The sequence below is a fragment of the Acidaminobacter sp. JC074 genome, assembly GCF_022496765.1.
Classification (GTDB): domain Bacteria; phylum Bacillota; class Clostridia; order Peptostreptococcales; family Acidaminobacteraceae; genus JABXKX01.
The window spans coordinates 1-57,671 of sequence record NZ_VANV01000027.1; the positions used below are offsets into that span (position 1 = coordinate 1).

Genomic DNA, 57,671 nt, shown 5'->3' on the forward strand with positions numbered 1-57,671 from the left:
AAGAAGTAAAACTCATATAAGAGACTGCTTTAGCAGTTGCATGTGAGCGTAAGCGGTTGGCGGACTTTTCAGAGAGCCTTAAGGCTCAAGCGTGTCCCATGCCCTTATAGGGCTGAGCAAACTACCCGCTGAGCGGGTAGTTTTGATTTTTTGCTTCTTATAAAATCCAAATAGGACATGACTTGTGACTTTTCTTCTTTAGATAAGTCAGAAATGTCTATGGTGTCTTGTTTTGAGAATTTCTTTCTAGCCCTTGTTGTAAAAAAGGATGCGATAGAACCTGTTAAGACGCCTAGAAATCCAATACCAATAATCATCATAAATATGGCGATGATCCTACCTTGCATAGTAGAAGGTGTATAATCACCATAACCGACAGTGGTCATGGTTACAAATGAAAACCATATGCCATCTTGTAGAGTGGTGATATCATTTTCTAGTCTAAATAAGAAACCGCCGCCTATAATAGAAAGAAGCAAGACAACGAGGATGACGTAGTAGAGTGAGTTGTGTCTCAGCATTTGATGAACGGTCTGAAAGAAATCTCTGACTCTAGACTTTCTTATGATTCTAAAGACTCTAAAAATCCTAAATGCCTTAATGAATGGAATAAAGGCTAATATTTCTAACCAGTTTTCTTTTAAGAAGGTTCTTTTATTATCAGCTTCTTTGTATCTTAATAGAAAATCGATGGCTAAGACTAAGATAAATACCAAATCCACAGTGGATGATGTATCTGGATCAAATCTTGAAAGTCCAACAAAAAATAGAAAATATTCAATAACAATTAAAATTGCAAATACATCTATAACAGTCTCTAGTTTTTTTCTAGCAGTTTTCATAATTAACCTTTCTAATAAAATATGATTGATACTCATTATACCATGAACCATGAGGCTTGGCATACCAACCAGGCATTCTAATTCTGTTAAATATGTTTAATTCATAGCGTAAAACTTCGTTAGTGTTAAATATATTTAATTCTATGACAGAAAATCTTGTTAGTGTTATATATATTTAATTCTATAACAGAAGACCTTACTACTGTTATTTAATTACTCTGAGAAAATGATTTTGTGATAAGCTAATAATGTGATGTTTTTCTATGATTTATCAAAACATTAAGTTATGTAGGAATATGAGTAATCGGAAAGGTGATTGTATGGTGAAAAAAATTCGAGTCGTAGAATTTTCAAAGAAGAAAATACAGTTTATAATCGGATATAGTATCTTGCTCTTATACAGTCTGGCTATGTCCACAAATATCGTCCGTTATGCCTTTGAAATGTCTTCAAAGATGAAGGTAGATGAATTAACGGTAGATGGTACTGACATGAGCTTCATTGCAGATGTTTTCACGAGCATTGCCTCTTCGGTGATTAGTGTATTAAATGTGATCTTGTTTCTTGTTATTATGATGGCCTTATACTTTGTGTTTAGGTGGCTCTTCTTCAGATCTGTTACAGAAGAGAAAAAAGAGTTAGTTAGTGTTGTTCGAAAGACGGTTATATTAGGATTGGTTCTTGTCTTTTTAGGTGGATTGTTCTGGTTTGACCTCATAAAGGGACTCATGTTCATTGGATTGAATATACCCATACTTTTATCAGGCTATATGATCATTGATAAAATTAAGAGAATTGAAATAGATTAGAGACGAAAACGACAAACTTAGATTTGTCGTTTTTATTATACAATAATAAATTATGATATTTATGAAATGACATTAAAAGGATCGTTAGGGTATTAAATTATGGATGAACACTTTTAAGCTAGAGGATATTATGGTCATCGTTTTGACTGGTCAAAGTTCTAAATATAATCATTTAAACTAACATTTTGCTTTCTTATAGTTCAAAATGTAATTTTGTTGAATAATTTATCAAGATTAAGTACTTTTTTCGACCTTTTGGCTAAATAGACTTAATATGTGCTAAATAGGCAGAAAGTATAAGAAAGTTTAAAAGTTTCATGTAAAATGTAATAGCAAGTTGACATGGGAAAAGTAGGGAATAGCATATTAGTAAACTATTTGTTGTATGTGTTCAATATTGGTTGAGAATAGGGAGGCTTAATGTTAATTACAGTATTAGATGATCATCCCCTAATCAGAGTAGGTATTAAAGGGGCAATTAAAAATTCAATGGGTGATGTAACTGTTGAAGGTTTTGAATCGGTAGATGAGATGGTCGAGTTTTCAGAGAACAATCCAGTGGATATCGCCATTACTGATCTATCCTTAAGAGATCAGAGTGGATTTGAATATATTCGTTATGTAAATGAACAGCATAACTCTATTAGGTGTATTGTCTATACGTCATCCAATGAGTACAGAGATTATAAGAATGCCATAGATCTTGGTGTAAAGGGCTATGTAAGAAAAGATTCATTACCTGAAGATTTGATGTATGCTATTAAATCTGTTCAAAGAGGGAGATCTTATGTGGATTCCTATTTTATGGATCATAAGTTTTACTACGATGATTTTAGTCGTATCTTAACCAATAGAGAGTTTGAAGTTTTTAGATGCATTGGGAAAGGTTTTAACAATACAAAAATCTCTGACAAGCTTTTTATATCGATTAATACGGTTAAGAAGCATGTTAGTCAGATATTTAGTAAGCTTCAAGTAACTGACAGAACAGAGTTGGTTTTAATGGCTAATGATTATTTTGGAGGTCAATATGACAATTGATCAGTTTGAAAAAATGCTGATAGATATTGCAAAGAAGGGTGTTAAAGAATATCATTTAACACCTGGTGCAAAACCTTTTATTAGAGAGCATGGGTTAATTTCAGAAGTGAGTGAGGCTGAAGTCGTTTCCTTAGAATATATGAATCGACTGGTAGCCTCGATTTTGTCTAAAGAAGACCAAGTACAGCTTTATGCAGACGGTGCTTTTGAAACTGCTTATTCTATAGAGAATATTGGTCGCTTTAGGATCCGTTTTGGTAGACAAAGATCCAGTTTAACCTTAGTGATCTTTATTAAGTCGACTTCTATTCCTAGTGTAAAGGATCTAAAAATACCTGAATCTGTCATCGGAAAAATGAATGGATCTTCAGGTCTTCTTATTGTCACAGGTGAAACCAAGTCCAATAAAACGACAACCATAGCTTCTCTATTAAGTGAGGGTTCTAAAATAAGACCTAGGATTGTTACCACTGTTGAAAATCCAATAGACTACCTTTTATCACATGGAAAAGGCATCGTCAACCAAATGGAAGTTGGTGTGGATATTAAGTCTACAGCCAAAGGTATTAAAGAAGCCATCAACAATCACTCTGACATCATCTATATCAGTGATGTTCAAACGAAAGAGGAATGGCAGCTTGTTTTTGATGCTCTAGAAAAGGGCTTCTTTGTAATAGTGTCAATGAACTCAAGAGGCATTGAAGCAGCTATAGACCATATGTTATTTCTATTTAATAAAGATGAGCAGCCTTTTGTTAAAAGACTCCTTGCCCATCATTTAAATGCATTTTTATATGAAGTTAACGTAGAGATGCTAGATGGTAAAACAGCCGCTGTCTATGAAGTGCTTCTTAACAATAAGGCCGTTAGAAACATGTTTTTAGAAAATAAGTTAAAGCAGTTACCAGAGATCTTTAAATCATTTCCTAAGACAGAGATGAGAAGTATGGATATGGCTTTAGCCGACTATGTTAAGTCAGGTTTAATAGACAGAGATCTAGCAATCAGTAGATCTCATGATAAGTCAGATTTTATGAAACTTTTAAATGGGGTTAAGTAATGGTAGGAAATAAGAAAAGTCTTTTTTATGTGAGTTTACTATACAGACTATCAACGATTATGTTGATGTTTTCAATGATTCTTGCTGAGGACTTGTATAAGTCTTATTCATTAAATGATCCTTTTCTGATAATACTTTCTGTAAGTTCGATTATCATCTTATTCATATACAATCAAGTTCATACCCATAGAGATGTTGTAAGGTATGCAGTATTTATCGAAACTGCTTCCTTATTGGCCATATATTTCTTTACTGGTGGTTTGTATTCGCCGATTATTTGGTTAATCGTCAATCCAGCAGTATTCTATATGTTCTATTATAGAGAGTCCTACTTTCTACCTGCTCTAATTTTATTGTTTTCTATAGCAACATCCTTAGGACCTTATATCATAGGCAGCAGTTTTAGTATAGAAGCCATCATGTATCTTCCAGGCCTATTCTTATCCATTATGATGTTTGTTATCTTGTCTGTACTGTCTAGACAGTACAGTCAAAACTTAAATAGAAAGGATACACTCCTTGCTGTTAGAAAAACACTGAGTGAAGAAAGAAAGACCAATCATATTTTAAGAGAATCACTTTTTAATGCCTACTCTTTAGTAGACAGACTTTTATTAATAGAGGATGAAGAAGAGGGTGTGGATGAGATTTTTTCTTACATTACAAGCGATTTGATGATTGATGGCTTTTTTATAGTCAAGGATGTGCCTGATCAAGTCAGCTATTATTCTAGTGATGAAATCAAATCTCTTGTGGAAAATAAAACGTCTGATTATCACATTGAAACGTATGAACTTGAGGGTGATTCTTACTATGGTTATTTAGGTATAGTCTATCTAAATGAGAACAAGGCGAAAGCCTTAACCTCTTCTATACAGATAGAGCTCTTGGTTAAGCTGAGCACACTCTTTATGGATAGAAACCAGTTTAGAAATGCCTATAAAAAACTACTTATTAATGAAGAACAAAGACGTATAGCAGCTGAAATGCACGATGGCGTTAAACAAGATATACATGGTATTACTTACTTTATCTATAACATCTTAAATACCAGTGATAGCTTAGAGAAAGAGGAGATTATAGATAAGCTGAAGTTCATTTATGAAGCCATCAGCGAAACAACGACAGAACTAAGAAAGACCATTTACAAGCTTAATGATACAAGTGGCCAAGTCAAATGGACCAATCAAATTCAAACGGTCTGTAATAGACTGAAAAGCCAATACAATATTGATATGACCATTGATTATAAGAATGATGTTGATGATTTAGATATGTCAGTGGCAATCATTGAAGCCATGAAGCGTTGTTTAAAAGAAGCAACAGCCAATGCTGTAGAACATGGTAAGGCCTCTAGAGTGGATGTTGACTTTTCAAAAGTAGATAGTCATTTAAGACTTGTTCTCATCAACGATGGTCTACCAGTTGAAAGAGATAAAGAACCAGGACTTGGCATAAGAAACATGAAAAAATTAGCCATGGTGCATAAGGGTGATTTTTCACTAGATAACCTAGATGACCATGGTGTAAAGATGGAATTGAGTTTAGCCTATGAAGGATAAGAATAAAATAAAATTATACATAATAATCATAACAATTGGCTTAATTCAGTTTTTCAGTATTGAAAGTCTATTAGGTATTTCGAAGTATGCCAAGTATTATAAGTCAATTATATTTATCTCACTATTGATATGGATATATCGATTACCTAGAAAAAGAGCTAAGGTTAAGCTTTATTTTCAATCTGATTTCTTTGTATGGGCAATTGTACTAGGTGTGCTCTACTTAATATCTGTATTTTTAGGTGGTGTTTTAAATGATTTCGGAAAGAATCCTTATGATCATGACTTTAAAGGTATAGTTATTAACTTTATGATGTTTATCTTACCAAGGATAATTTCATTATTTGCAAGGCAATACATCATTAGTAGTTCAAGGCCAAATAAAAAGATGATGACTGCCATTATATTAACAATATTTATAGCATTAACTCAGTTTTCATTAACTCAGTATGTATCTAATGGTTTTGAAAAAGAGACCCTTATGTTTTTGGCAGGACAAGTGTTGCCAGTTATTGCAGCAGAAGCGCTTCTGACGTATTTAGTTTATATGTCTGGCCCTATACCTGCGGTTGTATATCTTTTAATAACGACATTGCCGTTCTATGTACTCGAAGTAGTACCTGATTTAGAATGGATTATTTCAGCTTTTATTAAGACGATACTTCCTCTTTTTGGTATGATGGTGCTTCACGAAACTTATGCCAGTAAAGCGAAGTTAGAAAAATTGAGAAACAAAGAAAAAGAATCTGCTCTAGGTATGGTTATAACAAGTGTTGTTTCAGTTATGGTGATATGGTTTGCGGTGGGCGTATTCCCAGTTTATCCAAAAGTGATTCTAACGGGTAGTATGAAACCAGAAATTATGCCTGGAGATATGGTTTTAGTAGAGTTCATAGATTATGAAGAAGTTAAAATTGGCGATCCGATTTTATATTCTTATGGTGAGATTGATATTTTACATCGTGTAATTGCAATTAGTGAAGACGGTAATCTATTTCAAACACAGGGTGATAACAATGCATCACCTGATCCGGATTGGGTGACACCAGAACAAATTAAGGCGATTCAAGTTGGTAAAGTACCTTTTGTAGGAAAGCCCCTCGTATGGCTTAGGAGTCAATGATGAAAAAAATATACTTAGATAGAAAAATAAAGATTTCTATAATTGTAGTAATACTATTAATATTAGCTTTTTTAGTCTTTAAAGTTTATTCAATAAACAGTAAAGAGACCTTTACTGAGGAAATTAAGACCATTTATTCTTATGAATGGGAAGAAAACATTGAATGGACCTCTCATCTTATAGATAACCCTATCATTAAGGAGAAGAAGCTAGATAAAACAAGGTTCATTTTTAAGGACTTAACTGATGAGATTACTCTTAATTTTAATGTGCCTATTACAACATCAGATCAAACATCTTTTGAAGGTGATGCCATGTTAGTTGGTACCCTTAAATCAATTTATGGTAACGAAAAGGAACTTGTTTGGCAGGAGACTTTATCTCTTGAAGAAGTAGATATCACCAACAAGGAGAATACCATCGTATTTGATGTAAGTGTTGTAGAAGACATTAAATCAATTAAGGATGAATTAGATTTATTAGATGAAGAATTTTCTTTACCAGGAGATTATATATTAGTTTATGAATTAGCTGTTGATGGTGAACTTGTCTCTAATGAAGAAAGATATGATTTTAAAATAAATCCACAAGTTGAGTTTTCAATCATGAGTAGCCTAACCAAGGGCTTAGAAACATTGTCTGAAACGATGACATTTAGTAAAGAAGAAACGGTTCAAATACCGCTTGATACCAATAGAGATAATCTAAGTAGTTATTATATTGCAATTGTGGTATTGATATTAATCCTTATCATTGTTACGGTATTTACAAAATCTAAATCTTCAAAAGATGCTTTTGATAAACTCGTTGATAGCCTCTTAAAAGAGTATGGTGATAGAATGGTTAGATTACCAAAGTCTTTATCATTGCAGTATGGTAATGTCATGAACATAGAAAATGAAAAAGACATGATCAAAACTGCAGATGAAATCAATCAACCAGTCTTCTATTACTATAACAATGAAGCTGAAGAAAGAAAGCTTGAAATGTTTATCTTTGATGATACTAGAGTTTATTATTACAACAAGTTTGGTGTTTTAGAATAGCATATACTACCCAGGTACCATAAAAGTATACCCTCCAGTGTGTTTTGATTTATCAGGTTAAATTGTATCATTACATTAGGTTGATAAACAAAGAAATATTGGAGGAAAGAAATGAAAAAATCAAGATTAATAGCGTTAACATTAGTCGTAGCATTAATGTTAATGGGTACAGCTTATGCTGCATGGACACAATCAATTAATGTAACTACAACTGCTACAACTGGTACACTAGAAGTTGACGTAACAGCTCGCGCAACAAGCACTATATTTGAATCAGAATATACAAAAAAAGTTTTTGTATATGACGAAATTGATGAATCAGCATTAGCGCAAACCAAGACTGAAATTACTGAAAGTGTATTAAATGAGAAGGGTGAAATTGAAGAATCTAAAGCTGCATCAATAGAGAATGGATCAATTGTCTTTACAGGCACAGAGTTTTTCCCAAATACACGTATGGCTGTTCATACAACGTTTAAAGGTGTTGGTAATGTGCCTGCAAGAGTCAAATTAGCGTTTGATGATAAGTACGATGATTATTCAATGCCTACTCTAAAAAGAGTAGCTGGCAAAGATATTGGTATGTATGATATTGATATTTTAAAGGTAACTTATGAAAATGATAAAGCAAAATATGAAAATGTAGTAAGATCAACGGGTGAAACTGTTAAAGAGGCTGTAGATGGACTTCCTGCATTTGTTGTAGAAGAAAATGATGAGTATATCGTAAGAATTTTTATGTATTTTGGTAAAGATTTAAAAGAGGGTCAATTAGCGGAAAACTCAAAATATGGAATGAAAATTGATTTAGAGTTTACTCAATACAATGATTAATTATTTTGTGGATGCACCTTTGGTGTATCCACAAAATTATATGATAAATGCTATACATGTTATGTATAGCTTTAGCAGATTAGGAGATATTGATGAAATTTAAGAAGTTTAAATGGATTCTTCTTTTTATAGTTGCTTTTAGTTTGATGGGGTTTGCCTATGGTGCATGGGAGCAACGCATCAATATGGAAGTTAAAATAAGCACAGCGTCTTTTGATGGAGAGTTATATTATGAGTCGAAAGAGGATCGAACTGTAACCAAAGAAAATAATTTTAAGAATCGCTATAAAGTTACAGTAGAAAGAGAAGAAGTATATAAAGAAAATGAAAGTGTTGAGATTGATGATACTATTGTTTTAGACAACCAAAGTGACATTCCTGCTAAGTACTATTTTTCTATAAAAGAGCCTGTTGAAACTGTTGTAACCATCAACTACTATACTATGGTAGAAGAAACTCAAGAAGTACTCGTGAAAAAGCAAGAGAGTGTGACTGAAGAGTTATCAAATGAAGAGAATGATAATTTGCCTGATGATGTTGATAATGAAAACGCTGCTCAAGAAACGGTTGCAGATGATTTTGTGGTCGAGACAAGGCAAGTGCTTGTAGAAAAGCTAATATCTAAATCTATAGAAATTCCCAAAGAAGAGTGGGCGTTTTCCTATAAGTTTAATGGGCATACATATCGTAATTTAGATTATGATGAGTTTATTAAAGCACTAGATAAAGAATTTAATGAAGGCATTGCTGCTGAATCAAAAAAGAAGATTAAAATCACTGAAAAAATGAACCCGGATTTGAAGAAGTATCTTGAGGACAATGGTGAAGAGGTTGTTAAAATTGACTCTTTTAAGGTCGAGTGGGTATATTCTTATGAGGTTAAACAAGTGCCGATTAATCAATAAATCATGATGGTTTTATGTAAAATAGTTAATATTTAAACAATGTCTCAAAATGTTAATAATTGTAAAAATGCGTGACAAATGCATAATCAGAAAGGTGATTATGCATTTTTTCATGCAAGCAAGTATACAATTACTGGAATTGCTAGCGTGATAATGGTTTTTAACATTTGATATGCAATTAGTTGAATATTCTGAACTTTAGACGATTACCCAAATATTAACAAGATATTAAACGTGATTATTTCTTTTAAAATTGGGCAAGTAAAATGGTAGATTTAGGGTGGTTGTATATATATTAAGGAGGTCTAGGATGAAATTTTTTACTAATTTAAAAATATCAACAAAGATACTATCAGGTTTTATAATTGTTACAATCTTTACTATTATATTAGGTTCTTTAGGTGTCATGATTACCAATGATATGAGTAGAAACATTGATACCTTATACGATGACAGAATGATACCTAATGAGATGTTAAATGAATTGCAACTGAATATCTCAGAAATCAAGTTTGTTATGGTAAGTCGCTATTATCAGATGGCTCTTGGACAAGTGAGTGATCTGGGTGATTTAAGTCAGGTTTTGTCTGATTTTCAAACAAAAGATGACGAACTCATGAAGGCTTATAAGGAAACTGAAATGATCAGTGAGGAAAAAGCATTGTTTGATCAAATGGAGAAGTCCTATGACAAGTTTGTAGGTGTTCAAAGTGCTTTGATTGGTGCGATTAACAATGGCCAATCAGTAGATCAAATTTTTGCTCAGGGTACTCAAGTTATTGAAGAACTAGAAAGTGACCTTGATGCACTCAAATCGCTTAACTTAGATATCGCAAGATCACTTAAGGAAAAAAGTGATGAGGAGAGTGCAGCTAGTAGAAGTCTATCTACAATAATCAGTGTCATTGTTTCAGTTTTATCTTTACTAATCGGTATTGTTATTACTAGGTCGATTGTTAAGGGTATCAAAGCTGCAGTAAGCCATTCTGAATTATTGGCTCAAGGTGATTTTACAGTTGAGGTACCAAAGTCATACATGGAGCAGAAAGATGAAATTGGCCAACTGTCAGGTGCCTTTGGTAAAATGACATCTAACTTAAGAGACTTAATTATACATAATAAGAAAAGCAGCAATGAAGTAAACTCTGCTTCTCAAGAACTTTCTGCCACTGTGGAAGAAATTGATGCACAAGTACAGCAAGTGGATGTTGCTACACAAGAAATTGCTGCAGGTATGCAAGAAACCTCTGCTGCCATTGAAGAAATTGTTTCTGCAGGTGTTCAAATTAAATCCTTCTCTGAGTACTTGATGCAAGAAGCAAATGTTGGCTTTGATAATGCTGGAGATATTGCGACTAGAGCTTATGACATGCAAGTAAACTCTAATAAATCAAAAGAAGAAGCACTGTCTATGTATGAAGAAAAACAAAGACTCATAGCTTCTTCTCTAAGAAAAGCAGAAGTAGTAAAGGAAATTGGCTTGATGTCTGATGCCATCAAACAGATTTCAGAACAAACCAACTTACTTGCCTTAAATGCGGCCATAGAAGCCGCTAGAGCAGGTGAACATGGCAAAGGCTTTGCAGTAGTTTCTGAAGAGGTAAGAAAGCTTGCAGAGGAATCTTCGCAGGCTGTGGTTAAGATAGGTGGTCTAGTAAGTGAAGTTAATGAGGCCTTTGAGGATGTATCAATTAATACCAGTGAAATCTTATCATTTATAGATAAGAAAGTTATTCCTGATTATGAGGTACTTGTTCAAACAAGTGAACAATATGTTAAAGATTCAGAGATGATTAAATCATCGATGGACCAGTTTAACAATCATTCTACTGAGATCAATGCATCCATTGCTGAAGTAACAGAAGCCATTGAATCGGTTGCAAGCGTCATTGAACAGGCAACTGCTTCTTCTACTGAGATTTCAGGCAACATGGATGAAGTGACAAAAGCCATAGAGGGTGTGACTCAAGTGGCTATAGAACAAGCAGAGATGAGTGAATCATTGAATATTAGTATTTCGAAATTTGCAGTATAGGGGTAAAAAATGAATGAACACTTAAGAATGTCCATGGTTTCAAGTATAATGGACCGCACACAAAGACCTGTTCTAACATGGGATGAAGGTGGTCGTATTAGGTCAATTAATCACATTGCAAGAAATGCTTCTTTTGAGAAAGGGCATATTAAGCATTATATAGCTGACAGTGATGATGATAAGTTTGACAGCATTATGGCGTGTCTGAATACATCACATACCATGGAGCTTGTGAGTGATGTTAATGATCAGTCCATGTTATGGACCCACATCAAAACTTTTGATGAAGCAGACAGGATGATGGTCTTTTCTATAGGTAATGCTATGATGACAGGGAATGTTGATCCATCTATGCTGACTTTGTTTAATAACAGGCAAGCATTTGAAGATGCGGCCAACATTCTTCTAGAAGAAGAAAAAGCTTTTACAGTTTACTTAATAGATATGGATGACTTTAAAAGTATCAATGAGCAACATGGCTATTCTTATGGTGATTACTACCTGGCTTGTTTGTTTGAAGCCTTTTACAAGCTATCTCTGATGACCTTCAGGTTATCCGGTGATCAAATGGCTTTAATTGAAGAATCAGTAGATGAAGCTACTGTCTTTGAGACATTAAATAAAATCCATGATATTGTAGATAAGACTTGTATGAATGACAGCATCAAGCATACTTCTACCTGTTGTGTTGGCATTTTGAAGTGTCCTGAATACGGAGATACCATAGAGGCAATAGAAAGACATGTGGACATTGCTATCAACGAAGCCAAGTCAAGAGGACCAGACTCTAATGTTATTTATGATCCAAATTTAAAAGATAAGCTTGATAGAAGACGCGGTATTGAACAGGGCATAAAAAATGTTTTGGCAACAGATGGGTTTGAAATTTACCTGCAGCCAATCTTTGATTTAGTTGACAATCAATATGATAAGTTTGAAGTTCTTCTAAGATGGCCTATTGTAGCAGGTAAGGAAATCTGTATTGGTGAAGTCATTGAAGTAGCAGAAAAAACAGGTCAGATTACAGACATAGATGCTTATGTGGTGGATAAGGTATTCTCTTTAATCAAAGAGTATGCTAGATGTGAAACATACTGCATCAACATATCTGCTAAGTCCTTTTATTCTGGTTGTTTCATCAACTATTTGGAGGACAAGCTATCTGAGCATAAGATCAATCCGAATCAAATTGAGCTTGAGATTACAGAGTATTCTTGTGTCAAAGAAATTGAAAAAACAAGGTTAAATATGGAAAGAATTAAGGCTATGGGCTTTAAGATAGCACTAGATGATTTCGGTACAGACTATTCATCTCTTAACTATCTAGGAAAGCTGCCGTTTGATACTTTAAAGATAGATAAGTCTTATGTGGATGAAATCCATAATCCATCAGATAGAATCATTTTAAAGCATTTAATTGCCCTTGCAAGAGACCTTGAACTTGAAACCATTGCTGAAGGTATTGAGCACGAAGATCAAAAGCTTATATTAAAGGAACTAGGATGTAAATATGGTCAAGGCTACTTGGCTTCTAGGCCGATGGCATTTAAAACCATGTTAAATATAGAATCTGATTAAGAGTGCTTAGGTACTCTTTTTCTTATCCATTCAAAATCATGCAACTCGTAAGTTGCATGATTACGAGTTGCATGATATGATTGATACAAAGAGGTGACTTATGTTTGTAGGAAGACAAATAGAATTAAATAAATTAGAGAAACGCCATAAAAGTAATGAGTTTGAGTTTGCAGTAATATATGGTAGGAGACGAATTGGCAAGACAACTTTAATACAAGAATTTTGCAAAGGTAAGAAGGCTATTTATTTTGTTGCAAGAGAGGCCAATGATTCGTTAAACCTAGTAAACTTTTCAAAAGAAGTTTTTCGAACCTTAAATCCGGAAGTTGAGACAAGACCAGTTTTTAGTGATTGGGATGCTGCATTAAGCTTTATTGTGGAGATAGCCCAAAAAGAAAGAATTGTATTAGTGATAGATGAATATCCATACTTAGCTGAGTCGAATAGATCGATTTCTTCAACATTGCAAGCTTATATAGATTTGAACTTTAAACAGAGTCAGTTGTTTTTGATTCTCTGTGGTTCATCGATGAGTTTTATGGAAAATCAAGTGTTGGGTTATAAGAGTCCTCTTTATGGAAGACGAACAATTCAATTCAAAATTAAAGCTTTTAATTTCTTAACTTCTTCTGAAATGCTCTCGGGATATAGTCTAGAAGATAAAATATTATTACATGTCATCACAGGCGGGATACCAGAGTATTTATCTAGGATAGATAAGACGGTCACAGCCAAAGATAATATTGTAGGTTTATTTTTTAATGAATCTGGACATTTGTATGAAGAACCATCTAACTTGTTGAAGCAAGAACTAAGAGACCCAGCAACCTATAATGGCATCATTGAGGCAATTGCTAATGGCGCATCGAGGTTGAATGAAATTGCATCAAAAAATGGTATGGCTAGTAATGCTTGCAGCAAGTATATTCGTTCGCTTATAGACCTTGGAATTATTAAAAAAGAGAAGCCAATTAATGAAAAACATGGTCGGAAAAGTATTTATTTATTAGAAGATCAAATGTTTAGATTTTGGTATCGCTTTGTCCCACAAAATTTGAGCAGTATTGCTTCAGGATTAGGAGGTGCAGTTTATGATAGATATGTTCTTCCTGAATTACCCACCTTTATGGGGTTAGCATTCGAGCGAATTTGCGTTGAGTATATCTTAGAGCTTAACTCAAAGCAAGAATTGTCATTTTTAATTGGAGAAATTGGGCGTTGGTGGGGAAATAACCCTTTAAAGAAGCGCCAAGAGGAAATAGATATTATTGCAACAGACGGTAAAAATGCTTTATTTGGCGAATGTAAATGGCGTAATGAAGTTATTGGTGTTAAAGTGTTTAATGCATTGAAGGAAAAAAGTGAAATTTTTAAGGAATTTTCGAAAATAGAGTACATTTTGTTTTCTAAAAGTGGATTTACTGAAGAACTGCAAATATTAGCACAAAAGGAGCGTGTGATTTTAGTAGATATTAATGCACTATTCAATTAGAACTTAAATAGATGTGTTCAAAGTAATTGGAGTGTTAAAGTGTAATAATAATAAAAGCATAACCAAAATTGGTTATGCTTAACTTTATTTTATAATTCTTTCACCAACTTCTCTGATGTTACCAGCACCCATGGTGATGATAAGGTTATCAGGTCTTGCAGTTGCTTTTATAAACTCAACGATTTCATCAAATGATTCAATGTATTTAACTTTATCGTTTTCCTCAGCAATTTCAGCTACAAGGTCTTTGGCATGTATGTTGTAGATGTTTTCTTCTCTAGCAGCATAGATATCTGTAATAATTACTGAATCAGCTTCATTAAAAGCTGAAGCAAACTGTAACAAGAGATCATTGGTCCTTGTGTAGGTATGCGGCTGGAAGATACATGTTACCTTGTTATTTGGAAACTTCTTAGCTGCTTGTAAAGCGGCTTTGATTTCATTTGGATGATGAGCATAGTCGTCAACTACTGTAGCTTCATTGTACTTGCCTAAAACTTCAAATCGTCTTACCGCACCACCAAAATCTTTAATGGCTTCAGTCATTGTCTCTACAGGGACACCTAGTGTGTGCGCTGTAACAATGGCTGCTATGGCATTGTAGATGTTATGCTTGCCTGGTTGCTTTAATAAGAAAGTACCAAATAAATCATTACCGTGGTAGATATCAAATTTCGAGTAACCTTTTTCATTAAAGGTGATATTTCTACCTTGGAACTCTGCTTCTGTGTTGATACCAAATGTGATGACATTGCAATCTACATGAGACTTTACCTTTTTAGCATTATAGTCATCGTTGTTGATGATAAGAGCACCTGTTTCAGGTATCTTCTTAGCAAACTTGATAAATGCTTGAATGATGTGTTCTAAGTCATCAAAGTAGTCTAAGTGATCTTCATCAATGTTTAGGATAACTCCTATATTGTGATTAAAGTGTAGGAAGTTTTCCTTGTACTCACAGGCTTCTAGTAGAAGCATAGATGAATCACCAAGTTGTACATTTGAGCCTAAGTTTGATACGATACCACCAACTAGTATAGTAGGATTGTGTTCTGAAGCATCCATGATAGTAGAAACCATAGAAGTGGTTGTTGTTTTACCATGAGCACCTGCTATAGCAACGCTGGTATTGTACTGTGGCATTAAATAGCCAATCATTTCTGCTCTGTTTAATATAGGAATTTCTTCTTCTTTTGCTTTTAATAGTTCCACATTGTCAGCTGGAACAGCTGATGAATAGACAACAAGGTCTGCACCTTTAACATTGTCTCCATTGTGACCGATATAAACTTTGATGCCCTTCGATGTAAGGTGATCGGTCATCTTAGATCTGCTTCTGTCAGATCCACTAACGATATATGATTCATTTTTAAGAATCTCAGCGATACCGCTCATCATTATGCCACCTACGCCTACGAAATGTACATGGCGTATTTTTGACAAATCAATCATTTGAATTCTCCTCACTGTATACTTAACTACAAAATTATATCACAGAAAGCTATGTGATGGAACTGATTTTTCCATAGATAAATCTCATTAACAAGATGATTAGTAATGATTATGATTAAATCCATACGAGTGCCTTGAAATCACTTGATTTTTGTGCGAAAAACGAATAAAATTAGCATATAATAAAAAAACATTCGGTTAGGAGATAGAAAAGTGAACAAATTTAAACGTAATGAACGGATTGCTGCCATTACTCAGATTTTGGTGAACGCACCCAATAAGGTATTTACACTGACATGTTTTACTGAAATTTTTGCAGCTTCTAAGTCTACAATCAGTGAGGATTTAGTAATTGTAAAAGATATCTTTGAAAAGCAGAAGTTAGGTAAAATTGAAACCATCACAGGTGCAGCTGGTGGTGTTAAATACATTCCAATTATTTCATTAGAAAAGAAGTCAGAGATTATAGAAAATCTAAAGAACGAATTATCAAAGGAATCTAGAAGAATTCCAGGTGGCTTTTTATACTTAGCAGATATCTTATATGATCCATCATTTGTTCAAGAACTGGGTGCTATCTTTGCTGAAGAGTTTTATTCTAAAGAAGTTGATTACGTGGTAACAGTTGAAACTAAGGGTATTCCACTAGCACTTAAGACAGCGCATATGTTAAATGTGCCTTTGGTTGTATTTAGAAATACCTTTAAAGCAGATGATGGTCCAACTTTATCTATCCACTATGCATCAGGTTCTGATGGTAGACTTAAGACCATGTATGCACCAAAGAACGCTATGAAAAAAGGTTCTAATGTTTTAATCATAGATGACTTTATGAGAGCTGGTGGTACCATCCAAGGGATGATTTCACTGGTGGATGAACTAGAATCCACAGTAATAGGCATTGGGGTCTTATTTGAAGAAGTCATGGAAACAGAAAAACTAGTGGATGATTACTTCAGTTTATTCACCATTGACCCTAGAAAAGAAACAGGTCATGTAACGATTCAATCACATATACTAAAATAACATCGGTTATCCGGTGTTTTTTTGTATCTAAAATAGAAGCTACTTTTTCTGTTTCGGAAGTAAAAAGCATACGGATGTCGAAAGTTTTTACTCTTAAAATGTAAAAAGTTGATTGATGCGATTGTTTCATTTATACTGATAATAAGGAGGTGGAAAAATGATAGAACGAAAAAAATATTATGATGATATAAGCGGCTTTATTGATAAACCAATTATTAAGGTGATTACTGGTATCAGACGTTCTGGAAAATCAACCTTTTTAAGAATGCTGCAAGAACACTTGCTTGAAATAGGTGTTGAGAAAGAGCAAATATTGTACATGAATTTTGAAAGTTTTAAGTTCATTGATATTAGAAATTCAAGAGACCTATATAAATATGTCATGGACAATATCGACATTAGTAGAAAAGTATATTTGTTTTTTGATGAAATTCAGATTGTCGAGGACTGGGAAGCAGCGGTTAATTCTTTTCTTGTTGACTTTGAAACGGATATTTATGTTACTGGCTCAAACTCAAATATGCTGTCATCTGAGATATCTACATTGTTAACAGGTCGATATGTTCGTTTGAAAATGCAATCTCTTGTATTTACTGAGTTTTTAAAATTTCAAGAAAATAAGATAGATGAAGAAGATATCAACAAATTGCTATGGATTTATATCAGAAGAGGTGGTTTTCCATCAATACATGCACTTCCTTATGAAGAAATAGATGCATTTACTTTAGTTAGAGATATCTACGACTCTATTATTTTAAGAGATGCTGTGGAAAGGTTTAATCTCAAGAATATAGAACTTTTGAACAGAATTTTACGTTTTGTTATGGACAATATTGGGAGCACTTTCTCTGCAAAAAAAATTGCTGATTATTTTAAAAGTCAAAATAGACCTGTGAATCAAACATCAGTCTATAATTATTTAAATGCACTTGAAAGTACTTTCTTGATCAGTCGGGTAAATAGATTTGACTTACATGGAAAAGAAATACTTAAGACACAAGAAAAGTTTTACTTGTCAGACCAAGGTATATTGCACGCTGTCTTAGGATATAACGATAGAAATATTCCAGGTATATTAGAAAACATTGTGTTCAATGAATTACAGTATCGTGGTTATGAAGTGCATATTGGAAAACTGAAGGATAAAGAAGTGGATTTTGTTGCTAGCAAAGGTAATAAACAAGTTTATTTACAAGTGACTTGTAAAATGGAACTGGAAAAAACAATTGAAAGAGACTTTGGTCCCTTATTAGCGATTAGCGATCATCATTCAAAGTATGTACTTTCCATGGATGAAAATTTTGAGGATAACATTAAAGGGATTCAGCACATGGCTGTTAGTAGGTTTTTGACAACTGATGATTGGGAAAAGTAAAAGACAATTGTAAAAAATCAAATTACCTTGATTAAAGTGTTGTGTTTTTTTGATAGTAGATTGTATTTGAATAAAACCAGCTGTATAAATTTTGAATGTAATTGTTTATGTGATATAATTCTATTAAATCACGATTTAATAAATCTAGATTTAAAGGAGGTATTATGTTTGTAGGTCGAAGTCGAGAACTAGATTTTTTTGAAGACAAGTTTCATAGAAAAGAAGGGCAGCTAATTGTTTTATATGGTCGTCGAAGAATTGGTAAAACAGAGCTGTTAAGAGTGTTTTCAAAGGACAAGTTTCATCTGTTTTACTCGTCTACCGAAACTGCAGATTCCAATCAGCTTGGGAAATTCTCAAATCGACTTATTAAGCTATATAAAGAATCAGAGTACTTAAATACATTCTCTACATGGGAAGAAGCTATTAAGTATTTTTCAAACATACCTGCATCTACAAAAAAGGTTTTAGTAATAGATGAGTTTCCATACATGGTAAAGGCTAATCAAGAAATTCCCTCAATATTACAGAACCTTTGGGATGAGGATTTACGTCATAAAAATCTTATGATTGTGCTTTGTGGCTCCTCAATGAGTTTTATTGAGAATGAGATTCTTGCAGAAAAAAATCCGCTTTATGGTCGGGCGGCTGGTATTTATAAATTAGATGCACTCCCCTTTAAGGAAGTTGTAAAGTTATTAAATAACTTCAGCTTAGAAGAACAGATTATCATTTACGGTATAACAGGTGGTGTACCTCATTATATAAGGCAGTTTGATAACAATATCACCCTAGAGGAAAATATTAAGAAAAATATCTTAACCAAAGGTAATGTCTTGTATAATGAAGTTGAGTTCTTAATGAGACAAGAACTGAGAGAAACCAGTATTTATAACACTCTAATATCAGTCATTGCATTAGGCAATACAAAACTAAATGAGATTTATCAAAAAACTGGGATTGATAAAGCTAAAATCGGGGTTTATTTAAAAAATCTTATTGAGTTAGGAATAATCGAGCGAGAGTTTCCTATAACAGAAAAAACAAAGGCAAAAGCCAATGTACAAAGAGGTCTGTACAGAATAACAGATAATTATTTTAGATTCTGGTTTAAGTTTATTTTTCCGAATTATTCTGACCTAGAAGAGGGCAATCTAGAAGAGGTTTATGATAATCTTATAGAATCACTTAATACTGAGTATACAAGTTTTGTATTTGAAGAAATATGTATAGAGTACTTAAAAACAAAACAAGTTAAAGAGACCTTACCAATAAAACTTAAGAAGATAGGTCGCTATTGGGATAAGACAATTGAGATTGATGTATTGGCTTTCAATGATAAGGATCAATGTATAATCGGTGAGTGTAAATGGCGAAATAAAAAAGTAGGCGAAAATGTATTTTATAAGTTGGAAGAAAAAAGTGAAAAGTTAAATATGCAAGTAGTGGGTTTCGTTTTATTTTCAAAAGCTGGTTTTACACAATCCTTAAAAAAACTAGAAAAAGAACGTGAAGATCTTATGCTTGTAGAATTAAGTGATTTTAATGAAAACCTCTTGCGTGATCTTTAAAAGTGTTTATTAGCTCATCTATTGAAATAGGTGGGTTTTTCTTTAATCTTGAGATGAATATTTATAATTTACGCGTTTTGTGAGAAAAATTATTTATTTTTTAGAAAATTTCGTCAATTTGAAGAGGATTTTTCTTTTTTAGTGTAGAATTAGATAAAGGGGCTAAAAATATACGTCAGAAAGGAAGAGAAATCAATGAAGATCACAGACGTAAGAATCAGAAAGATAAAAACAGATGGAAAGATGAAGGCAGTGGTTTCAGTGACATTTGATGAGGCATTTGTTGTACATGACATCAAAATCATTGAGGGGCAGAATGGATTATTTGTAGCCATGCCAAGTCGCAAGGTTGGGGAAGGTGATTACAGAGATATAGCACACCCAATTAATTCGTCTATGCGACAAGAGATTCAGAGAGAAATCTTTGATGCTTACGAAAATGCTAAGTTAGACTATAACGAAGATATGGAAGAAACATTTATTGAAAGTACAAGTGTATAAAGAATTTTCCTAAGGTAACTTAGGGAAATTTTTTTCATTTACTGGTATACTAGATTTATCTAGGCAAATATTTAGAAAACGTAAGAAAATCACAGGGTGATATTTCTTTTAATTGACTCATAAGTGTTCCTTTCTAGGCTTAAAAATGGTATAATGCTTTCGGTCTTAAATGTTACAATGACTGCATTTGTAACAATTTACGAAGTCGAGATAGGAACTTGTAATTTTATCACAAGGAGGCCATATGTTAAACACAATCATTCACATTGACAGTGATAACTCAAAAATGAAATCAAGAAAAACTAAAGAAGAGCAAATGATTTTTGGTAAGACCGTTCAGGAAGTCATTACTCAGACCCTTGAGGAAAGAACTCAGGTGATTGACAAGAGTGACTTAAAAGATGATATGGATCATGTGGTATTTTTTATGGCACATGCACCGCTAATCGATCTTACTTGGATCAGAGCAAACATCAAGCAGTATGAAGATGATGTTATTTTCTTTAAAGACAATGTGGAAAGACCTGTAGCAATTTACATTCCTGGTAAAGTACTTTCAAAATCATTTGATATCATCAAAGGAGATTTTGTAAACTTTGCTGACTTAACAGAAAAATTGCAAATGCCTTATCGTGTGGAATGTATGGCAGGAAAAGCTGTTGTAGAATCAAAAAAAGATTTACAGTATGTAATTAAGCGTCTTCAACTACGCATCAATGAGAAGCTGACAGATCAAGGTGTAACGATTTTAGATACACACTCAACGTACATTGACTTTGATGTAAAAGTTGGTATGGATACAGTGATTTATCCAAATACCATTTTATCAGGTAACACTGAAATCGGTGAAGCCTGTACAATTGGTCCGGATTCAAGAATCACAGATTCACTTATTGGCGATGAAACAACTGTAAAAGATTCCACAATCCTAGAATCTCAGGTAGCAAATAATACAAGTGTTGGTCCTTACGCTTACATCAGACCGAACTCAAAAGTTGGTTCTCATGTAAAAGTAGGTGATTTCGTAGAAGTAAAGAATGCAGTAATTGGTGATGGCACAAAGATTTCACATTTATCATATGTTGGTGATGCTGATTTAGGCAAGAACATCAATGTCGGTTGTGGTGTTGTATTTGTTAATTACAATGGTAAAGAAAAGTCTCGTTCGACTATTGGCGATGATGCCTTTATCGGTTGTAACTCAAATATTGTGGCACCTGTTAATGTGGAACCTCTTTCTTATGTAGCTGCAGCAACAACGGTTACAAAGAATGTACCATCTGGTGCTTTAGCAGTAGGCCGTGCTAAGCAAGAAAACAAAGCTGGTTGGGTTGAAAGAAGAAACCTAATCAAGAAAAAAAGTTAAATAATGACGACTAGTTATTGGGGAATAGCCAGTTGCTTATATTTAACAGGTAGTTGATCATTCAACAAATATTAGGAGGAAAACATGCATTCTAAAGGTAAAAAGATTAAAATTTTTGCTGGTAATTCAAACAAGGACTTAGCTACTAAGATTTGTGGCGAGTTAGGTATTCCACTAGGGGACGTGGAAGTTAAAACGTTTAGTGATGGTGAGATTGCTGTAAACTTATCTGAAACTGTAAGAGGTGTCGATGTTTACATCATTCAATCAACGTCACCACCAGCTGTTAATACTTACCTAATGGAACTTTTAATTATGATTGATGCACTTAAGCGTGCTTCAGCAGGTCGTATCACAGCGGTAATCCCATATTATGGTTATGCTAGACAAGATAGAAAAGCAAAGGCTAGAGATCCAATCTCTGCAAAACTTTGTGCTGATATCTTAACTGCAGCAGGTGCAGATAGAGTTTTAACAATGGATCTTCATGCTGCACAGATTCAAGGTTACTTCAACATTCCAGTAGACCACTTACTAGGGGTACCAATCTTAGCTGAACACTTTGTTCAAAAAGAGATTGAAGACTTAGTAGTTGTATCTCCAGACTTAGGTTCTGTAACAAGAGCTAGAAAGTTTGCTGATAGATTAGGTTGTGAAATTGCTATTATCGATAAGAGAAGACCTGAAGCAAATGCTGTAGAGGTTATGAACATTATCGGTTCTGTAGAAGGCAAAAATGTTATCTTAATAGATGATATGATCGATACAGCTGGTACAATCACTCAAGGTGCGGGTGCACTTATTGAAAATGGTGCTAAATCAGTAACAGCATGTTGTACACATCCAGTACTATCTGGTCCAGCGCTTCAAAGACTTGAAGACTCAGTTATCAGTGAGCTTGTTGTACTTGATACAATCGAGTTAAGAGAAGAAGCGAAGAACTTAGAAATGATTACTCAATTATCTGTAGCTGAGATATTTGCAGAATCAATCAGAAGAATCTTCAACAACGACTCAGTAAGTAAATTATTTGATTAATATAGAAAAGCTCATGTTTAAAAACATGGGCTTTTTTTTCAATATTTTAGTTAAGTGAATCATAGTCTCTATAAGTTGATAAAATTCTATGGATAACGACTTCTTTATTAACATCATCTATTTTGTAGAAAACGGTGTATCTATCTATGATTAAGAGTCTGTAGCCTTTTAGGTTAAGTCTGGAATCTCTGGGTACTACCCCTGAAAAGGGAAAAAATGAAAGATTTGAAATACCTTTTTCAATCCTATCTAGAAGATTTATAGCAGCATCAAAGTTATCCTCAAATATATAATCAAAGATATCTGTTAAATCAGATTTAGATAGGGGTGTATATAAAATATGGTATTTATTTTTCTTCATATCTTCCTCTTAGCTCCTTGAATACTTCCTCATGTGTTAACTTGGCTTTTCCATTATTATACTCTGCTTCTGCAGCCATTAACTTATCATATAAATCTAGTTTTGCTAAAAGTTTTTCAAAATACTTATGACTTGTTACAACTAAATCACCTTTGCCATTCTTAGTTATATAGACAGGTTGTTCTTCCGTATGGCAAATTTCTGAAATTTTGTTGAAATTATTTCTTAAGTCAGAAATTGGTAGGATCTTTGGCATAGTAATCACCTCCTTGCTTATATCATAATTATATCACAATTATGTATAAAATAATAATAGAAGTGAGCTCATTTCTTAATGTTTTAACGGTATACGATTGAGTCTTATTTAATAGCAATATACAAACGATTTACAAGCTCATGCAATTCTTATACGAGCTTCTTTTATTATGTGATAAGTGTCAGTTGGGGATTACTATCAGCAATTTTAAGTAAAGGCTCACTAAATCCACTTTTAGTGAAAAGATAATATCTAGCCTCTTTAAAGGTGAAGAAGTTTTACCTATTCATCGGCCATACAAAGCTATAAACTCAACCAGAATACTTTTATAGCGTTGTTCAAGATAGTTAAGTTCTTCATTTCTTCTAACAAATAAAGTATTTCCTTATAATCGTGTTTCTTATAATCATAACTATAAAGAATGGATATCGTTTGTCGATTTAAAAGTGTTAGGTGTTTTTATGACGGGATAAAATTGTCCCCTTATTCATAAGGGTACAAGATTATTCATTATGACTGTAAAATAGAAGGTGACATAACAGTATACATTTTATGTTTAAATAAATGATTCCTAGTGTTATCTATCTATCTACTATTAATAATATATGAGGAATTATCCTCCCAAATCATCAAAACTTACTTTTTTAATCACCAAAGGAATTTTTGACACCTAAATCAGTATAAATGACCTTAAAATGAACATAGCTTGATTTTGTAATATAATTGTAACAATGTCGACAAATGTCGAATAACCATAAATGTAATTTAATTACATTATGTGTTTTGTGGCATAAATAACCGTAAAATCGGAATGTTTGGTCGTAAACTAATAAAAATTTGGCTGTGATTGCTGTTTTATGAGTGTGTCAAGGGCTAAATAGTCTGGAAAAGTGTCGATAAATTGTCAAATAGACATATAAAATGGAAAAAAAGTGCAATTGAAAAATACTTCCAAATCATTTATGATATTATGGAGACTTTAAAAAGGGTGGTTGGATTGATTAATATATTACTATTAGAAGATGATAAAAAACTCTTGAATCATTACAAAGATGTTGTTGAAAACACCTTTGATGATTGTCAGGTTTTTTTAGCTACAACAGGTAAAAAAGCCATTACGATTGCCAAGAGTCAAAAGATAGATTTGATGTTATTAGATATGGAACTGGATGAAGAAAAGAAAGTACTTGGTTTAGATTATGCCAATATGATATCTATTATTCAACAGGATATAGATTTCATGATTATCTCAGGTTTTTCAGAATACCTAAGAGATGCTGGTGATGTTGAGCCGTATTACTATTTTATGAAACCAGTCAATGATGCTTTTTTAAGCAGAAAGCTTCAAGAGTGGGAGATCCTAAAATCGAAGAATGTCAAACAAACTCAAAAAAATATCAGACTACAAACGGAATCAGGTATGGCCATTGTGCCGTTAAATAGAATTTCTTACATCGAGAAGATGGAAAGAAAGATAAAAATCAAAACCTTTAACAAGGAGTATGTCTGCAAAGATTCACTGAGAAACATGATGACCAAGTTGGATGATCGATTTTTTCATGCTCATCAGTCTTTTATAGTGAATATGCTTCATATAGAAAGCATAGAGGCTCAAGAGGACAGAACATGGAAGATTGAGTTTAAAGGCATAGAAGATGAAGCGCTCCTAAGTCGTTACAAGGCAAAAGCATTTTTCAATGTTTTCGAGGGCGTGTCGTATGAGAGCATTAGCTAAGAAGTATGGCATAGACTCTACCATCATCAAGGGCCTTTTAAGTTTATTTACTTTTGATGCTTTCTTGTATCTATTATGGTATATCTACATCATACCTCATGAAGAATATTCTGAGAGAATACTGACACTGCTGTTGGTCGTTTGTGGTGTATTGCCTCTTTTAAAGCTTTTGTCTGTTTTTACCATCAAAAGATCTTTTGATGCTTATAAAGACCAGTCTATTATGAGACTTCAGCAAGAGACCATCAATGAGAAAAAAGAAAAGGCCAAAGCTGATATCACTCATATTAAGATGCTTCTAAATAACAATAGAGATGAAGAAGCCATCTTATATATAGAAGATACTCTTATATGTAAGAATAACCAGGTCAAACGTTTAACAGATTGTATCACGCTTGATGCCATAATAGGTCATTATACAGATATATGTTGTGTTCATGATATAGAATTTGAAGTTGATGTAACACCTGTACTAAAAGAAGCCAATATGACAAGTGGTGTCACACAGAAAATTTTGAACACCATACTTGGTAACTTGATGGACAACAGTATAGATGCACTTAAACAGACGAGTAATAATAAAAAGAAAATGAGCCTTGAGGTGACTTTATCAGATTATGAGATTGTCTATAAAGTATCTAATACGGGCGATAGAATTGACGAAATAGATAAAATATTTATACCTAGGTATTCAACTAAAGGCTATAACAGAGGTTATGGTATGGTGGCTGTACAAAGGTGTGTAGAATTATTAGATGGTGGTATAGAAGTATCTTCTTCTCATGAACTAACATCTTTTGAAGTGGTGATAATGAGATGAAACAGATCAAGTATTTACTATATATAATTTTATTTCAATATGCGACAACCTTTTATGCTTTAGAGGTCTTTCATGAAGATTTTATGATACTTAAGGGTATTGGCCACGTATGGCTTGTGATCATACCTTTACTGCTTCTCATATCCTTTATAGCTATTAGAGGCCTCATATACTTAGATAAGAATGTCATTAATGACCTAGTAGAACTAGAGATGAATAAAAGAGAAAATGCCATAGACCATTACAACGAAGCTGTGAATGTACATAACCATGAACTCTTTAGAGATTTACAAATGATAAAAATATTAGCAGAAGACAATGATATAGAAGGCATCAAGAAATATATTAATTAGGAGAGTTACAATGTTTTTCAAAATAAATCTAGTTATATATCCGGTCCTTATTGCCCTAGAAGCTTTAGGTTGGTTTTTTATGATAGGTAAACTGACAGATCAAGAGGTAAATAAGAAGAGATTACAAATAGCAACAATAGCAATGGTTGTTCTTACAATGATTTTAGATATCTTTGTCTTTAAGTTTTATAAGTCTAATCCGAGATCATTCCTTTTACTAGCCATGTATCTGGTATCATTTAAGTATATCTTCAAATGCAGTTTTGCAAAGTCAGTTGTTTCACTAACGATTATGTTTATCTCAATGATGGCCTTAGACATGGTCATTATACTCATAGTCAATGGTGTGTTTGCATCTAACATTGAAAGCACAATGGACCATTATGCTTTCTTCTACAGCTTGAACATAGGCCTTGTACACACTGTCAACTTCATTGTTAGAAAGTTCAACTTAAGAATTCTAAAAGTTAATAAACTGTCTATATGATCAGGTGAAAACCTGATTTTTTTATAATTGAAGGAACTTAATAAGATGGAGGCCTATACCATAAGCCTCCCCAGAAAGCGTTATTTATCCTCATTTAATTCTTTCTGTTCTGCAATCATACCAATTAAAGACATGGTAAACATCCTTGTGGCATCTTCTGATGTAACTTTTTTATTTCCAGTATTTTTTAAGAAAAGGTCAACATGATTACTGTTATCAAAGTTATTTTTATCTCTGATAAAGGCTTCTGGCGCCTTTGAATAATGCGTACCTTCAGCTTGAGGATACATGCTTTCAATGGTATTATAATCCTCTAGTATTTTTGCAACCATAGTCACAACTTCCTGTTCAGTTATAAGTGCTGTCGGATCAAATGTTCTCTGGCCCTTGCCTAGAAGTATCTTATTTTGCCAGATTGATATGATGTAGTTCTCATACCATCCATCAGTAATATCGCTAAACTCTGGATATGCTCCATTTGCACTGGGTTCAGCTATGGCAAGTGCAATTGCTGCTGATACAGCTGCTTCTGCCCGAGTAATGTATTTGTGTCCATCTAACTTATAGCCTGTTTCAGTTGCATAACCTAGAATACCTTGTTTTACTAGATAATCTAATCCCCTATTGCCTTGACCGGCATTTAAATCTTCAAAGTGATTTTCAGATAGACTTAACTGATTTGTATCTCTTGAGTTGCTTTCTTGAGTAGCAGAAGACTGTGTAACACTTAAGTCCATGACGATTTGAGGATTTGTTTCATTATAGGAAACACCATTTCCTATTAGAGAAAACTTATTGACACCCCAAGTATATAAGTCACCTTCATTAGTTACAGCTGCCGAAGCAAACTTCCCACTGGTAAACTCACTTACATTACTTAAGATTGGTTCAGGTTCTTTTACTTCAGTGATACTAGCATTATGGTAATAGTTCAAGAAGTTTTCTTCGTAGTTAAAGAGTTGACCTGTTTTTTTTAGAACTAAGAAAGCATCAATGGCTTCAACGGAATCACAAACATAATGGAAAACTTCATGATCGTCTGGACCAACACCACCTCCGTTATAGTATCTGATAAAATAATCATCTGAATTCTTCAAAATACAAATATTTCTATCATATGCGGTGTAGTCCTTAACATCCTCTGCAATAAGTCTTGGGGTTAACCTGTCGGGATGTTCAGCTGAATATGGTGTAAATAATAACCATTCATATAATTCCCCAGATTCTTTTAGTAAGAAAACAGATGTAGCATTTGTACTTATCTTTTTTACATTTTCTTTTATATGATCACTATACTCAGTAAAAAAAGTAGAATTATTAGAATCAATGGTGTTGTCATATGTTAAAGGTATAATTTGATTTGCATAATGGAAGTATTTTTTATATGTTTCTTGCTTGCTCCTTGTAATCTCTGCTGAATGATAGGCATTTAATGAATCATCAGGGAAAATTTTATCTTTATTTTCAACGATGTCATTTAGGAAGTAATGGCCTTGATAATAGGTGTATTCTTCACCTTTAACAACAAAATGATAAAAACTAGAATAAGCAGTTTCTACTTCTAGACAGTCATTGATTGTTTCTCCATATGCCTTGAAGGGTTCTGCAACTGCATTTCTGTAATCGCCCCATATATATGGATAACCTTCCTTGTCTATGGCAAATGCGAATTGATGACTGATAGCGACATCTTTCATATTTTTCTTTATGAGCACTGGTATTTCGTAGTTGTAATTATCACCAATGCCTAGTGCACCGAATTCATTAATTCCCATTGTCATGAGATTTTTGTTCTTGTCTATTAGTATGTAGTTTGAATCATAATTCATCTTTAAAATATCATTTAATATTTTTGTTTCTTCTTCTCCATAAAATGTAGAGACAGAACCATCTTTTTTATGGAGAATCCAGTTGGTAAATACTTGATTAACATAAAATGCGTCTTCTACGTTTTCGGCTAATTTCTTAGGTGCTGAATTAAACTCTCTCAGACTTTTGGTTCTTAAGTCTTCAGTATTTCCCCAAACATAGAGAATGTTGTCTGAATCTATTAGAAAGACAAATTCATTGCCTGAACGAATTCTTATTATGTTATCAGCAATCTTTTCTGAGTAATCATTATAGCTTGTCCATACTGTCTTGTCTTTCTTTAGAACAAACACATATCCTTTATAGTAATAATAAGGTTGATAACTGGAAACGTGAACTACATCATCCATGACTTTTGAATAAGCAAGTTTGTCTGAGTTAGCGAAGTAAGGATCTTTAAATACAGATGTTTCTAGTGACCAAAGACTATGATCATCTTTAATTATGTACAGATATTTATAATTGATTTCTAAATCAATTATATTATGTCCTATTACTTGTAGCTCTCCTGCGGTATCTTCCGATTTAGAAGCATACAATAGACTACCATCATTTTTAATGATAAGTAGCTTATCTTCATATGTTAAAGCCTTCTTAACTCCCACCATGACCTTGACAGGTGTATAAGAGATTTCGTTTATACCATCTAGGTTTATATTACCAATATAACCCCACATAAATAACTCACCATTTTCATTAACAAAGATAGATGTTTCTCTGTTTGTTTGTATAACAAGATCTTGGTTTTCTTCTGCAATTACTAGTGTCCCAAATGAAACAGCCATTAAGAAACTCAGAAAGAGCAAGCCTAGTTTTTTTCTCACATTAATTCTCCTTTCAATATTTCAACATCTTTGATTGAATGATTTATATTTAACTTATAAATCAAATCAGTTTAATTGAATTCTACTACAAAAATTTGGTAGCGTCACAGAATATTTGATTATGTATAATCTTAGATTACATGTTTCTAGGAATTCAAGAATAGTTGTTCTGTTTTGTATCAGAGTTATCTTTCCGTGGTAGATCAGAAGAAGGCAAATGATATATTTTTCTTGTCTAAATTTGCATCCATTTGGCTAATAATGCCTATCAAATGGGAGAGGAAATTTTTCTGTGTTACGATTACAATCGGTTGATAAGGAGCATTTATGGATATTCAAAAGTTTTCACACTATGTCGCGGTTTTTAATATTGCAATCATTGTCTTAACAGTCTTAGACAATAAGAAGCATATATTAGGTAAGTCCTATTATGGTTACCTATTAGAATCACATCGTTCCATATTTAGAATCAAGTTGTCACTACTGGTATCTATCATTGCCATTTTAAACATCATTATGGCATGGCTACCAATGACAAGTGCATCTAATCCTATTTATCATATCTTTATAGGTATCACTCTGGTCTTTTCTTTACTTTATGCCTACTCATACATTATAAGAGGCTTTAAGAATATAAAGATCAGAATCTACAAGCAGATGTTTTTAGGACTTTATGAAACCTCTAAAGCTGTGCCAACAAGAAAATCTGATTTAGCCACATGTATGCCAAATGGTCATAAATCAGATAAAGACATACCACTAGATACAATATTTTATTTCAATGAATACAACGAAGAGACAAAAGAGGCCTTTGATCAGATATTTGGTCCTAAGTCTTTCCTATATGATAAAAAGTCAAAACTATGGATTAAGATCAACGGCTATGAGCCTATAGACTATAGGACTCAGACCGGTCTTAATGCCATCAGCTATGAATGCTTTGATTTTATAGACAAGGTAGATAGTAAAGCCACATGGCTGTTACACCTACTGACCATATTTAACAAGGACTATTCAAAAGACCATGGTGACTATAAGATTAACAATCTTATAAGAATCATTGACTTTATAGTCAGTCATGAAGATGCTGAGCTTTACAGCTCAAGCATGTTAGAGGTTATTTCTAAATATGCTATAAGTGCCATACAGGTAAAACCAAAAGCATCCATGAGAGAATACAGAGATTTTAAAGAGTCTTATATGATCAAAAGACTCTATGAATACATCTTCAAATGCATAGATAAGAAGACCGATTTATTAGTAGAAGATATAGGCCTTAGTATCTATAGAAAGCTCTATAGGAATAAGACTTATATTGGTTATGCAAACTTAGATGTAAAAAAGATTATAAGTAAGTTAGAAGAAAAGACAGAATCAGCAAAAACATATTTAGAAATAATGACCTATGAGGTTAAATAAGAAATACTGTGGCTAAATTTACCGCCATATGTCTAAATATGTATCATGTATGACGTAAGTTTACAAATCATATATGATTTTCTTGTACGAATTTTGGAGGTATAGATGGACATATTAATAGTTTCTGAAAAACTAGATACTGAAAGAATTATAAAATGTGGCTTTAGTGATGTAGATTTTGAACTCAGCATTGATTCTCTTCATGAAGAGAACTACAAATCCTTTACAAAAAATCATGATTACGGCTTAGCCATCATAAACGACAAATATTTTACTAACTTTAGCTATAACTTAAGAGCCTTTGTTTTCAGTATGTTACTGAAGAACTCTATACCAACACTCGTACTGTTAGAAGACAAAAGCAGAGTAGACTTATTCTCTGGTACTAACCTAGTAGATTACTTCTACTATCCTATAGATTGGCAGCGTGTTCAGTTAAGACTGAACCTGCAAGCAAAGACGCCAAGACATGTTATAGACGAGAAAACAAACGCTGTACCAGATAAGTTTGTTGTAAAGATAAAAAATGAAGTTATCCTAAAAGATTATGATGAAATCATCTTCTTTGAAAAGGATGCAAAGAAACTTTTTGTACACTTAGAAGACGATGTACTAACAGTACAAGAGTCTATAAAAGTACTAATGACTAGAGTACCAGATAACTTTGTAAGAGTACATAACTCATATGTCGTCAATACAAAGTACATCTCAAAGATAACAGAAGTAGGCAACAGATCATACCATATTCAATTTGAAAACTATGACAAAGTTGCATTAATGAGCAGATACAGATCAGATGCACTGTTAAAAGACCACTACAGACTAACTAAAAACAGTGTGGTAGTAGAAGAAAAGAGTTCGTGATATGTACATTAAAATAAAAAGAGTAATGGATTTTATATTAGCGACAATAGGACTTATTGTTCTATCGCCGCTTTTCTTATTGATTATTTTAGCTATAAAAATAGATTCGCCGGGTCCAATTTTATTTAAGCAAAAAAGAGTAGGTATCAACAAAACGCATTTTCAAATTCTTAAGTTTAGAACAATGAGAATAGATACACCTAAAGATACACCAACGCATCTACTTGATAATCCTGACCAATGGATTACAAGAGTAGGAAAATTCTTAAGGAAAACTAGTCTAGACGAATTACCACAAATCATAAACATAATAAAAGGTGAAATGGCAATAATTGGCCCAAGACCAGCTCTTTGGAATCAATATGATTTAATTGCAGCAAGAGAGAAGTATAAGGCTAATGACATTCTACCAGGCTTAACAGGATGGGCTCAAATAAATGGACGAGATGAACTATCAATTGATGTGAAAGCGAAGTTAGATGGCGTTTATATAGAAAATTTAGGTTTCTTCTTAGATTGGAAATGTTTTTTTGGAACTATTATAAATGTATTGATGAGTGATGGATTAAGAGAAGGGAAGCAAGAATGAAAAGGGTATATTTAACAGTTGATATTGAGGAGTGGTATGACTTAGAGTACATTAAGCAATATGCCTCATGTGACAAGAGCTTTAAAATTATACCTGAAATAATATATTTTCTAGACATGTTAGATCGTTATAAAATTAAGGCTACTTTTTTTGTTTTGGGGGAACATGTCAGAGAAAATGCGGATATATTACGTGATATTTATAATCGCGGACATCAAATTGGAAGTCATGGTCATACTCACGAGCTATTATATAATATTTCTGATGCAGATTTTGTTGAGCAAATTAGACAGTCAAGGGAAGCCATAAATGAGGCAATAGGATCAAATATTGTTCATGGATACAGAGCACCTTGTTTTTCTGCTGATAGAGAAAAAATAGATTTGTTAAAAAAAAATGGTTACAAGTTCGATTCGAGTCTGATTTCGTTTGAAGAACATCCATTATACAATACTATGGATTTATCAGATTTTGAGAAAATTTCAGATTTGAAATACTTAAATGATAGTTTTTTAGAAGTAGAGATTCCTACAATAAAAATTTGGAAGTTCAATATTCCGATTTCAGGAGGTGGATATCTTAGACTGTTTCCTAAACCCATTATATTTTATTTATTAAATAAGTTTTTGAAAAAAAACAATGAGTTTCTTCTATACTTGCATCCATTTGAGTTGTCTAATATAAAAATACCGTTACCTAAGGATATTAGTAAAATAGACAAATTCAGATTAGAAGTTGGTAGAAAAAGAAATCTAAAGAAAGTTGAAGAAATTATTAAGTTTTTTTATGAGAGGGATTTTGACTTTCAATTGCTAACTTATGAACCGGAGGATAAATAATGGAAACTATTCTTGTAACTGGGGTAGATGGATATATTGGAAGTGAGTTAGTAAAAAAACTGCTTAATTTAAATTATTTTGTGATAGGTGTTTCTAGACAGTTAAGGTCTAGTTTTGATAACAAAAACTATGCACAAATGCAAGTTGATCTTTCTAATTGTATAGAACTTGAGAGTGCACTTAGTAAATTAAGTATTGATTGTATTATACATTTAGCAGGATTGCCGTATAAAAAGAACGGTAGAGTTTATTCTTGGTCGGAACATTATCGAATCAATTATCTCGCTAGTAAAACATTAGTTGATTATGCAAATAAGATTCAATGCAAATTCTGTTATTCAAGTAGTGTGGATGTTTATGGTGATATCGATTGTAGTGTAGCTGATACAGAAATAGAAGTGAAACCTATTTCCTCGTACGGCATATCAAAATATATGACCGAAAATTATATAAGGGATACACTAATAAATTCCAGATATATGATTGCTAGATTATCACCTGTCTATTCCAGTCAAAATACCCTAGATATCAATAAAAGAATATATCTCAAATATCCTCGAATCGGATATATTTCAAACAAAACTGCTCTATTGAGTGTTATTTCTAGAGACAATGTGGTAGATAAGATCATATTTTGGTTAAAAAATGAAGTGAAAAGTGGAATATATAATTTTGTTGACGATGAAACTGTAAAATCAAGAGATTATATTAAAAATGAAAAGTCAAATGGTAGAATGCAATTCGTTGTTTATATTCCGAATAACTTATTAAGAAGTTTCTATAAAATAGTTAAAATTGTAAGGAAAAGAACGCAGCATCCTTTGATGCTGAAATTGGAAGTTATGTCTAAGAAAATGTTGAATGATATTGTCATTGACAATAATTATTCAATTCAAAATAAGAGTAGTTTGTTTGATGTTATTTATGGAGATGAGTAGTATGAAATTCGATTTACATTCGCATAGTAGCTATTCTTATGATGGTTATACTACCTATAACGAATATTTAAATTATGATGGTAACATTGATGTATTAGCTATAACAGACCATAACAACTTTGATTTTCATTATAGATATCAAAAGAGTAATGATGGGAAAGCTTATAGAGTTGGTAAATTGATAATAATACCTGGAGAAGAAATAATGACATGTGATGCAGGTGAAATCGTGGGATTGTTTTTAAAAGAGAGTATAAGTTCAGGGTTAACTTTAAAAAACACTATTCTCCAAATTAAGAGTCAAGGTGGAATAGTATATATTCCACATCCTTTTGATTTATATAGAAGGAAAAGTAGACCAAATATTAAAGCGGTGAAAAAGTTTATCAATGAAGTTGACATTATTGAAATAGAAAATGGAAAGTATTTGACCAGGTTTGAAAGTTTGATTGCAAGAAGATTTGCGACATCAAATAAAAAGATGTGCGGAGCCGGAAGTGATGCACATAAAATCAGTGAAGTTGGACAAGTATTTCTTGAGATGAAATATAATGAAGAAGTTATTACTAAGGATGATTTAATTAAGCTGCTTGAACATAAGTACTCAGTACACACAAAAAAAAAAAGTATCATCTTGAGAGTTATTAAGAAATTAAAGAAAATGGTGAATAATGGCACGAATAGCAATTTTAAATAGTGAGTCAAGGAAAGCTCTGGCAATAGTAAGGAACTTGGGAAAAGATGACAATACAATTTTCTGCATTTCAGATAAAGTGATAAATATTTCAGCTTATAGTAAGTATTCAGTCAAAGGTATAAGAATAGATGACTATAATGAAAAAAAGCTAAATAAAGTCTTAAGTGAGAATGAAGTTGAATTTGTCATTCCTTGTGAAGAAGATACTGTTGAGTTGTTGTCAAAATCAATTGTTTTAAAGAAAAAGTTTACTTGCATTGTTCCGGAATATGATTCGTTCTCTTTTTGTGTTGATAAAAGTAAAACAATAGAACTTGCCAGAAAACTTAAAATTAGAATCCCCGAAAGTTATTATCCAGATAATGAAGAGAATATGGACATGTTTGTTAAGAAGTTATCTGATTCTGAATTTCCAATTTTACTTAAGCCAATTAGAAGTTCTGGATCAAGAGGAATAAAAATATGTAATAATTACAGTGATTACAATAATGTAAAATTGGAATTTTTAAGTAAATATGGGCTTCCGTTAATTCAAGAGTATATACCACATGGTGGAGATGCAATAGGAGTTTCATTCGGATATTATCATGGTAAAGCTCAATTCAGAGTTGCTCATAAAAGAATTCGTGAGTTTCCTGTTTCAGGTGGACCAAGTAGTTTGTGCGAGTCAATAAATAATAAGAAAGCTGAAAAATTGGCTCAGTCACTGTTAGATGAATTAGAGTGGAATGGCTTGGCAATGGTAGAGTTTATGACAGATCCTCGTAATGATGAACTAGTTCTTATGGAGATAAATCCCAGGGCGTGGGGGTCTATAAGGTTATTAGAAATATCAGGGATTAGCCTAACGGATTGTCTAATAAATCCATATATCAATAACAAGGCAACGAGTGAGATAAAAATTGCAAGGGGGAATGTTAAGCTAAGGTGGTATCTTCCTGCTGATGTTTTAAGTATTATGTTTGGTAATGGTACATTTATGGATAAAACAAAAAGAATAATTATGCCAATACGAGGAGAAATTGGATATATGATATATGAAAAGGGAGATTATTTGCCATTACTATTTTACCTATTCGACATTGTAGTTAAACTATTCAATTTTAAGAAAGTCAGACAACTGATTTGGAGGTGATAGTATTATGAAAAAAAATAAATTGTTACTTGTCTCGTCTTCGGGGGGGCATTTTGAGCAGTTAAGAATGATAAAACCTTTATTGACAGAATATGAAGGTGTTGTAGTAACAGAAAAAACAAAGATAAATAATGAAGCAGACTACTACTTGATTCAAAATGGCCACAAGGAAAGATTTTTCTTTACAAAAATGTTGTTAAACACTGTAAAAGCTTTTGGAATAATGCTAAAAGAGAAACCTAATGTAATTATCAGTACAGGAACAAGTATCATATTTCCATTCGTATTATGGGCAAAATTAAAAAAGTGCAAGATTATATATATAGAAACTTTTGCAAGAATTCATGACTGTACTCGAACAGGGAAAGTTATGTACAAGTATGCAGACTTGTTTATTGTACAGTGGGAATCTTTATTAGATTTTTACCCAAATGCAGTATATGGAGGTAGTATTTATTGATATTTATATGTTTAGGAACTCAAATTTTTCAGTTCAATAGATTACTTATTGAAGTAGACAAACTAATAGAAGAAGGTGTAATTAATGAAAAAGTTTTTGCCCAAGTAGGAAAATCTGATTATACTCCCATAAATTATGATTATGTAGATTATTTAGATCCTGATGAGTATAGTTTGAGGGTGGAAGAATCAGATTTAGTTATTACTCATGGTGGAACTGGGGCTATAGTTACTGCTCTGAAGGCAAATAAAAAAGTCATAGCTCTTCCAAGATTGTCAAAATATGAAGAACACTCAGATGATCATCAAACACAAATAGTTGAATACTTCTCGAATAAAAATTTTATTCTTTCAGTAAACGAGGTATCTGAATTAGTGCATGCTATTAAGAAGATGAGTTGCGATTTTGAATGTAAGCAATTTGCAGGTACAGGTCGCATTCTAAGAATTATCAAGGATTATATAGGAGACTAGAAATCAATTGAAAAAACAAACAAACAATTCATGTGATTTAGTACTTTTAAGACTCATTGCACTGTCGTTAGTAGGAATTTGTATTCATCCAAGTTATATAACATTAGGGGCATATTTACTTTTAAGTTTTATTGTTATAGTGATGAATCCTACATTAGGTTACTGCATATGGATTATGTCATATTCCTTTTATTATACATTAGGAGATGTACTGAATTTTCAACCCCATTATATTTTTTTTGGATTAATGTTTTTTTCAATGCTAATGCAACTGTTTAGAGATAAATTGAATAAATTATCTAGTGGTTTGATTATGTTCTTTTTAAGCTTTATTGTAATTGCAGCAATTTCAACATTAACTTCCCGTGATATTAGTTACAGTATAGCCCCACTTATGTTAGTAATACAGATTGCAGTACTCTTTATATTAGTTGAGAGTACCTTAAAAAGTGACAAGAAAATATTTAGACTATTTAATTACAGTATGCTATTAGCAGTAATCGCAACATTTGTAGTATTGCTAATTAATGGAGATATTCTAGGTGCAGGTCGAATCGGAATTGGTGGAAATGTAAAAAAAGTTGCAAATATAGTGACCCCCACGATTCTTATACTTACTCTTCAAATGTATGACAAGAAAAGTATGTATTATCCAGAAAAATATTCATTACCTAAACTCGGTGTCTTTCTGATATCCAGCATACTATTGCTTATATTTACTGTTTCTCGAGGACCTATCTTAGCGATTGCTATATCGATAATTTTTGTATTGCTTATACATAGAAATAGAATTTTTAATAAAAAGGATTACATAAAATTCGTCATTGTAATTGCATTATTTATTTTAGTAATAGCATTATTATTACCATTTATCAACAGTAGTATAACTAATAATGAATTGGAGAGGCTATATAAAGATAAATGGTCTGAAAATCCAAGATGGGATATTTGGCTGGGGGCATTAAGCGAACTTGAAGGAAGTGAGTTCTTATGGGGGGCAGGCTTGGGACTGTATCAAACTCTTGAATTGATATCTGGACACAATTATTATGCTCACTCAGTTTATTTTGATACTCTCGTTACAGCTGGTAGTATTGAATTATTGTTATTAATTAGTTTTTTAGGTTATCATTTTCGTTTAATCATAAAGAACAAAAACTTATATGGAACAGGTATCTTGACATTAATAATTGTGACTTATTCTACACACGGTAGTATGACTGGGTCACAGGAGTTTTGGGTTATGTGTGCCTGTGTAGTTGCTTCAAATCAAATAGACTGGAAAGAATAAGGAAAGAAATAATGAAAATATTATTATTATCGAATATGTATCCCAGTGAAAAACATCCCTATTATGGAACGTTTGTAAAGACAAGTGAGGATATCTTGCTAGATGAGAAACATGATGTAAAAAAAATTGTAATGACAAAAACTAATAATAGTGTGATAAGAAGAATTAAATATTTATTGTATTATGCACATATTATATTATATTTGCTTGTTGTTACAGATAGAATTGTTTACATTCATTATGCATCACATAGTGCAATTCCATTGAACATGATAAGCAAGATGAGGCGAAAGCAAAAAATTATCGTAAATCTTCATGGAAGTGATGTTATGCCTGAAAATAAAGGGCAGAAAAAGTTGCAAAAACACGTAAGAAAATTGCTTAATAATGCATTTCAAGTCGTTGTTCCTTCTATGTATTATAGGGAACTAGTCATATATAGATATAATCTTGATTCCGAAATAGTTAACGTGTTTCCTTCGGGAGGGATTAATCCTTCAGTTTTTAATTGTGATATTGATAGAAATATATGTTGTGATGTTTTACAGCTGGATAAGGAAAAAATATATATAGGTTATGTTGGAAGAATTGATTATCAAAAAGGATGGGACATATTTTTAGAGGCAATAAGTTTGCTAGATAAAGAAAAATATGGTGATTTAATAAGATTTGTTGTAGTTGGATCGGGTAAAGAAAATGATTTTTTTAATGAAAAAGTAAAAAAGTACAATTTAGAAAAGGTCATTACTAAGTATGACATGTTACCTCAACAGCAATTACGCGATGTGTATACTGCTATTGATGTATTATGCTTTCCTACAATGAGAGAAAGTGAAAGTCTTGGTCTTGTTGGATTAGAAGCGATGGCTTGTGGGACACCTGTAATTGGAACTAACAACTATGGACTAAAAGATTATTTAGTGGACAATGTGAATGGTTTTTCATTTGAGTTGGGAAATGCAAAGTCACTAGCTGATTGTATTGATAAGTTTCTCTCATTAGATTCGGACGACTTGTATTTCATGCGTGAAAATTCTATAAAAACTGCTGAAAGATATGAAATCAAGAATATTTCAAATTCTTTAACGATTTTATTTGAGGAAGTGGGTAAAGGAAGTGATATTTAATTTAACTGGAATTCCTGGATCAGGGAAAAGTTGTTTGGTTAATTCTACGATAGAGATGCTAAAAAGTGATAGTTCTATAGTTTATGAAGTGATTACAAGAGAAGATATAAGAATGTTGAGGAAAAAGCAAAAATTGAATAGAAAGATTCTTGAAATGCCAAAATATATAATCCAATTATTTCATCCTCATTTTATTCGATTAATTTTTTTACTATTAAGTAAAGAATATTCATTTATAGGCAACTTGAAAAGAATTTACTATTTTTATGATTGTATTATTAACGACTTATATCTTACACAGATGGGAGGGATTCAAGATAAGTCTATTGTTGTGTTAATGGATGAAAGTATACTACATTTGGCCACTTTATTTACAAGAGACAGGATGATAGATTATGTTAATGAACTAATGAGAAATAAGTCTTATTCTATTAATTCAAATTCTGTAGTAAATGTCTTTTTAGAATGTTCAACTTCAGTAGCTTTTGAAAGGATTAATAATAGACAATCAGGCTGGCCAAGTTTAACAGAAAACTGGGATGAAAAGAACAAGATGAAATATCTCGATGACTTTAAAGATTCTATTGACTTCATGGGAGATATTCTTGCAAGTAAAAACTGCAATAGAATACTTCGTGTAAATACCGAAATGAAAGACGGAGCTGCAGAGAAAATGCACTCAGAGATTGTGAAAGGTGATGTAGAAAAATGAGAAAAACCACATTTTGGGTAATGGTTTTAATAACTGTCAGTAAAATGACTGGTTTGATTAGGGAGATAACATTATCGTATTTTTACGGAGCTTCATATATCTCGGATTCGTTTCTAATTGCACTAACTATTCCTTTAGTCATATTTTCATTTATAGGTGAAGGGGTTTCCACTGCATACATTCCAACATTCTCTAATATTGAGACGAAATCAGGTAAAAGTCAGGCTTTAAAGTTTACAAATGATTTAGTTGGTCTTTTAATTCTATTTTCTTTGATAGTTATTCTAGTTAGTATTTTTTTTACAGATATTCTTGTTAGGGCATTTGCAATAGGATTTGAAGGAGAAACTCTTGATTTAGCTGTAAGACTAACAAAGATAACCTTAATCGGGATGATCTTTTTTGGACCAATATCTGTTTATAGAAGTTATCTAAGATATATTGGTAATTATACAATTCCATCATTATTAGGATTACCAATGAACTTTTTCATCATTATAGGAATTATAGTTAGTTCAAAAGGTAATTTAAGTTTACTTGGATTTAGTGTCGTTTTAGCATCCATAGCACAATTAGTTTTGCTAACGATATATGCGAAAAAGCACGAGTTTGCATTTAAGTTCAAGTATTTCCAATCTAAGACAGAGCTAAAAGAAATGCTTGTTTTGATGGTTCCAGTTATTATAAGTGTAGCTGTTAACGACATAAATGTACTAGTTGATAAATCTATCGCCTCATCGTTGGTAGTTGGAGGGATTAGCTCATTAAATTATGCTAGCAAATTAAATCAGTTCATTCAGAGTGTTTTTGTCTTGTCAATTGTTACAGTAATATATCCAAATATTTCGAAAGCAGCGAGTAATGAAAGTCTAGATAAACTGAGAATGATTGTTAAAGATGCACTGAGTTTAATATTTTTTTTGTTAGTACCTTTAACAATTGGTGGTATGCTAATGAGCGATCTAATTGTAGAAGTTGTTTTCTTCAGAGGAAATTTCAATGAATTTGCATTAGACATGACATCTTGGGCATTATTTTTTTATACTTTAGGTACATTGAGCTATGCTTTGAGACAGATCTTCACAAGAGTGTTTGTAGCAATGCATGATTCTAAAACACCAATGATAAATGGTATTATTTCTGTCATATTAAATATTGTTCTTAATTTCGTTTTATCGCATTTTCTAGGATTAAGTGGCCTTGCTTTAGCAACAAGTATATCAGCATTTGTTTGTGCGGTTTTGCTGTTTATACAGTTAAACGATAAAGTTAGTAATATAGTTACAAAAAAGTTTAAAAATATGATATGTAAAGTAATTATTTGCTCTAGTGTTATGGGAATTGTAACAGCTGTAATAAAACGTATACTAATGAGCAGTTTTAGCTCAGAAATCACTTTAATCATTTCGGTTATAGTAGGATGCATCGTTTATTTTAGTCTTTCATACATGTTGAAGGTAGAAGAACTTATGAAGTTGAGAAATTATGTTACAAAAAGGATTAAAGTTAGAAAATTATGAAAGTGAAAGTTATTATTATTAGAACTATATATAAAGTAGTCAAAATTTTTGAGAATATTTTCTTGTTTTTGAAACAAAAGAATAATATTTACTCTGTGAATCAAAAAAATGTGAATGCGCCTTCGTATATAAGCCATGAGTGTAAGTTACGTTATCCTGGCAATATATACATTGGTCAAAATTCATATATTAATGGTGGATTTATTCAAGCTTCTCCGAGTTCAAAAATTGTAATAGGTGATAATTGTTTAATATCTTATAATGTACATTTACGTACGGAGAGCCATCAATACATAAATAAATTTATTCTGATTAATGAACAGGGACATACTGAGGGAGATATAATAATTGGGGATGATGTTTGGATTGGATATGGCGCACAAATTATGAATGGAGTAAATATTGGAAGAGGAGCTGTTATTGCTGCTGGAAGTGTTGTTACAAAAAATGTTGAAGAATACTCTGTAGTAGGAGGAGTACCTGCGAAAAAGATAAAAGAAAGGGTGAAAGTGTAATGAACTATGTATTAAAGAACCAGATTCTCAGACTTAGATGTGCATTGATTCCCTCTGCAAGAGGACGTACTAAATGGATACGTAAGAATAATTTTTTTTCCTATATAGGCGATAATGTACATTTTCAACCAAGAATTTTACCTGCAGACCCAAAGTTTGTCAAAATACATAATAACGTTGCAATTGCTTCGAATGTGTCATTCACAACTCATGATATTATACATAAGGTTTTTAGTAATCTAGGAAACAAGAATTTCCAATCACATGTTGGTTGTATCGAAATTATGGATAACGTATTCATCGGTACTAATGTAACTATCATGCCAAATGTTCGTATTGGCCCAAATGTAATTGTTGCAGCTGGAAGTGTAATTACTAAGGATGTAGGTGAAGGTGTGATTGTAGGAGGTGTGCCAGCTAAAGTGATTGGTACATTTGATGATTTGTATAAAACAAGACTGAAATTTGAGGGATCAGAGTGTAAAAAAAGAGAAGACATTGTAGATGTAGTCTGGAATGATTTTTACAATAAAAGAGATAATTCTAATATTTAGGGCTTTTGAGTGAAAAGTTAAAGAGGTGTGATATGAAAATAACAATTGCGGGTACTGGTTATGTCGGACTATCGAATGCTGTACTATTAGCACAAAATAATGAAGTTGTAGCGCTTGATGTTATCAAAGAAAAAGTAGAGATGATTAATAATAGGAAATCTCCAATAGTAGATGTTGATATAGAAAAATATTTAGCTGAAAAAAAGTTGAACCTAACTGCAACAACAGATACTTTTGAAGCATATCAGGGTGCAGATTATGTTATTATTTCTACACCGACCAATTATGATCCTGAAAAGAATTATTTTAATACGCGAACTGTAGAAGCCGTAATTGCAAATGTGTTAGCAATTAATCCAGATGCTACTATGATTGTAAAATCTACAGTTCCTGTAGGTTATACAGATAAAGTGAAAGAAATGTTTGAAACCGATAATATCATCTTTTCCCCTGAGTTTTTACGTGAAGGGAAAGCGCTATATGATAACCTTTATCCTTCGAGAATTATTGTAGGTGAGGATAGCGAAAGAGCTAGAATATTTGCTGATATGCTTGTACAAGGCGCTGAAAAGGAAAACATTGAGGTATTGTTTACAAACTCGACAGAAGCAGAAGCGGTAAAGCTATTTTCTAACACATATTTAGCAATGAGAGTAGCCTACTTTAATGAGTTAGATACTTATGCTGAAGTAAGAGGATTAGATACTAAGCAGATAATTGAAGGTGTGGGTTTAGACCCAAGAATAGGTAGTCATTATAATAACCCATCATTTGGATATGGTGGTTACTGCCTACCTAAAGATACAAAACAACTTAGAGCCAATTATGCAGATGTACCTAACAATATTATTGGAGCTATTGTGGATGCAAATAGAACGAGAAAAGATCATATTGCTGATCAGATCATTGCTAGACGACCAAAGATAGTAGGTATTCATAGATTAACTATGAAAACAGATTCAGATAATTTTAGAGCTTCCTCTATTCAGGGTGTCATGAAAAGAATAAAAGGCAAAGGTATTGAAGTTGTAGTATATGAACCTACTATTAAAGAGGAAAACTTCTTTAATTCAAGAGTTATTCATGATATAGAGGAATTTAAATCAATATCTGATGTAATCGTAGCTAATAGATTAAGTGATGATATTAAAGATGTAGAAGAAAAGATTTATTCTAGAGATTTATATTGTAGAGACTAGGAGTAATCTATGAGAGTACGTAAAGCAGTTATACCTGCAGCAGGTTTAGGAACTAGGTTTTTACCTGCTACTAAGGCACAACCTAAAGAGATGTTACCTATAGTAGATAAGCCTACTTTACAATACATTATAGAAGAAGCTGTTGCTTCTGGTATTGAAGAGATTTTGATTATTACAGGTCGTAATAAGTCTTCTATAGAGAATCACTTTGATAAGTCTGTTGAATTAGAATTAGATTTAGAGAATAAAGGTAAATCTGAGCTACTGTCTATTGTACGTGATGTTTCTAATATGGTTAACATTCATTATATTAGACAAAAAGAGCCTTTAGGACTTGGGCATGCTATTTCATGTGCCAAGTGTTTTGTAGGTTATGAACCATTTGCAGTAATGCTAGGTGATGATGTAGTATATAATGATTCAGTACCTTGCTTAAAGCAGATGATGGATGTTTATAACTTAACAGGTGGATCTATACTTGGGGTACAAGAAGTTGATTCATCTGATGTTTCTAAATATGGTATTGTTTCAGGTTCTTTAATATCCGATGACTTATATAAGGTAACTACTATGGTAGAAAAACCATCTGCATCAGAAGCACCTTCTAATGTAGCAGTTTTAGGTCGATATATATTATCTCCTAAGGTGTTTTCTGTATTAGAAAACACATCTCCTGGTAAAGGAGGAGAGATCCAACTAACAGATGCTCTTAAAAAAATGGCTGATAGAGAAGATGTCTTTGCCTATAACTTTAAAGGTAGAAGATACGATGTTGGTGATAAACAAGGATTTATTGAAGCTACTATCGAATATGCTCTAAGAAGAGATGAGCTAAAAGATGGTGTATTAGATTACTTAAAGGATATTGTAAATAGATATGAGTAAACGATTTAATTTAGCCATGACTGTGTCATGGCTATTAGTCATAGGATGGATGATTTTAATATTTTTACTTTCAGCTCAAGTAGCTGATCAGTCTAATGAGCTTAGTACTGGTATTACTGAGAAGCTTTTTGTTTTAGTAGGCAAAGTCTTTAAAGATCTATCCTTAAAGACCTTTAACCATTATATTAGAAAGACTGCTCACTTTACCATTTATCTGGTGCTGGGTCTTCTTTTAATGCATGCATTTAAAGTGAGTCATGCTACAAGACGTGGTGGTGTATTTCTTACATTTGTTAGTGGTATGGTTTATGCTGTTTCTGATGAGTTTCACCAATCTTTCGTACCTGGTAGAGGGCCTAGTTTTTTTGATGTCATAATTGATACATCTGGCGTTATAGTAGGGATATTAGTTTTTCTATTGTTATGTTGGAAAAATATAAGATCATATACTAATGATTTTTAGTTTGGAGGTAGGATATGAAAAATAATTGGTTTTCAATAATTTTAGGACTTTTAGTCATTAGTGGTGGTCTTGTTATATTTACTTGGTTAGATAGCCCTGAAAGTAGATCTTTAGAAGCTCATATTAAGCAATCAAGTAGCAGTTATGCTAATAGAGTAAGAATGTATGGAGGTATTAATGGTATAGGTGCATTGGATCTTACTATGGTTGCAAAAGAGCTAGGTGGTGAGTATGAGGATATACTTTTATTTGTGTTTGATAAGGAAACAAAAGAAGAAACACTTAATCACATTTCAGGCGATAAAATACAAAAAATAAATGCCATGAAATCTGTCATTAAAGACAGTGGTAATTTGTTATCATACGAAGTTGATTTTGATAATAAAAAGAAAATTGAATTGAAAGTTGGACAAGAATTAGCAATCAAAATTAATAAATCTCATAAGTTAATTGATGAAACAACCTTGTTATTTTCTTCATCAAGTGACAAAGATGTTTTTAAGATGAATGAAGATGATTTTCTAACTGGTTATATTGTCATAAAAGGCGTGGCTAAAGGAAAGGCAAAGCTGAATACTCTTATTATCAATGTGGGTGGTTCAAAGGTAGAGGAAGTTGAAATTCTTGTGAAATGATGGATTCAAATGGTTTTACTCTTTTCACTAATGATGATGAACCTAAAAAGGTTGTTATGTGGTTTGATTTTATTGGGTTGTGATAGAAGGAGTTTTCTGCATACAAAGTTGCGAGTAGTGTTTAAGAAATATGAATTCATTTATCAGCATAAAATCTATATATGCTTTACTTTTGAATGTTTGATAGGTATGAATGTTGTTAAGAAGATATGTAAGTACTTAGGGGAATGATGATGAGAAAAATTATAATTGGAATTATAGTTACGCTGACAACACTGTGTTTATCATGTGGCATGGATGGGGATGATCAAATAGGCGTAGAAAAAGATGCTGGAATAGTGGGAAATGACAATTTAGTAGTGGCGCAAGATCTTTTGAGTACAGATGTAAACACATTTAATGATACGATAAGTGAAGATGAAATGGTTTCAGACCTTCAGCATGAAAATCCATTAGAAGAGAAGTTACAAGAAAGAATCAATCTTATTTTAGAATCCTTGCAACTTATTGAAGATGGTGTTACTGAAGAAGTCTATGAGTATGATGGGAAAACATACTATAAGTATGGTGGTGAGTATGACACATATGATAAGTTTATGGACTACTTTGGTAGAGCCATATATGAGCCGCGTTTAGAGCTTTGGTACAGAATTGCTATTAATTCAGGATATATAATTGAAGTTGATGAAAAATTATATAAGCTGCCATGTCCAGAGTATGTATTTAAAGATACTGAATTTACCATTGAGTCAATTCATCCATACTCTGATACTATTGGTGTTTATACAAATTCAGATCTTATGTTCTATAGTAAGTTAGAGTTATTTTCCTATAAAGGTCAGTGGTATACCAACACTAGAACAATGCCAAAAATCTCTACATCTGATATATATCATCAAACTGAACACATAGAGTACGCCTACGAGTTTGATACTTCCATGGTCATAGAAAGATTTAAGAAGGATTTTGAAATCTTAAATGGTTTAAGAAATAATCAATATCTAGGAAAAAGAGTTGAAATTGATGATATGAAGTATATCCGAATGAAGGTTAGTCCAGATCATGACAACATGACTTTTGAAGAGTTTTGCATCCTGTTAGATGAGCGCGCGACTAAGACAGATAAACTTCAATTTTTTTCTTACATGTTAGATGAAAACTGGATAATTTATGAGGATGAGTTGTATGGTGAACCAAGATATGAATCACCTGAAAATAATCCCTTGATAGAAAATATAATAGGCATAGAGTTTCCTTCACCCGAGCAAAATTACATACATATATCATTGATATTTGAGGATTTCGAAGTTGATGGCATTCAGGTTTTTGATGATGTGAGCTATTATGTTATAAAGCTTGATGAGGAAGAATACAAATCACTTTGGTATTATTATTATACTCAATAAGATTGATGATGTAATGGTATGATTAATACCTCTAGTGTTAGAGAAAGTATTTTACTATTTATGTAGGTGTTTTGGTAAAAAGTTTGCCTTTTGAACTTGTTTTACTAGTTGATATTTTACATGTTCAGTAATTCTTAATTAATTCTGGTTAATTGGATGTATTGTGCTAGACTGCGAATACCAAAGATCTAACATAAGAGATTCATTGATAATTCAGATTTATTTAGAAGGCACCTCATTTTTTATAGATTTTGAATAATAAAGAAGTGATGTTCGCAGTACAGTAATATTTTATGGTAAACTAATATTAGTAAGTTTTATATGAACTTTTCAAAGTCTTTAGTTAAGAAATGAATCTTAATGATATTAATTGATTGGCCCTATATTCTAAGCAAGGTTGTTGATGATGGTTGAGATGGAGTTAGTCTATTTTTAGATTGCATGCTTTATTGTAGTTCTAATGAGAGTTATGTACTTTTCAATGAGAGTTTGATTTTATTTTCTTTTTTAGTAGATCGTTAGGTAAAGAAACTCTTGGCATTTAAGGGACATTTCATAGACAATTTCGGAAGTTGCGCCATTTTTAGTAGCCATATTTATATATAATATCATGTAAGATTAAGTCGTTATTATTAAACTGTTTTTTGGATAGGAGGGTATATGTTTTCAACAGTAATATCAATAGTATCAGTAACTATAGCAATCTTTTCACTGGGGGTATCACTTTATATTTACAGGCTATCCCAAAATGATACCTCTTATTTGGACATTGATAATCAGTATTGTGATTTATTAAAATTAGGGTTAGATACACCTGATTTGAGAAACTACAGTATGACATCTAACTTTTATAAATGCTCAGATGAAGATGAGTATAAGAAAAAATATGAGATATATGCTTTTATGTGTTGGAATCTTGTGGAGACAATTTATGATCAGCAGAAGGACAAGAAAGGTAGATTTAAGTTATCTGAGACTTGGATTCCAGTGATGTTTGAGGAAAACAGGTTGCATTACTCTTGGTTTAAACATAATATAAGATTGTTTAAGAAAGACTTCCAAGAATTTGTCATTGGTTCATTGAATGATATCAATATATTAGAAGGTAGTATCAATGATCTAAAGATGCTTTATGCAAATTTTGAAAGAGATTTTCCACAAAATGAAAGAAAAAGCATAGAACATCTAGAGATGTTAATGCTTAAAAATAAGTACAAGTTGTTACTAGCAAAACATAAAATTTTTGAAGAAATTGTAGGTTATGCTTTGGTATTTGATGGAAGTGATTCAAATGCATTATGGTTGGACTACATGGCAATTGAGGATAAATATCAAGATGCTGGATACGGTACTCTTTTATTTAACAAAATAATTGACAAAGAAGGTCAAAATAAGTTAGGTATGTTTATGGAGGTTGAAATAGATGAGGGAAAAGCAGAACAAAAAAGAAGAATTAAATTTTATGAACGATTAGGTGCAAAAAAATTAAATCTTACCTATAATTTGCCAACACCAGAAGGGCAACTACCCATGAATCTGTTTTACAAGCCAATTAATAATAATCAACTATTACCTGGGGATGTAACTAAGAAAATTATTTCTGAATCTTTTAATTACATCCATACTGATATTCATCATAGGGACAATGTTTTTAAGACTTTTATACATACGATAAGTGATGAATATTTAGGTGCATGATTATAATAATTATGAGAAAGCAGTAGTGATTTGGTTTATTCATATAGTGACAATGCCAGCTGAATGTAAAATCAGCTGGCTTATTTTATTCAAACTCTACTAATTTGACCATAAGTATGTCCTATGCTATTTCTTATGAGTTTCATCAAAGTTTATGCCTAGCAGAGGACTAGATCATATTAATATATTTTTGTTTCATCTTGTGCAATTGTGTGGTTTATGTATTGCTGTTGGGAAGAAATAGTAATATTTCTTTAATTGTAAATATAGCTCTTAGTCAAGGCTGGGAAATTTGTTATAATATAATTATAAATAAATTATTATCAACTGCGATATATAGTTAGGAGAGATCCCTACATAAGGAATTAACTAATTGTAGCTCAGTATAGCTGATATATGCTTGATTCGTCTGGTGTGATTGTTATCTTATTATTTATATGGGCGTTTTGGACAAGAAAGAGATGGAGAGTGTATGATAAATATTCATTTGAACAAGGAAATGGAAGATTACATAGTAGAAAGACATCTATTGTATTGTTTAGGTGAACCTAGGAGAAAATTTTACAAATATTACAGTGGTTTGAATGCGACTTCTAAAGAACATGCGATTATGAAAATTCTAAAAGAACATTTAGTGACTATTTTTATTGGTTCTGTTGATGATATAGAAACGATCATGAAGTATGAGCGTACCGAAAAACCAATCATTTCTAAACTGGGTAAGTTAAGTGATAAAGAACTGGCTCAGTTCTTTAGACAACAAAAAAATATTTTTAATTATGACAGTTTCTCTTCTTCCTATAAGAACAAACCTACAATATTCAATGACTTATTGGATAATAGCAGATTTAGGATCATTATAAATGGTAAGAAAAAGAGAAACCTAACATTAGACCATTTGGATAATCTTAAACATCATTTTGATTTAAAGACTCTTCTCTATAATAAGCTTTGTGACCAAAATGGAATTACTAGGCTCAAGATAATTAATGACATGAATCAATTGTGTAATCCTATCTTTAAGAAGTATAATTCTTTACTAACAGGTGGCGTTAAAGTATCCATAACAGACTTTCATGTTAAATTGATTAAAGCACTAGATCAAATTCTTGAAGCTTATAAATGGGGACCTTATGATTACATTGAAGCATTAGAGATTATAACATGTCCTTACTGTAATAGGCAATATCTTACCTTCTTTGATAAATTTAGAGCAAGAAGAAAACCAGATTTAGATCATTTTTATAGTAAATCGGACTTCCCTTTTTTAGGCATTTCCATATTTAACTTGGTACCATGTTGTAAAGTCTGTAATCAAAGCTTTAAAGGTAGTAAAAAGTTCATAAAAACAAAAAAATATGAGAGGAGTCCTTATAGGCATGAGATTATTCTAAATTCATTGAATAATCTTTCCTCATCAAATGTGATATATCCATGTATTTATCCTATCGCTAGGCATAGTCGTCTTCCAGATGATTTACAGATATTTAAGCTAAAATATGATATTAGTGGCAGTCTTGTGATTGGACTGAACTTTGCTGATATCATAAGAAGTACACATGATTTGCTTTATAACTTAGGTGTGTTCCATATCGAGGATGTTTATCAAATTCATAATAATTATGGTCGAGATTTGTTTGATAATATTTCTATGTATACTGACGATTATATAGCTGATACTGTGAAATTGCTGCAAAGCAACCATATGACTGTTCCATCTAAAAAAGATTTGTATAAGTTTCTTATGGGAAATCAGTACTTTTCACATGAGTTTTCGGATCAAGTCTTAAGTCAGTTAACCAGAGATGTTACAAGACAATTTATACCTAAGTATTTCTAGTGTATAAATTAATGAAGTAGAAGACTGATTATTGAAAAGAGGATTAAATGAAGTTAATATATTGTAGAATTATATCAAAAATAATTGAGCAATTTGAAGACGGCCTTGAGTTATTTTTTCCAAGTGAATTCAAGGTTGTCAGTCAAATGAATGATGGCGTAATTGACTTTTCTATTAATAAAAATGATGATTTTATAGAAGATTTTTACTCAAATAAAATAAGTAACATAAGTGCCATATGTGGACCGAATGGCAGTGGCAAAAGTAATAGTGCCAATAATATATTTGATTTACTAACAGAAATGCAAGAATCTGTTCAGTCCTTGTTGATTTTTTCATCGAATGGAAAGATTATTATATACTTTCAAAATAGGAACTTGAATGATGTCAGTAATAAGTTTAGATTCTTGTTAGATAATGAAGTTGTTGGTGAGATTCCTGTAGATAAATATGAATCACTCTTGTTAGAGTTAAACGGGGACATTTTGCAATTTAAGTCCTTTGGAAAAAAAGATGGTGATATTTATAATACATCCTTAGGCATTGTAAGATACAGTCCAAATTTTGATTACAATTATAGAAGAACTTATCAAAGAGAAACAGACAGTGATATCCCGTTTGTTGCTTTTTCGGACAAATCTATGAATGCTCTTATAAGTGACAACATTCAAAATAGTGTTAAGGAGACCTTTGATCAATATTATATGGATATGTTTGATGGGATCTATGAGATGATAAACTCAGAAAGTTTTGATAGCAATCAAATGTATTTGCCAAACTATATTAGCTTAAAAAACAATCCGGTTGTCGTTACCCGGGTTATTAAGAGATTAGTCGCTGCACGTCGTTCAGGTGATTATACGCAAGTAGCGAATAGTAAAATAGATTCTGTAATTTTGATGATGGATACTCTATTTTTCAAGGTCTTATTTCTAATCTATGATCAGGCTTGTGAGGATACTTCTTTTTTTGATGCATTAGATGAGTTTTCAATAGATGATTATATTCAACTAGGAAGGAATGTGACATTATGGAAGAACTTGTTTTTAAGATATCTTGAAAATTTAGACTCGAACTATAAGCCATTAGTATATAAGATATTAGATAAAATAAATGATAACCACTTTTATAAAGAAACTTTAGATACCGGTTTTGATCTTAAGAATCCAGTGCATAAAGAGTTATTTTATGAGCTGAAAGCATTAATGAAAGATGCTTCTGTTATGTACGAACTATTTAATATTTCTACTGGATTTGAAATGAAATGGCGTTTGTATTCAAATATTTATGCTGGATATAATGAGGTTTTAAAAGCAAATGCTTCGTTAACAGATATTTTGATTATTTTAGATGAACCTGAGACATGTTTTCATCCTGTTTGGAAACAGACTTTTATTACTGAACTGATTGATTTTACTGATTTTTTGATTGGTGATAAAAAAATAAAAGTACAATATTTAATCTGTAGTAATGATCCAGTTACAATAAGTGATGTTAGAGGTGATCAGTGTAATTTTTTACAGGTGAAAAAGAAAGATTCTCAGTCTTCATACCCACCATATAGAATTAGCCGGTTTGATCGAGATCAGCAGAATACTTTTGGTGCGAATATTTATGATTTGTATAAGAATAATTATTTCATTCAAGGTGAACATGAAAAGTTCAATTCTAAAGGTGCATTTACTGCAAAGTACCTTAGCGATTTAGCAGAAGAACTCAATGTTTTAAAACAAGAAATACAAAATAGTAGTTATGAGATAGTTATTAATAAAGTTCATTTACTGGAGAAACGTGTTGCAGTAATTGGAGATAAGATTATCAAAAAAGTTTATAGTGATTTAATCAATGAGATTAAGATTATTAATGAATACTTGAATAGAGATCTTGATCAGTAGGGCTTACTAAACAGAAATCAGTAAGCTTTTCTATGTTTATATAATGACTTTATGAATGGTTAAACTTTAATGAGAGAAAGAATTGGATTTAATCAAAAAAAGTATCTGAAAATAATTTTAGATTATTTACGTTTTTTTTGATATATGGTTATATGGTAATTATTGAAGTATTCATGCGATCATTGAATAAGTGGTTCCTTGCATATTAGTTACAGAATGACTGCAAAGAAAGGTTGGGTAATTGACTATATAGCACCATCTTCAAACATTAATTACTCCGAGTTTCCTGAATATATTCTTGATAGATTCGTAAAAGTAAGTGAAGTTAAGAACTTTATCGTACCGTAAGACACTCATTTGCATTTTGCATTGGGTTAAAATAAAATAAAAGTCATTATATTCCCTTAGCCGGTCAAAAAGAGCTGTATAATAAGTTATCAGATTCTATGATTGAAATCTCTGTAGTAGGAGGAGACTCAAAAGCAGATATAGAAAAAAATCAAGCATTCTTAGAGATGATAGGCTATATTAATCCTTTTGATTTTCTTGAAGATTCATTCCCATAATTTAATAAGAACTCAATACGTTATGAAAATAAAGGTGTAGATATAGATGATAATTCTATAAGAATGGATGAATTTTTTGATGAGTTTAAGTTTAATAAGTAAAAAGAGCATCGGTTTTCCGATGCCTTTTGGTTAGAAGTCAAATTATCTTGTTACTAGAATACGTGATTGTGTTTTTGATAGAGTTTATTATTGAAATTAAAGTCTACGTTTTTTGATATAGCTAGTCTGTAAACCAAGAACATCTCTGGTATGTCGTAATGATTGATGATATTATAAAACTTCTCATCTGTATAGACTTTTTCAATTTCATTAAAAACCATTTCATTAATCATCCAGTCAAAAGCCTTTTGATCTGCAAGCTTTTCTGCAAGTGGTATTTCTTTTAAAACATTGTCTTCAAATGATATAAATGATTTTGATTTGGCACTGTTAAAATCTGTTTTACAATGTGCAAGTTCATGTAGTAAGGCAAAGTACACATCAGCAGGTCTTTTATGTTTTAGAGTGATGTAAATTGCAGGTTTAGTGTCTAATACTTTAAATGCTCCTCTTATTTTACTCCCAGGTAAATCTTCAATGATACTTAAGAAGATCCCGTTATCATTGAAAAGTTTAGTTAGTTCATCTCTATTAAATATACCCCTCTTTGCAAATTGAATGATGTTCTTTACGATTTCATTGATGCTGTTTGGTGTATATTCTTCAATCTCCTGTTTCTTGGTCTCTCTAAAACATTTTTCTAGCCAAATATTGACGAGCTCAGTTTTGTCATGTTTGCTTTTGAATAAAACATTATCCACTTTATTAATAAACGGAGATGATATTCTCAGATAGGCCATAATATCCTTAACGACTTGTAGTTCGTTATCAATATCCTTTAGTATGATGTCTTCATCGTAATCTTCAAGCTGTTTATACTTATATCTCTTGATATATGCCTTATAGGTGTCATTGTGTTTATGAAATGCCTCTTCTATCTTTTTTTCAATATCATAAGTTGACTCAACTTTGACGATTTCTTCAATAGTAAAAGGTGTTATCATCGAAATTTTCTTCATCAGATCAAAACTCAGCTTTCTCTTTTTATTCAGAATCATAGATAGTTGTGAAGGGTTTATATCTAAGTGTTTTGCAAACTCATTATGGGAGATGTTTTCAAATTCTAAGTAATCAATTAAGTAATCAGCAAAATTATACATAAGTTCCATCCTTTCTGTACATAATCTCTTATTTGATATCTTTGTAATGGTCAAAAGAAATATCATAAATAAGAACCTCTTTCTCAAGTTCAAGTTTAGAGTAATCTTTTGTAGTATTAGGTTTAATGATTAAACGTATTTGTTTATTGTCTATTGAAAACTAAAAGCCCGATTTAAGCTGTGCTTGAGCCTTTCGAACTTATACGTCCTTGCGAGATTACTCGTAAATAAACTATTGAAGTTATCTGCATCAATAAGTATTTTAAAGATTTTTTCAATACGTTCCTTATGTTGATTTTGGAGTTTTTTACTTTTTAAGCTTTTTTTATAAGAGCTAGATTTTATAATTTTCACCATAACCTCCATGGTTGTAATTGTATTTTATCATATCTTAACAAAAGTGTTAAGATATATTTGGTGTAGTCTGTTTATAAAGCGATATCATTCATAAAAGAATGGTGAGTTTGATTTTTATATTAAATAAGAGATTAGGAACAAGTAATAGTAACACACCAAATCATTTAGTTGTACAAAAGTAGGAAGGTCAACCTATTCTGTGTCTGATATTACCATATATATGATTGAGGCTGTAATTATCAGAAATACACGTTTTAGCCATATGGATGACTAATAAATAAAGTAAATGAACTATAAATCGTCTGATTAGATTCATAGTTCATTTTAATTTTTTTATATTCAAGCGGGTGAAGAACTAATTAAAATCAATTAGATTGTTGATTAGAGCTCTGTATAGTATTTCCATCATGTATGCTCTGCTGGAGTTTTCTACTGCCATATCCAGTAGAGAATGCATTTCGTCGTCATTGATTATTCCTTTGTGCAGCAAATCATATGGATAAAGGCTGTACCATTTAATATCAGTAAGTTCTTCACTGTCTAATTGTAGGTTTTCCGTAAGTCCGCCCGTCAGATTTGTTATAACTACCATAACTTCTGCATAAGTGATGTTTTTGTCAACACCGAAAGAACCGTCATTATAACCATTAAAGATGCCATTTGATCCTGTTATTAAAGCATACTTTTTACTCCAGTGATTATCTACGTCATTGAATGTCTTTGATTTATTAGTACTTTTTAGTGCCAAACTTTTAGTGATTATCGCTGCTACTTCAGCCCTGGTAATATCAGCCTCTGATTTGATTGTCAAATCAGGATATCCATTAACAACACCATTTCTATAGAAATAATTCATTGCCACGTAATTTGGATGGTCCGATGTAATATCTTTAAGAACATCATCAATATTCGAACTTGTATTAGGAGTCAAGTCGTTTGGTATGTTATTAGTATGATGATTATTGCTGTCTTGATCAGGACTATTTAGTAAAGTAGTTATATCAGCTAAACCCGGCAAGCTTCTAATTAGGTGTAACTCACTTGTGGAGTAACGTGAAACACCAAAAAATTGATCAACATTCTCTGGATCGTGGTATGTACTCCAACAATAAAGTTCACCATCTTCTGTGATAGCAGCTCTGGTAGTATCTAAGACTGATATAAATTTTGCATTTGAAAACTCTTTCACGGGTGAGTTAAAAACGTCTGGATTCTTGGTGTTACTGTATTTATAAAGTGCTTGATGGAAATTTTCTACGTCTCCATTGTCTTTCACAACAATGAGTCCGTCATGTTGTTTCACTCCCTCAGTAATTTTAATAATTTGTAATTCAGAGTCTAACTCATGATACCAATATTGTGGATTTGGCTTTACATATAAGGAACCATCATTTTTCAGAACAAAAATATTGTCGTTGTAACCTATCTGGAAAGAAGCTACATTTTCTGCAATCAGTTGTGGCTTTAACCCATTTTCAGTTGAGTATGCAGATACATTGAACCATGTATAGAAATCGCCGTTTGTATTGAGAAAATAAGTTCGACGATTTTTAAAGTCAATTAACTTAATATCTTTATTTAAATGATTACTATATTCAGTAAACAGTATCTGATCATTATTTTTGTCCATGAGCTTGCCGTCTTTTATTAAGTAAGGTTCACCGACTTTTGGATGTTTAATATAAAAGTCATCTATAGCTTCATCAAACTCGTATAAGACATACTTGTAAGGAGATTTTGACTCAATAACAGTATCTGAAATCGTATTATCAAAGAATGCGTATAATTTAGTTTCTCCAGCGAATTTAATTAAAGAACCATTTTTTTTGCTGTATGTGATATTATCTAGTTTATCACCGAATGTTTCTATGAAAGTGTAATTCTCAGAATTATCTTTATCCCAAAATAAAAGTTTACCGTCTTCGCGCAAAATATAATTTCGATCTAAATCCACATCAATAATGCCTTCACTAACTTTTTTAGGTGATGAAATATCTAAAGAAGTATTATTTGAAAAGCCTAATACACCCTGATTGTTCTTGCCTAAAGTATATAACTGATCATTTGAATCAATCATTATTCTATTACAGTCATAAACGTGAATTTTTTTTATACCTTTGTAAATAACTTTTGTTTCTCCGAATTTTGTACCTAGTTTCTTACCGACTATGATTTTTCCGTCTTTAGAATGAATGAGGATGCAATCATCAAGTCTATCCTCATCATCAGGATATTCAAACACATCATAGACATTAGGCATTAACTCATCAAGGACTCCAAATGTACTTTCGTTAGTGTCTGAATAATAAGTTCTTATTGCACTCCATCGAAATAAGACATCGTTTTCGTCAATCATATAGATTTTATCTTGACCTGCTCGAATTTTTTTTATGTTTTCTGCAATAAAATATGGCTCAGAAGACCACTCTTCTATTGGTTGGTAAGGACTATATGCGCCAATACTCCAAACACTACCATCTGTTTTGAGTACATAGGAAACTGTATCTGAAGAGAAGCTAGAAACTTGTTTTACACCTTCCATAATCTTAGTAGGCTCATTAAAAGTTGCTTGTTTCATTAATAAAAGGTCATTTGAAGAATTTTCACCTAGAACCCATAATGATGAATCATTTTTTATCATATAAAGATTATCATTTTTGACTTCAAAGTCACTTACATTGTCAGCTATTTTTATGGGCTCTTTTGCAAGTGTTTTTGGTCTATTGGGATGTAAATATTCAATATTACTTTTCATACAAGTCCAGAGTGTACCGTCGACTTTTAAGATTGCGATCAAAGAATGTGAAGTCTTAGCTTGTTTTACACCACTCATAATTTTGACGTATTGGTAACTTTTATCAGGAAGACCTTCTATCCCCATTTCTCCAAGTCTACCACTCATATAGAGATCGCCCTCTTGGGTAACATACAGAGATGTTATTCCGTCAATGTAGATAAATGGATCAATGTGTTCTTCTGCACTTGCATTTTGAATTAACACTGCAATTAGAATTAAGATTACTAGTGATAT

Annotated in this window: 51 protein-coding genes (1 of these 51 running past the window's edge); 44 read left to right on the forward strand and 7 right to left on the reverse strand. The window is 32.1% G+C overall.

All coding sequences use genetic code 11. The features are described 5' to 3' along the window. Positions 1 to 104: 104 nt before the first annotated feature. Entirely contained in the window at positions 105 to 842 is a 738-nt protein-coding gene (locus EZV73_RS23940; protein WP_240842980.1) for a potassium channel family protein, read from the reverse strand. 320 nt (positions 843 to 1,162) lie between these two features. On the opposite strand from EZV73_RS23940, the gene EZV73_RS23945 reads away from it, so the two are divergent. The 11 genes from EZV73_RS23945 (at position 1,163) to EZV73_RS23995 (ending at position 14,327) form a co-directional block, all read left to right on the forward strand. Beyond that, on the forward strand, positions 1,163 to 1,651 hold the full coding sequence (locus tag EZV73_RS23945; RefSeq protein ID WP_240842981.1) for a hypothetical protein: 489 nt from the start codon (positions 1,163 to 1,165) through the stop codon (positions 1,649 to 1,651). A gap of 420 nt (positions 1,652 to 2,071) precedes the next feature. Beyond that, positions 2,072 to 2,692: a response regulator transcription factor gene (locus EZV73_RS23950; protein WP_240842982.1), complete on the forward strand. Its 621-nt coding sequence runs from the start codon at positions 2,072 to 2,074 to the stop codon at positions 2,690 to 2,692. Next, the gene (locus EZV73_RS23955; protein ID WP_240842983.1) at positions 2,682 to 3,752 is read left to right on the forward strand and encodes an ATPase, T2SS/T4P/T4SS family; all 1,071 of its coding nucleotides are present in this window, start codon (positions 2,682 to 2,684) and stop codon (positions 3,750 to 3,752) included. Before EZV73_RS23950 ends, EZV73_RS23955 begins: the two co-directional genes overlap by 11 nt. Further along, entirely contained in the window at positions 3,752 to 5,314 is a 1,563-nt protein-coding gene (locus EZV73_RS23960) for a sensor histidine kinase (protein ID WP_240842984.1), read from the forward strand. Before EZV73_RS23955 ends, EZV73_RS23960 begins: the two co-directional genes overlap by 1 nt. After that, on the forward strand, positions 5,304 to 6,437 hold the full coding sequence (locus tag EZV73_RS23965; protein ID WP_240842985.1) for a signal peptidase I: 1,134 nt from the start codon (positions 5,304 to 5,306) through the stop codon (positions 6,435 to 6,437). The genes EZV73_RS23960 and EZV73_RS23965 overlap by 11 nt, the downstream gene beginning before the upstream one ends. Then, positions 6,437 to 7,483: a DUF5305 family protein gene (locus EZV73_RS23970; protein WP_240842986.1), complete on the forward strand. Its 1,047-nt coding sequence runs from the start codon at positions 6,437 to 6,439 to the stop codon at positions 7,481 to 7,483. The genes EZV73_RS23965 and EZV73_RS23970 overlap by 1 nt, the downstream gene beginning before the upstream one ends. Before the next feature lie 111 nt (positions 7,484 to 7,594). Beyond that, on the forward strand, positions 7,595 to 8,317 hold the full coding sequence (locus EZV73_RS23975) for a hypothetical protein (protein ID WP_240842987.1): 723 nt from the start codon (positions 7,595 to 7,597) through the stop codon (positions 8,315 to 8,317). A gap of 92 nt (positions 8,318 to 8,409) precedes the next feature. After that, the gene (locus tag EZV73_RS23980; protein ID WP_240842988.1) at positions 8,410 to 9,222 is read left to right on the forward strand and encodes a hypothetical protein; all 813 of its coding nucleotides are present in this window, start codon (positions 8,410 to 8,412) and stop codon (positions 9,220 to 9,222) included. Positions 9,223 to 9,532: 310 nt separating this feature from the next. Further along, positions 9,533 to 11,257, forward strand: coding sequence for a methyl-accepting chemotaxis protein (locus EZV73_RS23985; protein ID WP_240842989.1), 1,725 nt, complete (start codon positions 9,533 to 9,535; stop codon positions 11,255 to 11,257). A 9-nt stretch (positions 11,258 to 11,266) separates the two neighbouring features. Continuing rightward, positions 11,267 to 12,835: a bifunctional diguanylate cyclase/phosphodiesterase gene (locus EZV73_RS23990; protein WP_240842990.1), complete on the forward strand. Its 1,569-nt coding sequence runs from the start codon at positions 11,267 to 11,269 to the stop codon at positions 12,833 to 12,835. 100 nt (positions 12,836 to 12,935) lie between these two features. Continuing rightward, the gene (locus tag EZV73_RS23995; RefSeq protein ID WP_240842991.1) at positions 12,936 to 14,327 is read left to right on the forward strand and encodes an ATP-binding protein; all 1,392 of its coding nucleotides are present in this window, start codon (positions 12,936 to 12,938) and stop codon (positions 14,325 to 14,327) included. 84 nt (positions 14,328 to 14,411) lie between these two features. On the opposite strand, the gene murC is transcribed toward EZV73_RS23995, so the two are convergent. Then, positions 14,412 to 15,779: a UDP-N-acetylmuramate--L-alanine ligase gene (gene murC / locus EZV73_RS24000; RefSeq protein ID WP_240842992.1), complete on the reverse strand. Its 1,368-nt coding sequence runs from the start codon at positions 15,777 to 15,779 to the stop codon at positions 14,412 to 14,414. A gap of 213 nt (positions 15,780 to 15,992) precedes the next feature. Here murC and purR point away from each other — a divergent pair, with 213 nt between their 5' ends. The 6 genes from purR (at position 15,993) to EZV73_RS24030 (ending at position 22,656) form a co-directional block, all read left to right on the forward strand. Then, entirely contained in the window at positions 15,993 to 16,805 is an 813-nt protein-coding gene (gene purR / locus EZV73_RS24005) for a pur operon repressor (protein WP_240842993.1), read from the forward strand. A 157-nt stretch (positions 16,806 to 16,962) separates the two neighbouring features. Next, positions 16,963 to 18,180, forward strand: coding sequence for an ATP-binding protein (locus tag EZV73_RS24010; protein WP_240842994.1), 1,218 nt, complete (start codon positions 16,963 to 16,965; stop codon positions 18,178 to 18,180). Between the two features lie 164 nt (positions 18,181 to 18,344). Then, positions 18,345 to 19,751, forward strand: a complete 1,407-nt coding sequence (locus EZV73_RS24015) for an ATP-binding protein (RefSeq protein WP_240842995.1) — start codon at positions 18,345 to 18,347, stop codon at positions 19,749 to 19,751. A 195-nt stretch (positions 19,752 to 19,946) separates the two neighbouring features. Next, positions 19,947 to 20,252, forward strand: coding sequence for a septation regulator SpoVG (gene spoVG / locus EZV73_RS24020; protein ID WP_240842996.1), 306 nt, complete (start codon positions 19,947 to 19,949; stop codon positions 20,250 to 20,252). Positions 20,253 to 20,496: 244 nt separating this feature from the next. Next, the gene (locus tag EZV73_RS24025) at positions 20,497 to 21,618 is read left to right on the forward strand and encodes a hypothetical protein (protein WP_240842997.1); all 1,122 of its coding nucleotides are present in this window, start codon (positions 20,497 to 20,499) and stop codon (positions 21,616 to 21,618) included. An 84-nt stretch (positions 21,619 to 21,702) separates the two neighbouring features. Then, positions 21,703 to 22,656, forward strand: a complete 954-nt coding sequence (locus EZV73_RS24030) for a ribose-phosphate pyrophosphokinase (protein WP_240842998.1) — start codon at positions 21,703 to 21,705, stop codon at positions 22,654 to 22,656. A 46-nt stretch (positions 22,657 to 22,702) separates the two neighbouring features. Here the strand turns inward: EZV73_RS24030 and EZV73_RS24035 are convergent, their stop codons facing one another. Then, on the reverse strand, positions 22,703 to 23,017 hold the full coding sequence (locus EZV73_RS24035) for a type II toxin-antitoxin system RelE/ParE family toxin (protein ID WP_240842999.1): 315 nt from the start codon (positions 23,015 to 23,017) through the stop codon (positions 22,703 to 22,705). Then, entirely contained in the window at positions 23,004 to 23,273 is a 270-nt protein-coding gene (locus EZV73_RS24040; protein ID WP_240843000.1) for a type II toxin-antitoxin system Phd/YefM family antitoxin, read from the reverse strand. The genes EZV73_RS24035 and EZV73_RS24040 overlap by 14 nt, the downstream gene beginning before the upstream one ends. Before the next feature lie 997 nt (positions 23,274 to 24,270). On the opposite strand from EZV73_RS24040, the gene EZV73_RS24045 reads away from it, so the two are divergent. From EZV73_RS24045 to EZV73_RS24060, 4 genes are read left to right on the forward strand one after another with little or no spacing between them, the layout of a single operon-like run. Next, entirely contained in the window at positions 24,271 to 25,008 is a 738-nt protein-coding gene (locus EZV73_RS24045; protein ID WP_240843001.1) for a LytTR family DNA-binding domain-containing protein, read from the forward strand. After that, entirely contained in the window at positions 24,992 to 25,828 is an 837-nt protein-coding gene (locus tag EZV73_RS24050) for a sensor histidine kinase (RefSeq protein WP_240843002.1), read from the forward strand. Before EZV73_RS24045 ends, EZV73_RS24050 begins: the two co-directional genes overlap by 17 nt. Beyond that, positions 25,825 to 26,181 carry a hypothetical protein gene (locus tag EZV73_RS24055; protein ID WP_240843003.1) on the forward strand — a complete coding sequence of 119 codons (357 nt, stop codon included), beginning with the start codon at positions 25,825 to 25,827 and terminating at the stop codon, positions 26,179 to 26,181. The genes EZV73_RS24050 and EZV73_RS24055 overlap by 4 nt, the downstream gene beginning before the upstream one ends. Before the next feature lie 10 nt (positions 26,182 to 26,191). Beyond that, positions 26,192 to 26,668: a hypothetical protein gene (locus tag EZV73_RS24060; RefSeq protein WP_240843004.1), complete on the forward strand. Its 477-nt coding sequence runs from the start codon at positions 26,192 to 26,194 to the stop codon at positions 26,666 to 26,668. 80 nt (positions 26,669 to 26,748) lie between these two features. Here EZV73_RS24060 and EZV73_RS28930 read toward each other — a convergent pair whose 3' ends face one another. Next, positions 26,749 to 29,361 (reverse strand): S-layer homology domain-containing protein, encoded by a 2,613-nt coding sequence (locus EZV73_RS28930; protein ID WP_240843005.1) that lies wholly within the window; start codon positions 29,359 to 29,361, stop codon positions 26,749 to 26,751. Positions 29,362 to 29,688: 327 nt separating this feature from the next. On the opposite strand from EZV73_RS28930, the gene EZV73_RS24070 reads away from it, so the two are divergent. The 23 genes from EZV73_RS24070 to EZV73_RS24180 all read left to right on the forward strand — a co-directional run bounded on the left by EZV73_RS24070 (position 29,689) and on the right by EZV73_RS24180 (position 52,515). Next, entirely contained in the window at positions 29,689 to 30,780 is a 1,092-nt protein-coding gene (locus EZV73_RS24070; RefSeq protein WP_240843006.1) for a hypothetical protein, read from the forward strand. Positions 30,781 to 30,885: 105 nt separating this feature from the next. Beyond that, on the forward strand, positions 30,886 to 31,644 hold the full coding sequence (locus EZV73_RS24075; RefSeq protein ID WP_240843007.1) for a LytTR family DNA-binding domain-containing protein: 759 nt from the start codon (positions 30,886 to 30,888) through the stop codon (positions 31,642 to 31,644). A gap of 1 nt (position 31,645) precedes the next feature. Beyond that, positions 31,646 to 32,233 carry a sugar transferase gene (locus EZV73_RS24080; RefSeq protein ID WP_240843008.1) on the forward strand — a complete coding sequence of 196 codons (588 nt, stop codon included), beginning with the start codon at positions 31,646 to 31,648 and terminating at the stop codon, positions 32,231 to 32,233. Further along, positions 32,230 to 33,072, forward strand: a complete 843-nt coding sequence (locus EZV73_RS24085; protein WP_240843009.1) for a polysaccharide deacetylase family protein — start codon at positions 32,230 to 32,232, stop codon at positions 33,070 to 33,072. The genes EZV73_RS24080 and EZV73_RS24085 overlap by 4 nt, the downstream gene beginning before the upstream one ends. Further along, the gene (locus EZV73_RS24090) at positions 33,072 to 34,010 is read left to right on the forward strand and encodes an NAD(P)-dependent oxidoreductase (protein ID WP_240843010.1); all 939 of its coding nucleotides are present in this window, start codon (positions 33,072 to 33,074) and stop codon (positions 34,008 to 34,010) included. The genes EZV73_RS24085 and EZV73_RS24090 overlap by 1 nt, the downstream gene beginning before the upstream one ends. Before the next feature lies 1 nt (position 34,011). Then, a complete protein-coding gene (locus EZV73_RS24095) occupies positions 34,012 to 34,707 on the forward strand; it encodes a PHP domain-containing protein (protein WP_240843011.1) in 696 nt (231 codons plus the stop codon). After that, positions 34,682 to 35,842 (forward strand): ATP-grasp domain-containing protein, encoded by a 1,161-nt coding sequence (locus EZV73_RS24100; RefSeq protein WP_240843012.1) that lies wholly within the window; start codon positions 34,682 to 34,684, stop codon positions 35,840 to 35,842. The genes EZV73_RS24095 and EZV73_RS24100 overlap by 26 nt, the downstream gene beginning before the upstream one ends. A gap of 7 nt (positions 35,843 to 35,849) precedes the next feature. After that, positions 35,850 to 36,302 carry a PssD/Cps14F family polysaccharide biosynthesis glycosyltransferase gene (pssD, locus tag EZV73_RS24105; RefSeq protein WP_240843013.1) on the forward strand — a complete coding sequence of 151 codons (453 nt, stop codon included), beginning with the start codon at positions 35,850 to 35,852 and terminating at the stop codon, positions 36,300 to 36,302. After that, on the forward strand, positions 36,299 to 36,775 hold the full coding sequence (gene pssE / locus EZV73_RS24110) for a PssE/Cps14G family polysaccharide biosynthesis glycosyltransferase (protein WP_240843014.1): 477 nt from the start codon (positions 36,299 to 36,301) through the stop codon (positions 36,773 to 36,775). The genes pssD and pssE overlap by 4 nt, the downstream gene beginning before the upstream one ends. A 7-nt stretch (positions 36,776 to 36,782) precedes the next feature. Beyond that, entirely contained in the window at positions 36,783 to 38,066 is a 1,284-nt protein-coding gene (locus EZV73_RS24115) for an O-antigen ligase family protein (protein WP_240843015.1), read from the forward strand. A gap of 11 nt (positions 38,067 to 38,077) precedes the next feature. After that, positions 38,078 to 39,193 carry a glycosyltransferase family 4 protein gene (locus EZV73_RS24120; RefSeq protein ID WP_240843016.1) on the forward strand — a complete coding sequence of 372 codons (1,116 nt, stop codon included), beginning with the start codon at positions 38,078 to 38,080 and terminating at the stop codon, positions 39,191 to 39,193. Continuing rightward, positions 39,183 to 39,905, forward strand: a complete 723-nt coding sequence (locus EZV73_RS24125; protein WP_240843017.1) for a hypothetical protein — start codon at positions 39,183 to 39,185, stop codon at positions 39,903 to 39,905. The genes EZV73_RS24120 and EZV73_RS24125 overlap by 11 nt, the downstream gene beginning before the upstream one ends. Next, positions 39,902 to 41,425 (forward strand): murein biosynthesis integral membrane protein MurJ, encoded by a 1,524-nt coding sequence (gene murJ / locus EZV73_RS24130; protein ID WP_240843018.1) that lies wholly within the window; start codon positions 39,902 to 39,904, stop codon positions 41,423 to 41,425. Before EZV73_RS24125 ends, murJ begins: the two co-directional genes overlap by 4 nt. After that, positions 41,422 to 41,940 (forward strand): acyltransferase, encoded by a 519-nt coding sequence (locus EZV73_RS28960; RefSeq protein ID WP_305037122.1) that lies wholly within the window; start codon positions 41,422 to 41,424, stop codon positions 41,938 to 41,940. Before murJ ends, EZV73_RS28960 begins: the two co-directional genes overlap by 4 nt. After that, the gene (locus tag EZV73_RS24140; RefSeq protein WP_240843019.1) at positions 41,940 to 42,494 is read left to right on the forward strand and encodes an acyltransferase; all 555 of its coding nucleotides are present in this window, start codon (positions 41,940 to 41,942) and stop codon (positions 42,492 to 42,494) included. The genes EZV73_RS28960 and EZV73_RS24140 overlap by 1 nt, the downstream gene beginning before the upstream one ends. A gap of 32 nt (positions 42,495 to 42,526) precedes the next feature. Further along, positions 42,527 to 43,693 carry a nucleotide sugar dehydrogenase gene (locus EZV73_RS24145; protein WP_240843020.1) on the forward strand — a complete coding sequence of 389 codons (1,167 nt, stop codon included), beginning with the start codon at positions 42,527 to 42,529 and terminating at the stop codon, positions 43,691 to 43,693. A 9-nt stretch (positions 43,694 to 43,702) separates the two neighbouring features. Next, on the forward strand, positions 43,703 to 44,578 hold the full coding sequence (gene galU, locus EZV73_RS24150) for a UTP--glucose-1-phosphate uridylyltransferase GalU (RefSeq protein ID WP_240843021.1): 876 nt from the start codon (positions 43,703 to 43,705) through the stop codon (positions 44,576 to 44,578). Beyond that, positions 44,571 to 45,041 (forward strand): VanZ family protein, encoded by a 471-nt coding sequence (locus EZV73_RS24155; RefSeq protein ID WP_240843022.1) that lies wholly within the window; start codon positions 44,571 to 44,573, stop codon positions 45,039 to 45,041. Before galU ends, EZV73_RS24155 begins: the two co-directional genes overlap by 8 nt. A gap of 14 nt (positions 45,042 to 45,055) precedes the next feature. Then, complete coding sequence (locus tag EZV73_RS24160; RefSeq protein ID WP_240843023.1) at positions 45,056 to 45,676, forward strand: hypothetical protein; 621 nt, start codon at positions 45,056 to 45,058, stop codon at positions 45,674 to 45,676. Positions 45,677 to 45,909: 233 nt separating this feature from the next. Further along, complete coding sequence (locus tag EZV73_RS24165; protein WP_240843024.1) at positions 45,910 to 47,082, forward strand: hypothetical protein; 1,173 nt, start codon at positions 45,910 to 45,912, stop codon at positions 47,080 to 47,082. 660 nt (positions 47,083 to 47,742) lie between these two features. Beyond that, positions 47,743 to 48,780 carry a GNAT family N-acetyltransferase gene (locus EZV73_RS24170; protein WP_240843025.1) on the forward strand — a complete coding sequence of 346 codons (1,038 nt, stop codon included), beginning with the start codon at positions 47,743 to 47,745 and terminating at the stop codon, positions 48,778 to 48,780. 472 nt (positions 48,781 to 49,252) lie between these two features. Further along, positions 49,253 to 50,620, forward strand: coding sequence for a hypothetical protein (locus tag EZV73_RS24175; RefSeq protein ID WP_240843026.1), 1,368 nt, complete (start codon positions 49,253 to 49,255; stop codon positions 50,618 to 50,620). A gap of 47 nt (positions 50,621 to 50,667) precedes the next feature. Continuing rightward, entirely contained in the window at positions 50,668 to 52,515 is a 1,848-nt protein-coding gene (locus tag EZV73_RS24180) for a hypothetical protein (protein ID WP_240843027.1), read from the forward strand. 721 nt (positions 52,516 to 53,236) lie between these two features. On the opposite strand, the gene EZV73_RS24185 is transcribed toward EZV73_RS24180, so the two are convergent. After that, complete coding sequence (locus tag EZV73_RS24185) at positions 53,237 to 54,283, reverse strand: transcriptional regulator (protein WP_240843028.1); 1,047 nt, start codon at positions 54,281 to 54,283, stop codon at positions 53,237 to 53,239. Between the two features lie 712 nt (positions 54,284 to 54,995). Then, a protein-coding gene (locus tag EZV73_RS24190; RefSeq protein ID WP_240843029.1) for an S-layer homology domain-containing protein crosses the window boundary here: on the reverse strand, positions 54,996 to 57,671 show its 3' portion. The gene runs 18 nt beyond the window's last position; only the last 2,676 of its 2,694 coding nucleotides appear in the window; the start codon falls outside the window, past its right edge; the stop codon is at positions 54,996 to 54,998.

What these genes read in the sequence shown, in the direction of transcription:
- EZV73_RS24050 (WP_240843002.1), top strand. Translation starts at nt 24,992, where the DNA reads ATGAGAGCATTAGCTAAGAAGTATGGCATAGACTCTACCATCATCAAG.
- EZV73_RS23975 (WP_240842987.1), top strand. Translation starts at nt 7,595, where the DNA reads ATGAAAAAATCAAGATTAATAGCGTTAACATTAGTCGTAGCATTAATG.
- EZV73_RS23950 (WP_240842982.1), top strand. Translation starts at nt 2,072, where the DNA reads ATGTTAATTACAGTATTAGATGATCATCCCCTAATCAGAGTAGGTATT.
- galU (WP_240843021.1), top strand. Translation starts at nt 43,703, where the DNA reads ATGAGAGTACGTAAAGCAGTTATACCTGCAGCAGGTTTAGGAACTAGG.
- EZV73_RS23985 (WP_240842989.1), top strand. Translation starts at nt 9,533, where the DNA reads ATGAAATTTTTTACTAATTTAAAAATATCAACAAAGATACTATCAGGT.
- EZV73_RS23990 (WP_240842990.1), top strand. Translation starts at nt 11,267, where the DNA reads ATGAATGAACACTTAAGAATGTCCATGGTTTCAAGTATAATGGACCGC.
- EZV73_RS24095 (WP_240843011.1), top strand. Translation starts at nt 34,012, where the DNA reads ATGAAATTCGATTTACATTCGCATAGTAGCTATTCTTATGATGGTTAT.
- EZV73_RS24015 (WP_240842995.1), top strand. Translation starts at nt 18,345, where the DNA reads ATGTTTGTAGGTCGAAGTCGAGAACTAGATTTTTTTGAAGACAAGTTT.
- EZV73_RS23995 (WP_240842991.1), top strand. Translation starts at nt 12,936, where the DNA reads ATGTTTGTAGGAAGACAAATAGAATTAAATAAATTAGAGAAACGCCAT.
- EZV73_RS24120 (WP_240843016.1), top strand. Translation starts at nt 38,078, where the DNA reads ATGAAAATATTATTATTATCGAATATGTATCCCAGTGAAAAACATCCC.
- EZV73_RS24180 (WP_240843027.1), top strand. Translation starts at nt 50,668, where the DNA reads ATGAAGTTAATATATTGTAGAATTATATCAAAAATAATTGAGCAATTT.
- EZV73_RS24100 (WP_240843012.1), top strand. Translation starts at nt 34,682, where the DNA reads ATGGCACGAATAGCAATTTTAAATAGTGAGTCAAGGAAAGCTCTGGCA.
- EZV73_RS24140 (WP_240843019.1), top strand. Translation starts at nt 41,940, where the DNA reads ATGAACTATGTATTAAAGAACCAGATTCTCAGACTTAGATGTGCATTG.
- spoVG (WP_240842996.1), top strand. Translation starts at nt 19,947, where the DNA reads ATGAAGATCACAGACGTAAGAATCAGAAAGATAAAAACAGATGGAAAG.
- EZV73_RS24185 (WP_240843028.1), bottom strand. Translation starts at nt 54,283, where the DNA reads ATGTATAATTTTGCTGATTACTTAATTGATTACTTAGAATTTGAAAAC.
- EZV73_RS24170 (WP_240843025.1), top strand. Translation starts at nt 47,743, where the DNA reads ATGTTTTCAACAGTAATATCAATAGTATCAGTAACTATAGCAATCTTT.
- EZV73_RS23940 (WP_240842980.1), bottom strand. Translation starts at nt 842, where the DNA reads ATGAAAACTGCTAGAAAAAAACTAGAGACTGTTATAGATGTATTTGCA.
- EZV73_RS23980 (WP_240842988.1), top strand. Translation starts at nt 8,410, where the DNA reads ATGAAATTTAAGAAGTTTAAATGGATTCTTCTTTTTATAGTTGCTTTT.
- EZV73_RS28960 (WP_305037122.1), top strand. Translation starts at nt 41,422, where the DNA reads ATGAAAGTGAAAGTTATTATTATTAGAACTATATATAAAGTAGTCAAA.
- EZV73_RS24145 (WP_240843020.1), top strand. Translation starts at nt 42,527, where the DNA reads ATGAAAATAACAATTGCGGGTACTGGTTATGTCGGACTATCGAATGCT.
- EZV73_RS24165 (WP_240843024.1), top strand. Translation starts at nt 45,910, where the DNA reads ATGAGAAAAATTATAATTGGAATTATAGTTACGCTGACAACACTGTGT.
- EZV73_RS24010 (WP_240842994.1), top strand. Translation starts at nt 16,963, where the DNA reads ATGATAGAACGAAAAAAATATTATGATGATATAAGCGGCTTTATTGAT.
- EZV73_RS24030 (WP_240842998.1), top strand. Translation starts at nt 21,703, where the DNA reads ATGCATTCTAAAGGTAAAAAGATTAAAATTTTTGCTGGTAATTCAAAC.
- EZV73_RS24075 (WP_240843007.1), top strand. Translation starts at nt 30,886, where the DNA reads ATGGACATATTAATAGTTTCTGAAAAACTAGATACTGAAAGAATTATA.
- EZV73_RS23965 (WP_240842985.1), top strand. Translation starts at nt 5,304, where the DNA reads ATGAAGGATAAGAATAAAATAAAATTATACATAATAATCATAACAATT.
- EZV73_RS23970 (WP_240842986.1), top strand. Translation starts at nt 6,437, where the DNA reads ATGAAAAAAATATACTTAGATAGAAAAATAAAGATTTCTATAATTGTA.
- EZV73_RS23955 (WP_240842983.1), top strand. Translation starts at nt 2,682, where the DNA reads ATGACAATTGATCAGTTTGAAAAAATGCTGATAGATATTGCAAAGAAG.
- EZV73_RS24085 (WP_240843009.1), top strand. Translation starts at nt 32,230, where the DNA reads ATGAAAAGGGTATATTTAACAGTTGATATTGAGGAGTGGTATGACTTA.
- EZV73_RS24060 (WP_240843004.1), top strand. Translation starts at nt 26,192, where the DNA reads ATGTTTTTCAAAATAAATCTAGTTATATATCCGGTCCTTATTGCCCTA.
- EZV73_RS23960 (WP_240842984.1), top strand. Translation starts at nt 3,752, where the DNA reads ATGGTAGGAAATAAGAAAAGTCTTTTTTATGTGAGTTTACTATACAGA.
- EZV73_RS23945 (WP_240842981.1), top strand. Translation starts at nt 1,163, where the DNA reads ATGGTGAAAAAAATTCGAGTCGTAGAATTTTCAAAGAAGAAAATACAG.
- EZV73_RS24035 (WP_240842999.1), bottom strand. Translation starts at nt 23,017, where the DNA reads ATGAAGAAAAATAAATACCATATTTTATATACACCCCTATCTAAATCT.
- EZV73_RS24055 (WP_240843003.1), top strand. Translation starts at nt 25,825, where the DNA reads ATGAAACAGATCAAGTATTTACTATATATAATTTTATTTCAATATGCG.
- murC (WP_240842992.1), bottom strand. Translation starts at nt 15,779, where the DNA reads ATGATTGATTTGTCAAAAATACGCCATGTACATTTCGTAGGCGTAGGT.
- EZV73_RS24080 (WP_240843008.1), top strand. Translation starts at nt 31,646, where the DNA reads ATGTACATTAAAATAAAAAGAGTAATGGATTTTATATTAGCGACAATA.
- EZV73_RS24070 (WP_240843006.1), top strand. Translation starts at nt 29,689, where the DNA reads ATGGATATTCAAAAGTTTTCACACTATGTCGCGGTTTTTAATATTGCA.
- EZV73_RS24090 (WP_240843010.1), top strand. Translation starts at nt 33,072, where the DNA reads ATGGAAACTATTCTTGTAACTGGGGTAGATGGATATATTGGAAGTGAG.
- EZV73_RS24175 (WP_240843026.1), top strand. Translation starts at nt 49,253, where the DNA reads ATGATAAATATTCATTTGAACAAGGAAATGGAAGATTACATAGTAGAA.
- EZV73_RS24155 (WP_240843022.1), top strand. Translation starts at nt 44,571, where the DNA reads ATGAGTAAACGATTTAATTTAGCCATGACTGTGTCATGGCTATTAGTC.
- pssD (WP_240843013.1), top strand. Translation starts at nt 35,850, where the DNA reads ATGAAAAAAAATAAATTGTTACTTGTCTCGTCTTCGGGGGGGCATTTT.
- EZV73_RS24040 (WP_240843000.1), bottom strand. Translation starts at nt 23,273, where the DNA reads ATGCCAAAGATCCTACCAATTTCTGACTTAAGAAATAATTTCAACAAA.
- EZV73_RS24025 (WP_240842997.1), top strand. Translation starts at nt 20,497, where the DNA reads ATGTTAAACACAATCATTCACATTGACAGTGATAACTCAAAAATGAAA.
- EZV73_RS24160 (WP_240843023.1), top strand. Translation starts at nt 45,056, where the DNA reads ATGAAAAATAATTGGTTTTCAATAATTTTAGGACTTTTAGTCATTAGT.
- murJ (WP_240843018.1), top strand. Translation starts at nt 39,902, where the DNA reads ATGAGAAAAACCACATTTTGGGTAATGGTTTTAATAACTGTCAGTAAA.